A 54,276-nucleotide genomic window follows, 5' to 3' on the forward strand; every position below is an offset into this window, starting at 1 on the left:
GATACTGATGATCTGTTCGTCGGAAAAACGCTTCTTCATGGGAATGTCCTCATGTGGCTTATGAAGACATTACTAACATCGCGGTGTATTAATCAATGGGGAGCAGGTCAGTGTCAGTTACTAACTGATGGTGCCTATTGTATGCCTGGGGCATCAATGTATGCCCCAGGTACAGCAAGGTTTATGGTAACGTCTAGTACAGTAGGCTTATCCAGTGGTTATCTAGATGTATTTGATGGTGGGGGACAATTGATTTGGTCTGCTGCAAGTGCTGGTAGTATGCCTCGTGTACAGGGATTCTTTTCTGTACCTCCGGGTTATAATTTAACCGGTAATGTACTAACAGTAAATTCACCAATTCCCAATCCGTGGTTTTGTATTTCGCAGTGTCCAGGTAACGTTTCTGACGATGGGTTTGTTGTGGGCTATTCTGGTATTCAGATTCGACGAAATAGTGCAACTAATTTTTCATTAACATATCCATCACAGCACCAATATACATTTCTTGAATCAATGGGTGGAAATGGACTAAATATAACATTAGCTAGTTTTACCGGATACTAAATACATAACAATAATAATAAACAGATGGGGATATCTAAATGTGGGATATAGTAGCTTGTGTAATTGCTGCTCTAGCTATGATTTGGGCGATTTACCGCGATAGGAGTAGTGATAATTCTGAATTAATCGAGAGAATTCATGATTTAGAAACTAACGTATCCGGTCATTCATCAAAACTAGATAGGCTAGAACAAGAAACAGACGAGTTAGAAACTACAATTCGTAATCTTGAAAAACAAATTCATCAAATGGATTTGAAGATTGAACGAATTCTGGTAATTCTGGAAAATAAATAAGGGGCTTAATTGCCCCTTAGTTGTTTATTCATATCGTTTACACGATTTGGTGTCTGTCTATACCAAAGACTATCAACCGATTCACGGCGAATACCATCACGATCAGTACGGCTTGCCGCTGCAAGTAGTTTCTTAAACTTACTCACACCATTAAACCCTAACTGGAAGATCATAATTACAAGATAATCTTCAATGTCGGGTGCTAACTTTCCAAGATTCAATCGTTGTAGGCCAGCACGTGCATTGGCGATATCTTTATCTAATAGTGTATCTGCCTCAACGGGTGTTAATCCATTCTGAAATTTTTCAGTACTGGTAATTAGGTGTCCGTACCCTACGGTAAGATAGCCTAATGAATCTTTATAAGGATAGAATTTTCCCTGTCTAAAATAACCCCGGCTTTGTTGGTAGCTAATCGTACCTTCATAAACTTTCAATCTTTCCTTTAAATCCATAAATATTCCTATAAGTTAAATTAATATGGAAATATTTATATGGAATGGAAATCATTTGATCCCGAACAGTGGGATATTGAAGATATTACTTCGGGGAGTTATGCGGCGTTTGTGTACTTGATTCACTTCCCAGAGGATGATTCATACTACATCGGTATGAAACAAATTTATAAAGGCGTTAGGGATGCTAAGAGGATTAAAGACGCTTCAAAGGAAAGTGATTGGGAGTCATATACTAGTAGTTCAAAATCAGTAAATACAATGATTACTAATGGTGCTGACTATGAGAAATACTTACTTTGGTGTTTTCCCACTGCAAACCAAGCCGCTATCGTTGAATCTACATTAATTGGTGTTTTCGGTACTCGTTATGATTACCTAAACAAAGCCATTATGTGTAAAGCAAGACTACCGAAGGATAAAGGGAATACATTTAAAATTATACAGGAATTAATAGGGGTTCTACCATGAGTAACATAACTGGATTAAAAAACGCAAAAACAAATCTTAATACAAAAGGGAAGCAATTAGGAAAAGACTTTCAGAAAACACTAGTAAACCGTACTCGCGTTTTATCCCAGCAAATGCAAAAAGATTTAAACAATAGTGTTGATCGTGGTGCAGTACCATTTACACAGAATGCAATACTATTCATTTTTAAAAATAATAAAACTGGCGTTAAGTGTAGTATTCTCATTAAGGATATTCAGGCCAAGTACCTATACGATATCATCGTAAAACAAAATACATTCGAAAAGTTCATACCTACTAGTGCGGCAAGATTAACTAAACAGGGTAACATTACTGGACTTAGATCTAATCTACAGAAAGGCCGCTATAAGATAGTTAAACAACGTGGTAAAGAAAGATTAATTGATACTAAGGCCAAGAAACGAAACAAACGTGTGATTGGTGTTAAAGAACAGAAACGACGTAAGATTATCTATGACTTCTATAATGAAGCCGAGCAGGGGGCAAGATTAGTAATATCAGATATTAAAGGATCATTTAGGATTACAAAACAATGAACATGGAAGAACATTTTGAAGGCGAAACGCCATACATTACACTAGATAGCCATACGCCAATGGCTAATAGTAAACCAATTCATAATACATTTATGAGTAAACACGTTAGAAAAAAACTAAAAGAAACTGGCTATACTAGCAATCAGCATATGAATGTGATCTTTGAACGTACTAAACCCTTGCGTGTTGGGGATAGCTACACATGGAAGCTCCGCGAAATGGAATTCAATGTAGTAGTACTAGGTAAAACAGAGTTATTCGTAAAGGGAATGAAAGTATATGCCTACTGTGTAGGGATAATTGAATAATGATAACAGTAATACTAGGTCTTATATCTAAGGGGATGGATTTTTTCATCAAGAAAAAAACCATAGAACAAGAAACAACTAAGACCAATGCCGAAGGGCAAATTGAAACAAACAGAGAAGAGATTGAAAGAGTATCATTTCATTGGCGTAATGCTTTAGGATTTGTAATTACTGCAATCATTCTATACAACTGGATCATAGTACCAGTACTTGACGCTTTTGGGATTGTAGTAATACAAGTTCCATTAGGCCAACTACTACAGGTACTAATAATCATGGTTGGTGGAAGCTAAGAAAGCCCCTTATGGGGCTTTTTTATTTTTTATCTATTCCGAAAGCAACAGATGCCAACATTAATGCAATTGCAATAGATAATACTGATGTTGCAACTAACGATTCCAAAAGACTAAGTTTATCATTAACAAAATCATACATTATTGCCATTACTGAAAAAGATACTCCTGCTGATAACCATACATCGGCTGGTTTTTGAAATCGTGAAAATTTAATATATTGTAGGTTTTTTTTAATGAAATCAAATCCTGGGGCTATTGTTATTATTAATGATATTATCCCCAATGATATTCCAAAGGAAAACCCATAATGTAGTAATGTAGTTAATGCTATTGGTGGAACTATCAGTATCAACAGTTTGCCGATGAAATAAAGTTTGTTCATTAGTTTTACCCTAAATACCTGTACTGAAATTGTACAAGGGTATTTTATGGCAAGACTAACTAAAAAGGAAACTAAACTACATCAACAGGTAATGGATTTAGTTTATTCAGATAAGCAATTAACACATGATGATAAAGAATTCATCCTACTAAATTACGCAGGTGATGGTATCGGTTCTACTGGTGCTTTCTTCACGCCTGAAATGCTCAGTTGGGATTTTATAATCGACGCTGGATGTACTGGAAGGTGTATTGAACTATGTGCGGGAATAGGGCGTTTATCGTTCGATCAATGGCAACGTAATAGACCAGAACATTTAACGTGCGTAGAACTCAATCCCGACTATGTAATGATCGGCCAAAGGGTACTTCCAGAGGCTGAATGGATATGTGCTGATGCTCTCCAGTACTCCACCAGTGAACGATTTGATATCGCCTACGGCAATCCACCGTTCGGTAAGATCAAAACGTCAGAGGCCGTTACAGGCTCTTATACAGGGTCAGAATTCGAATACAAGGTGATTACCCATGCTGCGAATTTCGCAGATTACGGGGTCTGGATTGTACCACAGGGATCGGCAGGTTTTGTCTACAGTGGGGTACATTGCTATGAGCGTAAAGAGTCCCAGAAGTACAAGAAATTCACCGAACAAACGGGATGGACTCTAGAGCCTGGATGCGGGATTGATACGTCGATTTATAGTGATGAATGGCATGGTACTAACGTGGTGTGTGAAGTGGTGACGGTTGAATATCAATAAGTTTTTTATTTGATGTATTTCACTTTACCCTGCTTCCAGGGTTGCATACATGCTCATGGTTATCTCCTTGTGGCAAAGGTCGGGGAGCGGCAGCTCCGTTACGATTTCCAGTTAATTGTTGACGCTGTTGGCAAATCTGCAAGTCGGAGATTTATTCCCCCGGAATACGGAGTCGTTCGGCAGGCTGGCGCAGCGTCATCCATGAGTAAAGGGCGTTAAACAGCACCACGCTGGCGGTGACCAGGAATACTGTGCGGAAGCCGTAGCTGGCGGAAACGGCGGCGCCGAGCAGCGGGCCGGTGACGTTGCCAATATCGCGGAACGACTGGTTGTAGCTGAAAATACGGCCCGAAATTTGGCTGGAAGAGTTATAGACCAGCAGCGTTTGCACGGCAGGGAGCAGCGCCCCGTCGGCGGCACCCAGCAAGAAGCGTAAGACCCCGAGCTGCCACGGGTTTGGTACCAACGACATCGGGATGAGCAGCAAAACGGAAATTACCAGCGCACCAATCAGGATCTTTTCCGGCCCAATGCGATCGCCCAGCTTGCCGAGTCTTGGGGCACTGATCAGCGCCGCTACGCCGGGCACGGAAGCAATCATCCCGCTAATAAACGCCAGATTGCTGACGTTACCGGCCAGATCGCGCACATAGAGCGTCAGGATAGGCGCGATAGAACCGGTGGCAACCTGGATGATCATCGTGGTGACAAACAGACTCAGTACCAGGCGGGGATTTTTTAATGAGGTGAGTACCTGGCGGGCGTGCAGCATGTCTTTTTTGGAAACGGGCGTGAACGACTCGCGAATAAAAAACAGCGTCATCACGAAGCAGATAAACAGCACCAGCGAGGTGATAAAGAACACCGAGCGCAGCCCGTAGCTGTCCGCCATCAGGCCACCCATCAGCTGGCCTAGCAGCGCGCCGCTGACCGCTCCCGTAGACAGCGTGCCAAGTGCCCAGCCGCTTTTATGGCGTGGTTTTGGGTGGCGATCACAGCGTTGGCATTAGGGACAAATCCACCCAGCAGGCCAAGTAAGGCCCTAAGCGCCAGAAATTGCCAAATATTTTGTGCGAGACCCATCAACAGCATGACGACAGACATGCCAAGCGCGGAACGCAGCAGCATAAGTTTTCGGCCTTTACGGTCGGCAAGCCCACCCCAGAAAGGGGATGCCACGGCAGAAAACAGGAAGGTAATGCTAAAGACCAGCCCGGACCACATGTTCAGCTGGCTATGGCTGGTGACGCCGAGTTGCTCAACGTAAAGCGGGAGGAACGGCATGACCAGGCTGAATGCCGCGCCGGTCAGGAAGCAGCCAACCCAGACGACGGCCAGATTACGCTTCCAGTTGATAGTGCTGTCAGGGGGAGTCATACCGCTCCGAAGTTGCCAGTGCCAAAGAGAAGAGAGGGAATTATTACTCTGCTAATTATGCGCCTGTTGGCATTGGGCTGGCAAATCAAAGGGCTTTTTCGATCAAACTACGGCAAAAAAAAACCGCCTGAAAAGGCGGCTGTTAAGCGTTATTGGTAACGGTCGGGCATGCCTTCCGGCCGCGTCTTAAAGCGGCGGTGCAGCCACATATACTGCTCCGGTGCCATCAGGATGCACTTCTCTACAATTTTGTTCATCCAGCGTGCCGTTGCTTCCGGGCTGTCAAGCGGTGGGTTCAGCTCTGGCTGAATAATCGTCAGCTCGTAGCCTTTTCCGCCCGGCAGGCGACGCGGAACAAACGGCACGGCGCAGGCGCCGGAGAGTTTGGCGAGCGTGTAGGTTCCCGTGGTGGTCGCAGCTTGTTCAACGGCAAAGAACGGCACAAACTCGCTGCCTCTCGGGCCGTAATCATGGTCCGGGGCATACCAGATGATGTCGCCATTTTTCAGCGCGCGGATCATGCCTTTCAGATCTTTGCGGTCAATCATGCTCTTATTGGAGCGCATGCGCCCCCAGGTCTGCAGCCAGTCCAGCAGTGGGTTGTCGTTTGGGCGGTAAACGCCGATGCCCGGCGTTTTAATGCCGAAAATACGGGCCCCCAGCTCCAGCGTCAGGAAGTGAATGCCAATCAGCAAAATGCCCTGGCCCGTTTTCTCGATGCCTTTAACAATATCCACGCCTTCGTAGTGGCACCATTTATTGATGCGCTCCGTAGACCAGAACCAGGCCATGCCGGTCTCAATCAGCCCCATACCGACTGACTCGAAGTTGGCGATCACCATCTGCTCGCGTTTTTCCTCGCTCATGTCCGGGAAGCAGAGTTCAAGATTGCGGTAGGCTATTTTCGCGCGACGTTTCATCAGGCGTTTTGCCAGCCGGCCCAGCCCGCAGCCGATGCGATAAAGCACCGGGTAGGGGAGCTGCACCAGCAGGTATAAAAAGCCGATGCCCAGCCAGGTGAGCCAATAGCGCGGGTGCAGTAATGCACGGGAGAATTGCGGTAAGTTCGTCATGTAAAACCTTTGTGACGGCAATTGCCGGATCTTCTAATCATTCCATTGTGGCATTTTTTAGCGCAGAGCCAAAATACGCGGCGTCGGAGTGCCTGATATTTCATCGATTGTTGCCGCAGATGCCTTTGAGTGAGCAAAATGTAGCGTAAAACGTGGGGATGTAAATAAGCGTTATTTGCTTTATGATGCAGCCCACTTTTTTTCAACGATTGCGAGCGAACACCATGCCAGTGTTACACAACCGCGTATCGAATGAGGAGCTGCGCGAGCGCATGCTTGCCGAAACCGAGCCGCGCACGACCATCTCATTCTACAAATATTTCACTATCGAAACGCCGCAGGCGACCCGTGATGCGCTGTATCAGCTTTTCCTGAGCCTGAACGTGTTTGGCCGCGTCTATCTGGCGCATGAAGGGATCAACGCTCAGATTAGCGTCCCGGAAAGCCGCGTTGATGCCCTGCGCGAAGCGATTTATGCCTTCCACCCGGCCTTAAATAATTTGCGCCTGAATATTGCGCTGGAAGATGACGGTAAATCCTTCTGGGTGCTGCGCATGAAGGTACGCGACCGTATTGTTGCTGACGGTATTGATGACCCTACGTTTGACGCAAGTGACGTGGGGGAATATCTGAAGGCTGCGGAAGTGAACGCCATGCTCGACGATCCGAGCGCGGTATTTATCGATATGCGTAACCACTATGAATACGAAGTGGGGCATTTCGAGGACGCCGTCGAAATTCCGGCCGACACCTTCCGTGAGCAGCTGCCGAAAGCCGTGGATATTATGCAGGATGACAAAGAGAAGAAAATTGTCATGTATTGCACCGGCGGCATTCGCTGTGAAAAAGCCAGCGCCTGGATGCGCCATAACGGCTTCAAAAATGTGTATCACATTGAAGGCGGGATCATTGAATATGCGCGCCGCGCGCGTGAGCAAGGATTGCCGGTGCGCTTTGTCGGTAAAAACTTTGTTTTCGATGAGCGTATGGGAGAGCGTATATCTGACGATGTGATCGCCCATTGCCATCAGTGCGGAACGCCGTGCGACAGCCACACCAACTGCAAAAATGACGGCTGCCATCTGCTGTTTATTCAGTGTCCGGCCTGTGCTGAAAAATTCTCTGGCTGCTGCAGTGAAGTTTGCCGTGATGAGCTGGCGCTATCTCCAGAAGAACAGCGCCGCCGCCGGGCAGGCCGCGAAAACGGGAATAAGATCTTTAATAAATCTCGTGGGATGCTGAATACCACGCTGGGTATTCCTGACCCCGAGAAGTAATAACATTCCCCCGGTTCGCCGGGGGAGTCTTTTTACTGACGCACGCCTTCGACAGAAATAATCAGATCAACGTCCTGAGAAGCTGGCCCCAGATCCTGAGTAATATTGAAGTCCTTCAGCTTAATTTTACCTTCGGCCTCAAAACCCGCGCGCACGCCGCCCCACGGATCGTTACCCTGACCAATCAGCTTAGCCTTCAGCGTAACCGGCTTTGTCACGCCGTTCAGCGTCAGGTTGCCGATAATATCTAAAGCTTCACCGTCTTTTTTCACTTCCGTTGAGGCGAAGGTAGCCTGCGGGAACTTAGTCACGTTGAGGAACTCTGCGCTACGCAGGTGTTTGTCGCGTTCGGCATGGTTGGTATCCACGCTGGTGGTGTTGATGGTGACGTTGACTTTATCTGCCGAAGGGTTTTTCTCGTCGAAGGTAAAGGTTCCGTCAAAATCACGGAAGGTACCGTACAGCCAGCTATAGCCGAGATGCTGAATACGGAAATTCACAAACGCATGCTGACCTTGTTTATCAATTTTATAGTCAGCGGCCACGGCGGAGCCGGTGGTGAATAACAGAGCGCCTAAGGTGGCTCCCAGCAGGATTTTCTTCATTGTCTTACTCTCCATAGTTAACGGGATGCTTTCCCCAGCATGCGCTTGAGGGTGGCATCTTTATCTAGAAAATGGTGCTTTAAGGCCGCAAGAGCGTGTAGAACGGAAACAATCACCACGGTCCACGCCAGCCAGAGATGAACTGTCCCGGCAAGGTCGGCCTGCGCCCCGAAGTCGGTTAGCGTGGCGGGCACATCAAACCAGCCAAACACGCTAATGGGTTTACCGTCAGCCGTTGAAATCAGATACCCGCTCAGCAAAATGGCGAACAATAATGCATACAGCAAAATATGTGCGGTAAGCGCGCCGATGCGCGTCAGACGTGAATAACTTTTTAACGGTGGCGGCGGAGGCGATATAAAGCGCCAGAGAATACGAATAGCCAGAGCAGACATTAACAAGATGCCGATGCTCTTATGTATTTCTGGTGCTTTATGGTACCAGACGTCGTAATAGCCCAGCGTCACCATCCAGAGTCCGAGTGCGAACATGCCATAAACCGTGGCGGCAACCAGCCAGTGAAGGAGAACCGAAAAATGTCCATAGCGTTCGGATGAGTTTCGCCATTGCATATTTATGCGTCCATGTATTTTCTAAAGAAGCTAAAACATAGGCGTTCTGTTAACAGCAGATCAACATAAATATCCGTATTTCGATATATATTTATTGTATGTCTGTTTTTTTGAATAACACTCGCGGCAGGCGTTCAGTAGAGTCGAATGAATATGATCGTTTTTGATTGAGAAGAGTATTTATTGACGGTTAATTATTTGCACTAAAACTATATTTAATTAATTTTACGTCAATAATTGTCAATATAACAGGAGTCTGAATAATCAAAAGAAATAGATATAAGCCAGATCGAGAAGTGCAAGTATTGCCCAGAGAAAAAGATACAGAATAAAGTGTTCGCGAATATTGTTGGTTAAAAATTGAAAAAAGCGAATCATGATGGCCCCAAGGAAAAGTGGCGGAAATGCCCGCCACTCGGGGATTCTACGCCGTTTTGAAGCGAGAAAGTACAAACGGGGATAAATCAAAGGCAGGTTTTTGACCCAAAGCAAACTGGCAGGCAATTTCGCCTAAAACGGAGGCGAATTTGAACCCGTGTCCGCTCAGCCCGGTAATGATCAGGGTGTTGTCATGGTCGGGGAGAGTATCAATGATGAAATCTTCATCCGGCGAATTGTCATAGGTGCAGGCTTTACCGTGCAGGCAGCAGCCGATGCCGGGTAAAAATTCGCGCAAGAACGGAAAGACTTCAGACCCATCGCTGGCGACGGCGCCAAAGGGTTTACGCTGCTCGGGGGAGTCAATCAGCTGCCCGCCGTTGTGCTTGCCCAGCTTCAGTTCGTTGTCTTCCGCCGGGAAGCCGTAATACTGATCGCCGTTGGGTGTTTCTGCGGTAAACGCCGGGAATTTGTTGTTCTCGCTGTAGCGCCCATCGGCCTGGTGCCAGGCAAAGATTTTGCGAACCGAGGCGATCGGCAGGTCAGGCAGCAGTTTGGTAACCCAGGTCCCCGCGCTGACCAGCAGTTTGCTCCCGTGATATTCACCTTCTTCAGTCACGACGGTGACACCTTCGTCGCCGTGGCGGATCGCCGTCACCTTACAGTTAAAAAGCTGAGCGCTGCCGCCTTGCTTAGCAAGGTTGATGTAGGTTTCGATGGCCAGCTCGCTTTTCAGCACGCCTGAGTCCGTCTCAAACAGGCCGACGTAGTTTTCAGGCACAGCAATCTCCGGCCAGCGGGCGGCAATGGCGGCGGCGTCCAGGGTTTCAACCGGCAGGGAAAATTTCTCTGCGCTGGAGGCGACATTGCGAATAAAGGGCGAATCAGATGGCCCCAGGTTAATGACCCCGGTGCGGTGGAAGAGCTTCTCACCGCTGGCTTCCGCCAGGGCATCCCACAGTTTTTGTGCTCGCAGGACCAACGGGACATATTTTTCACCTTCGCCATAAGCATGGCGCATCAGGCGAGTGTCGCCGTGGTGGCTGCCCTGGTCATGCGGCGGGTGGCCGCTGTCGATCATCAGTACCTTCAGGCCCGAGTGTGTGGCATAGCAGCCTGCGGCGGCACCGACGGAGCCGCTGCCGACAATGATGAGGTCGTAGTTCATAAGCTTTTCTCTGTGGAAAATTATCTGTAGCAGGGTAATTAATTCACCGGAACGATGCAATTGACGGTGACGCTTAAAATAAAAAAGGCACCCCGTTGGGTGCCTGTGGCCATTGTTAAGCATGTGTCGTCAATGCTTGCGATAATCGCTTTCCTGGTAATCACTGGATTCAATTTTGGCTATCCCGGCCTCAAGGATGGAAATAAATTGCCGGGCGACATCGGTGGTCAGCCAGAGGGTCTGACCGATTTCGGTTTCATCGTGCTTCTGATTATTGGATGTCAGGTAATGCAGGCGCAGCATCATGGCGTCGTAGCTGTCGACGGTGCTGATATCCCATCCGACGAGGGGATGAGTCTGAATAACATCACTATTTTTTTCCATCATAACCCCTTTTATACGTGTTTAAAGACAACGACTAGTGAGGTTCATGCGTGATTTATCGTGAAGCGACTTAAGTATATCAACACTCTTGCGGTCATGGGGATGAAATAATTACCTGGTAACACTTTTTCCACATTATCCGAGAAAAGCGAACAATAAATCGACAGGCTATTCCGATGTAATCGGAAAGAAAGGCAGGAAAGACTTTAGCGGCGTTTAAAAAATAATCAAATCGGCGAGGGAAATAAAAAAAACCGGATGGCGACACCCGGCAAAAAGTACCAACATACTTGAGGGTATTAGTCGGCAGAGAACCAATCGTCAGCGCTTTCCCAGGTTTCCTGGAGGATCTCGCTGATTCGCGTTTTGTCTTCTTTGGCACCGCCCAGCACGGAGAGGTTATTGCCGGAGGCATAACGTACCTGCACTTCGCTGCTGGTGTCGGGGAAATGTTGATTGATACGGCGGGAAAGCTCACTGGCAAGGGCATCGATAGCCCCGGCTGGTAATGGTGTGGTTTTGGCTATAGTGACTTCAATACGCATAACGACCCCCTGTACAATATACTGGATATTTATACAGTCTTAATTTCCAGTAAGCAACAGGGGGCGTTGAAAAATTTAGCCTTTAACGGACCAGACGACCTCTTCACCCGCCAGGAACGGCACGATGCTGTCGTCGCCGGCTTCAATCAGTTCTGGCATTTTCTCAGCGACGCGAACCAACTCGATGTGCTCTTCATTGACCGGCAGGCCGTAGAAGCGCGGGCCGTTCAGCGAAGCGAAAGCTTCAAAATGCTGCAGCGCGTTCATTTCTTCAAATACCGTCGCATAGGCACCGAGCGCGGAAGGCGCGTTGAAGCAGCCGGCACAGCCGCAGCTGGCTTCTTTACGATGACGCGCATGTGGCGCAGAGTCGGTGCCGAGGAACACGCGATCGCAGCCGCTGGCGACCAGCTCGCGCAGTGCTTCCTGGTGGATGCTGCGTTTCAGAATCGGCAGGCAATAAAGGTGAGGACGAATTCCGCCCACCAGCATGTGGTTACGGTTAAACATCAGATGCTGAGGCGTGATAGTCGCGCCAATCAGCGAGTTGCCTTCTTTCACATACTGGGCGGCATCTTTGGTGGTGATATGTTCAAACACCACTTTCAGCCCAGGCAACTGGCGACGCAGCGGCTCCATGACGGTTTCAATAAAGCGCGCTTCGCGATCGAAAATATCGATATCAGCATGGGTGACTTCGCCGTGCACCAGCAGCGGCATGCCAATTTTCTGCATACGCTCAAGCACCGGCAGAATGGCTGCGGTGCTGGTTACGCCGTGAGCGGAGTTGGTTGTGGCGTTCGCCGGGTAAAGCTTGGCGGCGGTAAACACGCCTGCATTGAACCCGCGTTCGATTTCGTTGGGATCCAGCGTGTCGGTCAGGTAGCAGGTCATCAGCGGCTCAAACTTTTGCCCGGCCGGAACCGCATCAAGAATACGCTGGCGATAAGCAATAGCGGCTTCCACGCTGGTAATAGGGGGCACAAGATTGGGCATGATAATCGCGCGGCCATAGGTCTGGCTGGTGTAAGGCACCACGGTTTTCAGCATCTCACCGTCACGAAGGTGAATATGCCAGTCATCTGGGCGGCGGATTTTTAATACCTGAGGTAATGCGGTCATCAATGTGCTCCGGCGTGAGAGGGAAATCAGTCATCAAGGGCTGGTTTTATGCCGGGCACTAAGGATAAGGGGAAACGTTATCGTTTGCACCCCTTATGTTGCTCATGTTGTACAAAACCCTCAGAGCGCATGAACGGCTCTGAGGGGCAGGGGCTATTCCGTTAACGGAATGATTATCTCACCGGGTTTTACTTCAATGCCTTTGGCATATTTCTTCGCCAGCGACTCGCCGGTGCTGCGGTCTTCGCTCAGGATATAAGCAGGCTGCTGATTGAAGTAGCTGCGCAGGGACTGGTTAAGGTAAGGGATCATGGTCTGCAGTACGGTCTGCATTTTTTGCGGCTCGACCTGAGCGTCAACCACCTCCATTTCCTGCAGGTAGATGGCGCCTTGCTCTTTATTGAACACCGGCAGTGCTTTCAGCTTGAGCTTCAGGATGGCTTTTTGGTTACCAAACAGGGATGTCATGTCGAGATTGGCATCGCCGGTCAGGGTGATTTTATTCGGCTCTTCCCGTCCTATCTGACTGACTAAATGGGTTAGCACCACATGGGCTTCAGCCACGCCGGGCAGGCCAATATCCTTCGAGAAGTTATTGTGTTTTTCCAGCGACTGGTTAATTTCCTGTTCGCTCACGCTGTACTGCGTTAACTGGTTGCATCCTGAGAGCAGGCCGCTAAGCATCAATGCTGCGGCAAAAACAATCTTCTTCATAGGCTTCCTCAAAATAGCGGCTCCAATGCCGTGCCTTGCTTTATCAGCATAATGCGGCACGGCGGGAGCGGCTACCGGAAAAAGATGATACGAGAAAATTATCCCTGCCCGCCAGGCTCCAGCATTGTTGGCTCAACGGGTCTAAGGCTAAATTGCCACCACAGGGCGGCAAGGGTGATACAGCCGATAATGCCGAGCATGGCCCAGGGTAATTCCGGCTGCTGCAGGGCTTTACCTGCGTCAAACAGCCAGCCACCGCCGGTGTAACCTAGTGCGCCGCCCAGCGACAGGCCCAAACGGCTGAACCCCATGTAGCTGCCGCGAGCGCGGGCATCCGCCAGCGAGGCGCTGAGCGTTTCCCGGGCAGGCTCAGCGATGATTGAGCCGATGTAGAAGGTACAGATCAGGGCGAAAAGCTGCTGCAGGTTGGAGGCCAGACCAATAGGCATCAGGCTCACCGTCATCAGCACCAGGCCTGCCATTAAGCGTTGCTCCAGGCGGAAGCGCCTTTCACTCCAGCGGGCGATAGGGTAGAGCAGCGTCAGCGAAAGCGCGGCTTCAATGGCGTACATCCATTTTACCGCCGACGCGGTACCGGCAATGTCGTTGACCATCAGCGGCAGCATCAGCATGACCTGCACCGCCAGCATGTAATAGCCGGTGAGCGTCAGAACATAGGTGATAAAGCGTTTATCTCGAAACACGCGCCCCATGCCTTCGCGCATTGGGGTGCGGATCGTTGAAAGCTTATAAGCGGGCAGCAGCCAGGCATTAAGTGCGGCGCACAGGACAAACATTACGGCACCGACGGCGCATACCAGACGGAAGTCGTACTGCAACAGCCAGCTACCCAGCAGAGCGCCGATCACCGCGCCCGCGCTGTCCTGCATCATCAGGATGGAGAAGAAGCGGCCGCGGTGCTGAGGGCGAACCAGTTTGACGACCAGCGCCGAGCGGGGCGGATCAAACAGTGTTCCGCCAATGGCGGAGAGCAGGCAGGAAAGCCATAGCATCCAGGGTTCCGTGGCGATGCCCATGGTGGCAAAACCTGCGGCCCGCAGCAGCATGCCGGTGACAATCATCGGTTTAGCGCCCAGCCTGTCGGCAATCGCGCCGCCGAAGACGCCGAGCCCCTGCTGGATAAACTGACGCAGACCCAGGGCAATCCCGACCATTAAAGCGGCCCAGCCCAACTGGTCAACGAAGCGAATGGAAATCAAAGGGAAGACAACGAAAAAGCCTAATACCACTAACATGTTATCAAGCAGCAGGAAATATTTACCCAGGCTCCTTGCCTGCGCCACCCGCGACATCTCCCCTCCAGGGAACTTAATTAAACGCGACAAGTCTTTATTCTCGCTTGGCATTCGGGCTTTTAATACCTGATGCAGGACAATATTTTTTTATCGTGCAACGAGTTTGATTCAAGGCTTTCATCGAAAAAAGTGATGTCGCTTCATGTTGTTGTTTTCACACGGCGGTCAGGCGCAGGTATAGTAACAAGATGAGCCCCGTTAACCGGGATGAAGGAGTGGGATAAACATGTTTGGCTACCGCAGTAACGCACCAAAAATTCGCCTGGTGACTGACCGTCTGGTGGTGCGTCTGGTTCATGAGCGAGATGCCTGGCGCCTGGCGGATTACTACACGGAAAATCGCCTGTTTCTGAAGCCCTGGGAACCCGTTCGGGATGAGAGCTACTGCTATCCTTCGGGCTGGCAGGCAAGGCTGGGCATGATAAGTGAAATGCACAAGCAGGGTAGCGCGTACTACTTCGCGCTGCTCGACCCGGAAGAAAAAGAGGTTATCGGCGTCGCCAACTTCTCCAACGTGGTGCGTGGCTCCTTCCATGCCTGCTTTCTCGGGTACTCCATCGGTGAAAAGTGGCAGGGGCAGGGACTAATGTACGAGGCCTTGGCCAGCGCCATTCGCTATATGCAACGTAGCCAAAATGTGCATCGCATTATGGCCAACTATATGCCGCATAATCAGCGCAGCGGCGACCTTCTGGCGCGCCTGGGCTTTGAAAAAGAAGGCTATGCAAAGGATTATTTGCTGATTGACGGCGTATGGCGGGATCACGTTCTCACCGCGCTGGTTAATCAAGACTGGACCCCAGGTCGTGGAGTTTAAAAGATGAAATATCAGTTAACGGCGATTGAAGCCCGCGTTATCGGCAGCCTGCTGGAAAAACAGCTCACTACGCCAGAGCAATATCCGATGTCTGTCAACGGCGTGGTGACCGCCTGTAATCAGAAAACAAACCGTGAACCGGTGATGGAGCTGAAAGAGCATGAAGTCCAGGACTCGCTGGACGGGCTGGTCAAAGGCCATTATTTGCGAACCGTCAGCGGGTTTGGCAACCGCGTGACGAAATACGAGCAGCGTTTTTGCAACTCCGAGTTTGGTCATTTAAAGCTAGCGCCAGCGGAAGTGGCTGTGGTTACGACTTTGCTGCTGCGCGGCGCGCAAACGCCGGGTGAGCTGCGCAGCCGTGCCGGGAGAATGTTTGAGTTCACCGATATGGCGCAGGTAGAAGCGACGCTGGAAGGGCTGGCTGGCCGTGAAGATGGGCCGTTTGTCGTGCGTCTGCCGCGTGAGCCGGGTAAACGAGAAAGCCGCTATATGCATCTTTTCAGCGGTGAGGTTGAGGCGTCAGTGTCCCCGGAACAAAGTATCAGCCCGGTTGCAGACGATCTCAGCGCGCGAGTGGCCGCGCTGGAAACTGACGTCGCCGAACTTAAACAGCGTCTGGATTCCTTGTTGGCGCATTTGGGAGATTAAGGATGACGAAATTACGTATTGGCGTCGTGGGGCTGGGCGGGATCGCGCAGAAAGCCTGGCTTCCGGTTCTGGGGGCATCCGACGACTGGTCGCTGGTGGGCGCATTTTCACCGACCAAAGCGAAAGCGCTGCCGGTGTGTGAAACCTGGCGTATGCCGTATATCGATTCGCTCAGCAATCTGGCGGCGCAGTGCGATGCTGTTTTTGTGCATAGCGCCACCAGTTCCCACTACGCGGTGGTGAATGATCTGCTCAATGCCGGCGTCAGCGTCTGCGTGGATAAGCCGCTGGCGGAAAATCTGGCTGACGCCGAAAAGCTGGTGGAGCTTGCAGAGCGCAAAAAACGCACCCTGATGGTGGGCTTTAACCGCCGTTTTGCACCGCGTTACCAGCAGTTAAAGGCAAAGCTGTCTGCCGGGGCATCCTTGCGGATGGACAAACACCGCACCGACAGCGTCGGCCCGGGGGATCTGCGCTTCACGCTGCTTGATGACTATCTTCACGTCGTGGATACCGCGCTCTGGCTTGGCGGCGGCAGTGCTCAGCTGCAAAGCGGGACGTTGCAAACCAATGAATCAGGGCAAATGCTGTACGCCGAACACCATTTCAGCCAGGGCAACCTGAGCGTGACCACCAGTATGCATCGCCGCGCCGGAAGCCAGCGAGAGTGGGTGCAGGCGGTGACTGACGGCGGGCTGTATGAGGTAACGGACATGCGTCAGTGGCGCGAAGAATGCGGCGCCGGTGTGGTGGAGCAGCCCATTCCCGGCTGGCAAACCACGCTGGAACAGCGCGGCTTTGCGGGCTGTGCGCGTCACTTTATCGACTGCGTGGCGAACCAAACTGTCCCGGAAACCTCCGGCGAGCAGGCGCTGCTGGCGCAGCGTGTCGTCGAGAAGCTCTGGCGCGAGGCAATTAGCGAATAAGCTGTAACATATCGCGGTAGCAATTCAGCGCCGTATCGGTAGACTATGCCGACTTGTCATCATCCATGTACGCCTGCATTGCAGGCGTTCATGTTTGTGGAATAACAGAATAAATGAACCTATTAAAATCGCTGGCAGCCGTCAGCTCGATGACCATGTTTTCACGCGTGCTTGGTTTCGCGCGCGACGCCATTGTGGCAAGGGTATTTGGGGCAGGGATGGCGACGGATGCCTTCTTTGTTGCCTTTAAGCTGCCGAACCTGCTGCGCCGAATCTTTGCCGAAGGCGCTTTCTCCCAGGCGTTTGTGCCCATTCTGGCCGAATACAAAAGTAAGCAGGGCGAAGATGCCACGCGCGTCTTTGTCTCATACGTTTCCGGGCTGCTGACACTTGCGCTGGCGCTGATCACCGTCCTCGGGATGCTTGCGGCGCCCTGGGTTATTCTGGTCACTGCGCCGGGTTTTGCCGACACGGCGGATAAATTTGCGCTAACGTCGAGCCTGCTGCGCATTACCTTCCCGTACATTTTACTGATTTCGCTGGCGTCGCTGGTCGGGGCAATTCTCAATACCTGGAACCGTTTCTCTGTGCCAGCGTTTGCCCCGACGTTCCTTAATCTCAGCATGATTGGCTTCGCGCTGTTTGCCGCCCCGCACTTTAATCCACCGATTCTGGCACTGGCCTGGGCGGTAACGGTAGGGGGCGTATTACAGCTGGCCTATCAGCTGCCGCACCTGAAGAAAATTGGCATGCTGGTGCTGCCGCGTATCAGCTTTAAGGATGCGGGCGCAATGCGGGTTATCAAACAGATGGGGCCGGCTATTCTCGGCGTTTCCGTCAGCCAGATTTCACTGATCATCAACACCATCTTTGCTTCGTTCCTGGTGTCCGGTTCGGTTTCCTGGATGTATTATGCCGACCGCCTGATGGAGTTTCCGTCTGGGGTTTTAGGCGTGGCGTTAGGCACTATTCTGCTGCCGTCGCTGGCGAAGAGTTTTGCCACCGGCAACCACGATGAATACTCCCGCCTGATGGACTGGGGGCTGCGCCTTTGCTTCCTGCTGGCGCTCCCAAGCGCGGTGGCGCTGGGAATTCTGGCAAAACCGCTGACCGTCTCTTTGTTCCAGTACGGTAAGTTCTCAGCTTTCGATGCCCTGATGACCCAGCGGGCGCTGGTGGCGTATTCGGTCGGCCTGATGGGGCTTATCGTGGTTAAGGTTCTGGCGCCAGGCTTCTATTCCCGGCAGGACATTAAAACCCCGGTTAAAATCGCTATCGTGACGCTGATTTTGACGCAGCTAATGAACCTCGCGTTTTTCGGCCCGCTAAAACACGCCGGACTTTCCCTGTCGATTGGTTTGGGGGCCTGTATTAACGCCTCGCTGCTTTACTGGCAACTGCGTAAGCAGGATATCTTCCAGCCACAGCCCGGCTGGACGGCATTTCTGCTGCGCCTGGTCGCCGCCGTGTTGGTGATGTCTGCGGTACTGATTGGGATAATGTACGTTATGCCTGCGTGGGATCTGGGCAACATGCCTTATCGCCTGCTGCGGCTGATGGCGGTGGTGGTGGCCGGCATCGTCGCTTATTTTGCGACATTGTTGCTGTTGGGCTTCAGATTGAAAGATTTCGCCCGCCGCACAATTTGATTTTTTCTGGGTGGATGACGGTTTCGTCACGCCGCCCTATTCTTTATATGTTGAAAGGTTAATTAGGTGACAGAGCGATGAGAGGAATAATCACAACCTGGTTCGAAGAGAAGGGCTTCGGATTTATCAAAGATGAAAACGGTGAAAACCGTTATTTCCACGTGATTAAAGTCGCCAACCCGGAACTTATCAAAAAGGACGCGTCGGTGACCTTCGAGCCGGGAACCAATAATAAAGGGCTGTCGGCGTTTGCTGTGAAAGTGGAGCCTGAGAGCAAGCATCTGTTTATTGCGGGCGAGCGGCTTAAAATCACCTCGATCAAATCTTTCGTGGTGTACAGCGAAGAAGAGCCCGCGGACGGGAAGATTGATAAAGAAAATGCGGTGCTGTCGGTTGGGTTGCTGATGAACAGCATTCGCCCGAAGGCAGAGAAAAAAGAAGGGGAAATGCGCACGGTGAAAAAACTGGCCGTGACCACCTTCCAGGGCGAAACACACCTGTTCTCAGAGGATGAGATTGATATTGAGGCGACGGTAAAGGTCTTGAAATCGCTGAAATAAGCAAGCAGCTGGTCAAGGAGAGCGTTGACCAGCTGTTTTCATTGGCGAGGAGAATCAGATCGTGATTTTTTTGCCGCCGCGGCTGCCCTGCGCCGTTGCCTGCCCATCGGCGCCATAGAAGTCCGGTGCCTGATGCGGTTTTAACACGGCAATAGCCTGCTCATTGCGGGCCATCTGGTCTTCCAGCAACCAACCGTTATGCTGATTAATGTCCCGCAGGTGCAGGGTTTTTTGCGTGATCGTCTGCCAGCGCTGGCTAACGTCCAGGCTGGTGACCGCCCCGGCGTTTTGTTCCGCGCGACGCTGTTGCTCCAGGTAATCCAGCGTAGCCAGCAGCGAGCTTTTATCTTCAGTTATACGTTGCAGCGCATTGCTGTTTATCTGGCCTGCGGAAAGCTGCAGCTGTTCAGCGTCCATCACCTCTTTCAGTGAATTCAGCACTGCGGTCATTTGGTCCAGCACTTCTAACAGACGACTCACCGTTATTTACTCGACAAATAGCTTTGGGCTTCCTGGATCAGCGCGTCGGCGATCTTGCCGGTATCCATCTTCAGGTCGCCGTTACGAATGGCCGTCTTCAGCGCTTCAACGCGTTCCATGTTGATATCGCCGGTGCCGGGCTGCATCAGTTTGGCCTGCGCATCACTCAGCTTTACGCTGGTGCTGTTGGCGGTAGTGGATTTTTCAAGACGGCTTTTCAGCGTCTGTGGATCGCTGGTTTCACGTGGTTGAACAGTGCTTACCGGTTTCAGTGGCGACGTGCGATCAATGCTCATTGTTCTCTCCTCATCGAGGGGCTCGCGGCGTAAGAGCCAGTCAGTATCATTTGTTGATAGTACTATCGGCAGTCGCCGCGGAATCTTTAAAAAGATTATAGATTAATCAGAATATTCCCATCAGCATCCACCGTCCCGCTCACCACCTGCCCTGAGGACATGCGAACGCGGGCATTTTGCGCGACGGCGGCGTTATTCAACGCTTTGCCTTCTCCGTTGACGCTAAAGCCTTCGCCGGAGGCAATCACCTGAACCTGCTGACCGGCTTTTACTCGCCAGGCCTGGCGTACCATCGTCTGAATCACCGGCTGCCCGGGGGCAATATCCCGAAGTGAAACGGCGTCCGTCGCCTGGCCGAGATCCAGCATAGTCCGTGGCGGCAGTTGGTCAAGGCGCCCCTGGGTTAACTGCACGCTACTGGCATCGATCCTTGCACCACGGGAGATAGGGCGGCTGGCAACCACATACTGGCCCGTGGCAACCACCTGAACCTGGATAAACCGTTTGTCGCTGCCGCAGCGGGCCATGACGCTAACGTTGCCCCACAGTTTGGCATTGCCGGGCGTTGAGAATTCTGGCTGAGGGCAGGCTGGAAGCTGAGCCTCTGGCGTTTTCACCTTGACGCTGACGTCATCGCTGATCCCCGCCAGTCGCTGTTGAAAATACTCAGTCAGCGGCTGATCGAGTGCGCTCGCCATAGCCCACTGACCGAACAGCAAACTGGCTATACCGCTCAAGATTTTCAGACTTCTCATCGCGCTTCTCCGTATTCAGATTGCGGTGATTTTAACCGCGAGTCGTTTTGATCAAGGCGATAAATAGCGACGTATTTTGCGTTTATTCCACCCATCGCGTACGCGTAAGGGGATTTAAGCTTTCGGACGATTCCTAATTCTATGGACCATGGAGGAAGCATGCTCGATAAACTGGACGCCGCACTGCGATTTCAGCAAGAAGCGCTTAATTTGCGTGCTCAGCGCCAAGAGATTCTGGCCGCGAATATCGCCAATGCCGACACGCCGGGCTTTCAGGCGCGCGATATCGACTTTGCCAGTGAAATGAAAAAAGTGATGGAGCGCGGACGCGTTGAAGGAGGCGGCATGTCTCTGGCGCTCACTTCGGCACGCCATATCCCGGCAGAAACCCACTCCACTCCGTCGCTCGATCTCCTTTACCGCGTACCTGACCAGCCCGCCATGGACGGTAACACCGTCGATATGGACCGTGAACGTACGCAGTTTGCCGATAACAGCCTGAATTACCAAACAAACCTCACGGTGCTTGGCGGGCAAATCAAAAGCATGATGTCGGTGCTACAGGGATAATCGATGGCCTTACTCAATATTTTCGACATCGCCGGTTCGGCTATGACGGCCCAGTCCAAACGCATGAACGTGGCGGCAAGTAACCTCGCCAACGCCGACAGCGTCACCGGACCAGACGGTCAGCCTTACCGCGCAAAACAGGTCGTTTTCCAGGTGGATGCAGCCCCTGGCGCGGCGACCGGTGGCGTTAAAGTGACCAAAGTGATTGAGAGCGATGCGCCGGACAAGCTGGTTTTCCAGCCGGGTAACCCGCTTGCGGACGCGCGTGGCTACGTGCGTATGCCAAACGTTGATGTGGTCGGGGAGATGGTCAACAGCATGTCCGCCTCCCGTAGCTATCAGGCCAACGTCGAAGTGCTCAACACCGTGAAGGGCATGATGATGAAAACGCTCACTCTCGGTCAGTAACAGGAGCCTATATGTCCATTGCAGTCAAAGTGAACGATCCGACTAACAATGTTGATCCTACGGCTGGTGCATCGAAAAACAGCCTGACCGGCAACAGCGCCGCAGACCTGCAGGGGAGTTTTCTGACCCTGCTGGTGGCGCAGTTAAAAAACCAGGATCCGACCAACCCGATGCAGAACAACGAACTGACCACGCAGCTGGCGCAGATCAGTACCGTTAGCGGCATCGAAAAACTTAACACCACGCTGGGTTCCGTCTCCGGCCAGATCAACCAGAACCAGTCTCTGCAGGCCAGCGCCCTGATTGGCCATGGCGTCATGATCCCGGGCAACAAAATCCTGGCGGGGACCGATTCAAAAACCAACACCATCAGCACCACGCCGTTTGGCGTCGAGCTGCAGCAGGCGGCGGACAAAGTCACGGCCACCATCTCCGATAAAGACGGCAAAGTGGTGCGTACTATCGAGATTGGTGGACTGAGTGCCGGGGTGCATACCTTTACCTGGGACGGCAGCGCCAACGACGGCACCAACGTGCCGGACGGCTCTTATACCGTGGCGATCAACGCCACGAATGGCGGGACACAGCTGGTGGCTCAGCCGCTGGGCTTCGCTATGGTGAGCGGTGTTATCAACGGCAAAGATGGCCTCAAACTGGATCTCGGGACCTACGGTTCTACGACCCTCGATGCAATCAGGCAAATTATTTAAGCCTATAACCTAAGCAGGAGTAAGACATGGCGTTTTCTCAAGCGGTCAGCGGCTTAAATGCTGCGGCCACCAACCTGGACGTGATTGGTAACAACATTGCCAACTCCGCCACCTACGGTTTTAAATCCGGTTCGGTCTCTTTTGCCGATATGTTCGCAGGCTCTAAAGTGGGTCTGGGCGTTAAAGTCGCGGGCGTGACCCAGAACTTTGGCGACGGGACTACCACCGGGACCGGTCGTGGCCTGGACGTCGCTATCAGCCAGAACGGCTTCTTCCGCCTGGTAGACAGCTCCGGCTCGGTATTTTATAGCCGTAACGGCCAGTTCAAGCTGGATGAAAACCGTAACCTGGTGAACATGCAGGGCCTGCAGCTGACCGGTTACCCGGCAACCGGCACGCCGCCAACCATTCAACAGGGCGCCAACCCGGTAGGCTTGTCGATCCCGAACACGCTGATGCCGGCGAAGACCACCACCACTGCGTCCCAGCAGATCAACCTGAACTCTACCGATAAGATCCCGACCGTAACGCCGTTCGATCCTACCAATGCGAACAGCTACAACAAGAAGGGCACGGTCACCGTTTATGACAGCCAGGGTAACGCCCATGGTATGGATGTTTACTACGTTAAGAGCGCGGATAACGCCTGGCAGGTTTACACCAAAGACTCTTCCGTAGCGGGTTCTACGGCAACGTCCGCCGGGTTTATGCGTTTCGACAACAACGGCAACCTGCAGGGGATTACTGCCAATGCCGCCGATCCGATTCCAAACCCGAACACGCTGCCAACCAGCATCAACGTGACCACCGGCGTCACCAACGGCGCGACACCTGCGACCTTCGCGCTGAGCTTCCAGAACTCCATGCAGCAGAACACCGGGTCTAACAACATCGTGGCGACCAACCAGAACGGCTACAAGCCGGGTGACCTGACGTCTTATCAGATTAACGACGATGGCACCGTGGTCGGGAACTACTCCAACGAGCAGACCCAGCTTCTGGGGCAAATCGTGCTGTCCAACTTTGCGAACCCTGAAGGTTTGCAGTCCCAGGGCGATAACGTCTGGACCGCAAGCAACTCTTCCGGTGTTGCGTTGCTGGGCCTGGCGGGCACAGGTAACTTCGGAACCCTGACCAGCGGCGCGCTGGAGTCTTCGAACGTGGATCTGAGTAAAGAACTGGTCAACATGATCGTCGCGCAGCGTAACTATCAGTCGAACGCGCAGACCATCAAAACCCAGGACCAGATCCTCAACACCCTGGTTAACCTGCGCTAAGCGCCTGAAGGGACGGCTTAATGGATCATGCAATCTACACCGCCATGGGCGCTGCCAGCCAGACGCTGAATCAACAGTCAGTCACGGCGAGCAACATGGCGAACGCTTCCACACCGGGCTTCCGCGCGCAGCTTAATGCTTTGCGTGCTGTCCCGGTGGAAGGGCTTTCTCTGCCAACTCGTACCCTGGTGATTGCCTCAACGCCAGGGGCTGATATGACGCCTGGTCAACTGGACTACACCTCGCGCCCGATGGACGTTGCTTTGCAGCAGGATGGCTGGCTGGCGGTGCAGACGCAGGACGGCGGAGAAGGCTATACCCGCAACGGTAACATTCAGGTCAGCCCTGCCGGTCAGTTGACCATTGGTGGCCGGCCCGTTATCGGTGAAGGTGGCCCGATTGCGGTGCCGGAAGGTTCGCAGCTTACCATCGCCGCGGACGGAACTATCTCCGCGCTGAACCCGGGCGACCCGCCAAATACCGTGGCGCCGATTGGCCGACTGAAGCTGGTGAAAGCCACGCAGCAGGAGGTGGTGCGCGGTGATGACGGGCTGTTTCGTTTGAACCCTGCCGCCCAGGCGACACGCGGTGCCATCGCGCAGGCCGACCCAACGATTAAGGTGATGTCCGGCGTACTGGAAGGCAGCAACGTCAAACCGGCAGAGGCGATGGCGGATATGATCGCCAACGCCCGTCGTTTTGAGATGCAGATGAAAGTTATCGCCAACGTTGATGAAAACGAACAGCGCGCTAACACGCTGCTGCAAATGACCTAACGCCCGGCTTACTTATTACAGGATTCAAACATGATCAATTCTTTATGGATCGCCAAAACGGGCCTTGATGCACAGCAAACCAATATGGATGTGATTGCCAACAACCTGGCAAACGTCTCCACCAATGGTTTCAAGCGTCAACGCGCCGTGTTTGAAGATTTGCTTTATCAAACCATTCGCCAGCCGGGGGCTCAGTCTTCTGAGCAGACGACGCTGCCGTCCGGTTTACAGATCGGGACCGGCGTTCGTCCGGTGGCCACCGAGCGTCTGCACAGCCAGGGCAACCTGTCTAAAACGGACAACAGCAAAGATGTGGCCATCAAAGGCGAAGGTTTCTTCCAGGTTCTGCTGCCGGACGGTACCGCCGCCTATACGCGCGACGGTTCTTTCCAGGTTGACCAAAATGGACAGCTGGTGACGGCGGGCGGTTTCCAGGTGCAGCCTGCGATTACCGTACCGGCAAACGCGCTGAGCCTGACTATCGGGCGTGACGGTGTGGTGAGCGCAACTCTGCAAGGGCAGACCGCGCCAGTGCAGGTAGGGCAGCTGAACCTGACGACCTTTATGAACGATACCGGCCTGGAAAGTATTGGTGAAAACCTTTACACCGAAACGCAGGCATCCGGTGCGCCAAACGATTCCACACCGGGATTGAACGGCGCAGGTCTGCTCTACCAGGGCTATGTTGAGACCTCAAACGTAAACGTTGCTGAAGAGCTGGTAAACATGATCCAGGTTCAGCGCGCTTACGAAATCAACAGCAAAGCGGTCAGCACCACCGACCAGATGCTGCAAAAACTGACGCAAATGTAAGGCGTTTGCCGACGCGTGAAAGCGCGTCGGCTGCCGTGACCTGAAGATGAAAGCAATGCAAAACCCAATGGTGCTCCGTCCTGTTCTCCTGAGTCTGGTGTTTGCCGTAAGCGGCTGCGCCTTAGTGCCTAGTAAACCGCTGGTTGAAGGGGCCACGACCGCGCAGCCGGTGCCTGGTCCTTCGCCAACGATTAACGGATCAATATTCCAGACCGCACAGCCGATGAACTACGGCTATCAGCCGCTGTTTGAAGACCGTCGTCCACGTAATATCGGCGATACTCTGACCATCCAGCTTCAGGAAAACGTCAGCGCCAGTAAGAGCTCCTCGGCGAACGCCAGCCGCGATGGAAAATCGGCCCTCGGCTTCGACACGGTCCCGACTTTTGCTTCGGGGCTATTGGGAGGAGGGAAAGCTGACCTGAGCGCTTCCGGCAGCAATGGCTTTAACGGTAAAGGCGGCGCCAACGCCAGCAACACCTTCAGCGGCACGCTGACGGTGACGGTCGATCAGGTGCTGGCCAACGGAAACCTGCACGTCGTAGGTGAGAAACAGATTGCCATCAACCAGGGGACGGAGTTTATCCGCTTCTCTGGCGTAGTGAACCCGCGCACCATCAGCGGCAGCAACACCGTTGCGTCGACCCAGGTGGCGGATGCCCGAATTGAGTATGTCGGTAACGGCTACATTAATGAAGCGCAGAATATGGGCTGGCTGCAGCGCTTCTTCCTTAACGTATCGCCGATGTAAGCGAGGGTACCATGGTGAAATATTTATTCGGGTTGGTTGTGCTGCTGACAGCGGCTTATGCAACAGCTGACCGCATTCGCGATCTGACCACCGTGCAGGGCGTGCGTGAAAACTCCCTGATTGGCTATGGCCTGGTGGTTGGGCTGGACGGCACCGGTGACCAGACGACGCAAACGCCGTTTACCACCCAAAGCCTGAACAACATGCTTTCCCAACTGGGTATTACCGTGCCGACCGGCACCAATATGCAGCTGAAAAACGTGGCAGCGGTGATGGTGACGGCAAAATACCCGGCGTTCGCGCGAGCAGGGCAAAACATTGATGTTGTTGTTTCGTCCATGGGTAATGCGAAGAGCCTACGCGGCGGGACTCTCTTAATGACGCCGCTCAAAGGCGTGGATAATCAGGTTTATGCCCTGGCGCAGGGTAACGTGCTGGTGGGCGGTGCGGGCGCTGCTGCCGGTGGCAGCAGCGTGCAGGTGAACCAGCTTAACGGCGGGCGTATCACCGGCGGCGCGGTCGTAGAGCGTGAGCTGGCCGGGACTTTCGGCAACGGCAACACCCTCAACCTGCAGCTTAACGATGATGACTTCAGCCTGGCCCAGCGGATCACCGACACCATTAACCGCTCCCGTGGCTTCGGCAGCGCAACAGCGCTGGATGGCCGTACGATCCAGATCCGCGTGCCAAGCGGCGGTAGCTCTCAGGTTCGTCTGCTGGCGGATATCCAAAACCTTGAAGTGAGTATGCCGGTGCAGGATGCGCGCGTGGTGATCAACTCTCGCACGGGTTCCGTGGTGATGAACCGCGAAGTGACGCTGGATAACTGCGCCGTTGCGCAGGGGAACCTGTCGGTGACCGTAAATCGTCAGAATCAGGTCAGCCAGCCGAATACGCCATTTGGCGGCGGCCAGACCGTGGTGACGCCGCAAACGCAGATCGACCTACGTCAGAGCGGTGGCTCGGTACAGCGCGTTAATTCCAGCGCCAACCTGAATAATGTCGTCCGTGCGTTAAATGCGCTGGGGGCCACGCCTATCGATCTGATGTCTATCCTGCAATCCATGCAAAGCGCAGGCTGCCTGCGTGCAAAACTGGAAATCATCTAATGCTGACTGACGCCCGTTCACTTGCCAATGCCGCGTTTGACGCCAACTCGCTCAATGATTTAAAGGCGAAGGCCGGACAAGATCCTAAGGGCAACCTGAAAGAGGTGGCTCATCAGGTGGAAGGGATGTTCGTGCAGATGATGCTGAAAAGCATGCGTGAGGCGCTGCCGAAAGACGGTCTGTTCAGCAGCGAGTCCACGCGGATGTACACCAGCATGTATGACCAGCAGATAGCTCAACAGCTGAGTGCGAAAGGGCTGGGGCTGGCGGATGCGATGGTTAAGCAAATGAGTAACGAGCAGGTCGAGCCATCGGAAACGGCAGGTCAGGTACCGATGAAACTCGACCCGCAAACGGTCACCAGCTACCAGAACCAGACGCTAACGCAAATGGTGCGTCAGGCCGTGCCTCGCGCGCCTTCTAATGAAGAGCCGATGAGCGGAGACAGCAAAGACTTCCTGGCGCAGCTTTCGCTGCCGGCGCGTCTGGCCAGTGAGGCCAGCGGCATTCCGCACCACCTGATTCTGGCGCAGGCCGCGCTCGAGTCCGGCTGGGGCCAGCGTCAGATTCGCACCGAAAAAGGGGAACCGAGCTTCAACCTGTTCGGCGTTAAGGCAACGCCGGGCTGGAAAGGAGCGACGACGGAAATCACCACCACCGAATTTGAAAACGGTGAGGCGAAGAAGGTGAAAGCGAAGTTCCGCGTTTACAGCTCTTACCTGGAAGCGCTTTCTGACTACGTTGGCTTGCTGACGAAAAACCCGCGCTATGCTGCCGTGACGAATGCGTCTTCGGCAGAGCAGGGTGCTCAGGCGCTGCAAAACGCCGGTTATGCCACGGATCCAAACTACGCACGTAAGTTGACCGGCATGATCCAGCAGCTGAAAGCCATGAGCGACAAGGTTTCCAAAGCCTACAGCACTGATTTGTCGAATTTGTTCTGAAGAGACTCAAGTCCCGTGGCCTGCTGCCGATAATAGGTAGCAGAACCTTTGACCACACGCTATCAAGGAACCTTCATGTCCAATAGCCTGATTAACAGCGCCATGAGTGGCCTGAGTGCTGCCCAGGCGGCATTAAGCACCGTCGGCAATAACATTTCGAACTATAACGTAAGCGGTTATACCCGCCAGACGACGATTCTGTCCCAGTCAAAAAGCACCCTGACCGGCGGCGGCTATATTGGCAATGGCGTGTATGTCAACGGCGTGCAGCGTGAGTACGACTCCTTTATCACTAACCAGCTGCGTGCGGCCCAGACGCAAAGCAGCGGGCTGACAACCCAGTATCAGCAGATGTCAAAAATCGACAACATTCTGTCCGGGACGACCAACTCGCTGTCAAAAACCATGCAGGATTTCTTCTCCGGCCTGCAGACGCTGACCAGTAATGCTCAGGATCCTGCGGCTCGTCAGGCGCTGCTGGGCAAAGCGGATGGTCTGGTAAACCAGTTTAAGGTCACCGACCAATACCTGCGCGATCAGGACAAGCAGGTTAACCTGTCGATCAGCAGCAGCGTGGACCAAATCAACACCTACGCTAAGCAAATTGCGAATCTGAACGACCAGATCTCACGCCTGAAAGGTGTGGGCGCAGGTTCAGCGCCAAATGACCTGCTGGATCAGCGCGATCAGCTGGTTAGCCAGCTAAACCAAATTGTTGGCGTAGACGTCAGCGTGCAGGATGGTGGTACGTACAACGTATCAATCGGCAATGGTATTAGCCTGGTGCAGGGCGACACGGCTAACCAACTGGCGGCGGTTAACTCCAGCGCCGATCCTTCCCGTACGACAGTCGCTTTTGTCGATCCGATTGCCGGTAAAGTGGAAATTCCAGAAAGCCAGCTGAATACAGGTTCTTTGGGTGGACTGTTTACCTTCCGTACTCAGGATTTGGACAGCGCCCGTAACCGTCTGGGCCAGATGGCTCAGGCCTTTGCGACGGCCATGAACAGCCAGCACACCCAGGGCTATGATGCCAACGGCGACAAAGGCACCAACCTGTTTACCGTCGGTGGCCCAACAGTCCTGAGCAACAGCCGCAATACCAGCGGCACGCAGCTCACCGCGACCACCACCGACAGCAAGCAGATTCAGGCCAGTGATTATAAGGTTGAGTTTGTGGGCGGAAACTGGAAAGTGACCCGTCTGTCGGACAACGCCAACATTAACCCCGGCGCGGCAACGGACGCAAGCGGCAACGTCAGCCTTAACTTTGACGGGCTGAAAGTTGGCGTGAGCGGCACGCCTGCCAACAACGAGAGCTTCACCGTTAAACCGGTATCCGACGCGGTAGTGAACATGAGCCTGGCCGTGAAAGATGAGTCGAAACTGGCGCTGGCAAGCGATCCTACCGCCGGCAAGAGCGATAACCGTAACGCTCAGGCCATGTTGGATCTGCAGAACTCTAAGCAGGTCGAAGGCAACAAGTCGTTCAACGATGCGTATGCCACTCTGGTCAGCGACGTGGGTAACAAAACGGCAAGCCTGAAAGTGACTAGTACGACTCAGGGGAATGTGGTGACGCAGCTCACCAAGCAGCAGCAATCTATCTCGGGGGTTAGCCTCGATGAAGAGTATGGCAACCTGCAGCGTTACCAGCAGTACTATATGGCTAACGCCCAGGTCCTTCAGACTGCATCATCGTTGTTTGATGCGTTGCTGAACATTCGCTAACGGGAGCCAGCGTCATGCGTATCAGTACCCAAATGTTATATGACCAGAACATGCGCGGCATTAGCGACGCGCAGAGTTTATGGCTGAGTTATGGCGAGCAGATGAGCACCGGTAACCGCGTTAACCGGCCATCAGACGATCCTGTTGCAGCGTCTCAGGCGGTGGTGCTTTCCCAGGCTCAGTCGATGAACGACCAGTACAAACTGGCACGTACCTTTGCGACGCAGAAGGTTTCGCTGGAAGAGAGCGTTTTGCAGCAAACGGTCTCTTCAATTCAAAGTGCCCAGGAGAAAGTTGTTTATGCTGCCAGCAGCGGAACGTTGAGTGATGACGACCGTGCCTCGCTGGCAACCGATCTCGAAGGTATTCGCAACCAAATACTGAACCTGGCGAACAGTACCGACGGGAACGGCCGTTTTATTTTTGCTGGTTATAAAACTGAAGCAGCACCGTTTACCGGTGGGGCAGGTAGCATTACCTATCAGGGCGGAACGCTTCCAATTACCCAACAGGTTGATACCTCCCGAACCATGACAATTGGGCATACCGGCAATGATGTTTTCAATCGCATCTCCAGTAACGCCACGCCGGAACCCGATGGCTCGCCGAGCGAGACCAACATCTTTAATATGCTGGACTCTGCTATCGCGGCCTTGAAAACGCCAACGGCCGGGTTGGACGACGCAGGTAAGAAAGCCCTTGATGCGGCCGTCGCGAAAACAAACCGTGGGCTGAGCAATGCCCTGAGCAATGTGTCTACCGTGCGCGCTGAGTTAGGTACCCAGCTTAATGAGCTGAGCAAGCTGGATGACCTCGGTAATGAAAGAGCGCTGGCGCAAACTGACCAGATGAGTCAGCTGGTCGGCGCCGACTGGACGGCAACTGTCTCTAACTATGTTCAGCAGCAGGCTGCGCTACAGGCTTCTTATAAAGTCTTCACCGATTTGCAAGGCATGTCACTGTTCCAGCTTAACAGCCGATAGCCTTCAACGTTTTGGGCGCGTGATGAAACTGAACGCGCTTTATATGCCCGCTTCCGCACCCCGGAGCGGGCTTTTTTTTGTGCATTTCACCAGCCGCAAACGTCGTGTTCATCTTCCGTGTCATAAGCGCGGACGGTGTTGACCAGCTCTTTGACCACTTCGGCAGCGACGTCCGGGATCAGCAGCGTCATTGGCGTTTCGGTCTCATAATCGACCGAGACGCCGTTACTGTTGTTGGTGACGCTGACGGTATAAGTTGCTTTGCCCATCATGATTACCTCTGGCTGTTGACCACTTTACCCAGGCCGTTGCCTTCCAGTTTTGCTTCAGGAGAGGCGAAGAAGTCGATATTGAAATAAGTGTCGTCGGTAAGCAACTCAATGCGGTGCCACTTCTGCGGCGGAGAAATGGCAAAGGCGCCTGCCTCAATAACGATTTCCACGTCAGGTGTTGCTGAATCGGCGTCGGGAAAACCAAAATATTTCACTGCGCCCTGCATCACTGAGAGGCGGCCAAAGACGCTCGCTTTGGTGTTGTGGTGGGTAAATAAAGCGGCAGGGGCGGTCTCTTTAGTCCAGAACGGCGTGGCGCGGGTATGTAGATAGTTTTTGGGAATAGTCAGCATAATTAGATTCCTTCTGTCATGACATGGAGCGGAGCACTTCCGGGGCGACAAAAAAGTCGATGTTAAAGACGGCGTCGTCGGTGAGCAGCTCGAGGTGATGCCATTTCTCTGGCGGGAATACGCCGAAGTGACCTGCTTCAACAATCAGTTCTGTTTCTGGCTCTGGCGAGGTGGCATCGGCATAGCCCAGGTAGCGAACCTTCCCTTGCATGACGCTCAGGCGAGGGTAAACGCCGGGGCGCGTACCTTTATCGAGATGTCGCTGAAACAGGCCCGCGGGGGCGGAGTTTTTATCCCAGAAGGGAGAAGAGCGGGTGTGAATGCAGTTCTGCGGTACAGGGAGCATGGTGCGTTTCTCCTCAATAAGTTCTGCAAGCATTACATCATACAATTAGCCACAGTGTTTATCATAAAGTGCATTTTAAATGCATCTTATTGGTTGGCGATTGTTTCGCTTATCGATCAGACTGGGGAAATAAAAAAGCCGGTCAGGTGACCGGCTTTTGACTTAGCGCTGAAGATTACTCCACGCTTTGTGGGCGAGTGGCTGGCGCTGTAGCCTGGTGGCTGGCGCTGTGCCCGCCGGCAGAGCCTTTCCCGCTGAAGCCGAAGCCCGGGCGAACCCAGTCGCTTTGGCGAGGCGCTTCAGGCGTGTATTCCGGAGCCGGAGCGCGGGTCATTGGCGCCGTGGCGTGCTTAGCGGCAACAGAAGATTCGGTGTTAACCTCCGGCGTCACAGGCGCTGCTTCAACCACAGGCGCTGCTTCCACAACAGGTTTTACCTCTTCAACTACTGCAACCGGCGCTTCTTCAACCGCTGGAGCCTCTTCAATCGCTGGAGCCTCTTCAACCGCTGGAGCCTCTTCAATCGCTGGAGCCTCTTCAACCGCTGGAGCTTCTTCAATCGCTGGAGCTTCTGCCGCTACCGGCGCTGGTTCGCTGACTTCTGCGATCGCCTGAGCAGTTTCTTCCTCTGCAGGCGAAACCTGTGCCACGATCTCTGCGACAGGCGCTTCATCCACTTCGGCAACCGGCTCCGACTGTTCAGCCACCGGTGCTTCAATCACTTCTGGATGAGCTGTTTCCACCACGGCAGGTTCAATAACGGTTTCCACCGCTTTCACCGGCTCGATGACCAGGCCGTCTTCAACAGGGGCTTCTACTGCTGCAGCCTCAGTGACGTTAACGTGCTGAACGTCTTCGTGAGCCTGGAACGCCTCTTCCTGAGCAAGCTGATCGTGTGGACGGGCAACAGGGTAGGTGATGAACACTTTCCCGGATGCCAGCTCTGGAGAGGCGCATGCTGCTGCCAGTGGCATCGGGGATACCGCCGGGTAACGCTCATCACGATAGCGACGACGGCGCTGGCCGCTGACACGCAGGTGACGAGGAGAGCGACGTGAACGACGCGGCATACCGGCAGTATCGCGGTTTTCACCGTTATCATCCTGCTGTTCTGCATTTACCGGCGCTTCTACAACCGCAGGCAGTGCAATCGGTGCCTGCTCGGTGCTGGCCTGTACAACCTGAGTTTCTTCTACTGCAGGAACATCGGCAGATTCAAAGCGAACTTTCTGGTTCAGCTGGCGCGGTTTACGGCGCTGCATAACCTGAGTGCGTTCTTCCTGCTCGGCATCCTGCTCGACAACATTGTCCTGCTGCAGTGCTTTGACTTCCTGCTGTGCCTGACGTTTTTCATCAGAGCGACGGCGGTTACGCTCGCGACGTGGCTGTTGCTCGTCACGGGACTTCTGCTGTTTTTCAGCATCGTCAACGGCAGCAACAACGTTCTGGCGTGATTCACGAACTTCCGCATTTTGCTGTTGACCGTTACGACGGTTGCGACGATTGTCGTCACGACCTTCACGCGGTTCGCGAGCTTCACGGGCTTCATTGTTGCGGTCATCGCGGCTGTTGCGATTGTCACGGTTGTCGCGATCGCGGTTGTTACGGTCCCCACGGTCATTGCGATCGCCACGATCGCGGCGGTTGTTCTGACGGCGGTTATTGTTACGACGATCCTGACGCTTATTTTCAGCGTCGGTCGCTTTCTCTTCCTTCACTTCTTTCACTTCAGCGGCAGAGGTGTCGCCGGCGAAGAGTTTTTTCAGTGCAGAGAAGAAGCGGCTAACCAGGCCCGGCTGTGCAGCGGCATCAGCTTTTGGCTGAGCGGCTGGTTTTGCGGCGACAACAGCAGGTTTCTCCGCCGTGGTTTCCTGTGGCGCAGGTGGCACCTCTGGCATGACAAAGGTGGCCAGTGCAGGCTGCTCAGGGCGCTTACGCTCGGTGTACTCTTCGTCAGACGGCACCGCCATCTCTTCTTCATGCAGCTTAGGCAGCATGTAGCTCAGCGTCTGGGTTTCTTCGCCTTTACGCACGCGCAGTACGGAGTAGTGCGGGGTTTCCATCTGATCGTTTGGCACGATAATCGCGCGCACGCCGCCCTGGCGTTTCTCAATGGCGCTTACTGCATCACGTTTTTCGTTCAGCAGGTAAGAGGCGATTGGCACAGGAACAATGGCGTGAACTTCTTTGGTGTTCTCCTTCAGCGCTTCTTCTTCAATCAGACGCAGAATGGAGAGCGACAGGGATTCGTTATCGCGAATGGTGCCGGTACCGCTACAGCGAGGGCAGACGTGGTGGCTGGACTCGCCAAGAGAAGGGCTCAGACGCTGACGCGACATTTCCAGCAGGCCGAAACGTGAGATATGGCTGATCTGGATGCGGGCTCTGTCTTGACGCACGGCTTCACGCAGGCGGTTTTCAACCGCGCGCTGGTGGCGAACCGGCGTCATGTCGATGAAGTCGATAACGATCAGGCCGCCGAGATCACGCAGGCGCAGCTGACGGGCAATTTCATCGGCCGCTTCAAGGTTAGTGTTGAAAGCGGTTTCTTCGATATCGCCGCCGCGGGTTGCACGCGCGGAGTTGATGTCGATGGCGGTCAAGGCCTCGGTAGTATCAATAACGATAGAACCGCCGGACGGCAGACGGACTTCGCGCTGGAAGGCGGACTCAATCTGCGACTCAATCTGGTAGTGGCTGAACAGCGGAATTTCACCGGTGTAGAGCTTAATTTTGCTGCTGAAATCCGGGCGACCCAGAGCAGCGATGTGCTGGCGAGCCAGCTCAAGCACTTTCGGGTTGTCTATCAGGATTTCACCGATGTCCTGGCGCAGGTAGTCGCGGAAGGCGCGAACAATAACGTTGCTCTCCTGGTGAATCAGGAAAGGAGCAGGGCGGTTTTCAGCGGCTTTCTGAATGGCTTCCCAGTGCTTCAGGCGGAAGCTCAGATCCCACTGCAGCGCTTCTGCAGATTTGCCCACACCCGCGGTACGTACGATAAGACCCATACCGTCCGGCAGTTCAAGGGAAGAAAGCGCTTCTTTTAATTCGGTACGGTCATCACCTTCGATACGACGAGAAATGCCGCCGGCGCGAGGGTTGTTTGGCATCAGAACCAGATAGCTGCCTGCAAGGCTGATAAAGGTGGTTAAGGCTGCGCCTTTGTTACCGCGTTCTTCTTTATCAATCTGGACGATCACTTCCTGGCCTTCGCGCAGAACATCTTTAATGTTTGGGCGACCGTGGGAAGCGTAGTTCAAAGGGAAGTATTCGCGAGCGATCTCTTTCAGAGGGAGGAAACCGTGTCTTTCTGCGCCATAATCAACAAACGCCGCTTCCAGACTTGGTTCAATACGGGTGATTTTGCCTTTATAGATGTTTGCTTTTTTCTGTTCGTGCCCTGGGCTTTCAATATCCAGATCGTACAGACGTTGCCCATCTACAAGGGCGACACGCAACTCTTCTTGCTGAGTTGCGTTAATTAACATTCTTTTCATCGTAACTTACTCATTATTCTTACATTGGCGACAGAGCTGCGGGCATGGTGACGCTAACCGGGAGTGAACCGATGGCCTCGTGACTAAACGCGTGTCGCCAACCTCACGGTTGTCGTTTGCTGAGAGGCGCAAAGTGTCGGTTGCCTGTATTTCATACGGAAATACAGCGCAATTATCGTGGGAATAACCTTAGAATATTTCTTAAGAGTTGATTCCATATTACCGGTCAGGCTGCAACCCGCAGCCCGCTAACTGCCTGAAAGTACAATACGTCTTACGCCATTGCTGCGTGGATGGACGTTCAGGCAAAATGGGTATTCCGCAAACTTTCTTGTTCTAACAAGATTCAACACGGAAAACCGCAACATTATTCCACTGCTAACCTTGTTATAGCAAGATGACTTTTGCTATTAGCGTCCTGTTTCTTACAGTTTTTTAACCGCTATTTTAACCTCGCCACAAAGGGGATGAAAAAAGGCGGTCTGGACGGTTTAAAACAGAACAGATTGTCAGTTAAGCACATAAAAATGAGTGGCGCTATGCGCCAGGGCTATTTAGAATCGCCGACCATGAAAACAGAGACTCCATCAGTAAAAATCGTTGCAATTTCCGCCGATGAGGCCGGGCAGCGTATCGACAACTTTTTGCTCGCCCGCCTGAAAGGCGTGCCAAAAAGCATGATTTATCGCATCGTGCGCAAAGGTGAAGTGCGGGTAAATAAAAAACGCATCAAGCCAGAGTACAAACTTGAAGCAGGCGATGAAGTGCGCATTCCGCCGGTGCGCGTTGCCGAGCGTGAGGAAGAAGCCGTTTCTCCGCATTTGCAAAAAGTCGCTGCGCTGACCGATGTCATTCTTTATGAAGACGACCACATTCTGGTGCTAAACAAGCCTTCCGGTACTGCGGTACACGGCGGTAGCGGCTTGAGCTTCGGGGTGATCGAAGGGCTGCGCGCCCTGCGCCCGGAAGCGCGCTTCCTTGAGCTTGTGCATCGCCTTGACCGCGATACGTCCGGTGTTCTGCTGGTCGCTAAAAAACGCTCTGCGCTGCGCTCGCTTCATGAGCAACTGCGGGATAAAGGCATGCAGAAGGATTACCTTGCGCTGGTGCGCGGGCAATGGCAGTCGCACGTAAAAGTCGTACAGGCGCCGCTGTTGAAAAATATCCTGCAAAGCGGGGAGCGCATCGTGAGAGTGAATAGTGAAGGCAAGCCTTCTGAGACTCGCTTCAAGGTGGAAGAGCGCTACGAGTTCGCGACGCTGGTTCGCTGCAGTCCGGTTACCGGGCGCACGCACCAAATTCGTGTGCATACTCTCCACGCGGGCCATCCGATCGCCTTTGACGATCGTTACGGTGACCGCGAGTTTGATAAGCAGCTTGCGGGCACCGGGCTCAACCGTCTGTTCCTCCACGCTACCGCGCTGAAGTTTACCCACCCGAATACCGGGGAGGTGATTCGCATTGAAGCGCCGCTGGACGATCAGCTAAAGCGCTGCCTGCAGGTTTTACGCAACGCTAAATAAAGAAAAATGCTCCGCTTTGACGGAGCATTTTTTATTACGCCAGCAGCGGGTTACAGTCTTCGTTGCGCAGCATTTCGCACAGGCTGATGAGCGGCAGTCCGATTAACGTATTGGGATCTTTCCCCTCAAGCCTTTCAAACAGCGTGATGCCCAATCCTTCGCTTTTAAAACTCCCGGCACAGGTGAGTGGCTGCTCTTTTTGCACGTAGCGGCGAATTTCATCCTCCGTCAAATGACGAAAATGAACATCAAAAGGCTCGCACAGCGTTTGTAGCTGCCCGTTGGCAGAATTATACAGAGCCAGCCCGGTATAAAAGGTCACGATAGTGCCCCGGGCCAGCATCAGCTGCTGTACGGCATTCTCTACCGTGTGTGGTTTTCCCGTGATGTGGTTATTCAGAACACAAACCTGATCGGAACCGATAATAAGGTGGTGCGGGAAGCGTTCTTTTAATGCCTGCGCTTTGGCCTGGGCGAGACGGGTCACTAAATGGCGTGCATCTTCTCCCGGGTATGGCATCTCATCGACCTCTGGTGACGCAGTGATGAAAGACATGCCGAGCTTTTCAAGCAGGCTGCGGCGAAAGGGGGAGGTGGAAGCCAGAACAATCGGTTTCATATTTTTTTCATTAAAGATAGCGAATTGGATGAAGGCATTTTAAACTGTGCCACCGCAATGTGTGCGAATATACCCGTCATATTTTAAGCCGCACGGGCGTTACCTGTACTCACTTAGCTGAGCTGGGCGTCTGCCTGCAACTTAAACTATTTAGGGTAGAAATGGCAAAAGGCGCTGTTTCCAGGCCTTTTTCTTTGACTCTATGACGTTACAAAGTTAATATGCGCGCCCTATGCAAAAGGTAAAATTACCCCTGACTCTTGATCCGGTTCGTACGGCTCAAAAACGCCTTGATTACGAAGGAGTGTATGCTTCCGATCAGGTTGAGCGTATCGCCGAGTCTGTAGTCAGTGTGGATACTGATGTAGAATGCTCCATGAGATTCGCTATCGATAACCAGCGCCTCGCGGTCTTGACCGGCGATGCAAAGGTGACGGTAACGCTCGAATGCCAGCGTTGCGGGAAACCGTTTGTGCATCATGTTCACACAACGTATTGTTTCAGTCCGGTCCGCTCTGACGAACAGGCTGAAGCACTCCCGGAAGCGTATGAGCCGATTGAGGTTAACGAATTCGGTGAAATCGATCTGCGGGCGCTGGTGGAAGATGAAGTTATCCTCTCCCTGCCTGTAGTTCCGGTGCATGATTCTGAACACTGTGAAGTGTCCGAGGCGGACATGGTCTTTGGCGAACTGCCTCCAGAGGCGGAAAAACCAAACCCATTTGCCGTATTAGCCAGTTTAAAGCGTAAGTAATTGAGGAGTAAGGTCCATGGCCGTACAACAGAATAAACCAACCCGTTCCAAACGTGGCATGCGTCGTTCCCATGACGCGCTGACCACCGCCACCCTGTCCGTGGACAAAGTTTCTGGCGAAACTCATCTGCGTCACCACATCACTGCCGACGGTTTCTACCGCGGCCGCAAGGTTATCGCTAAGTAATCTGGCGCAACCTTGAGACGTCTAACCCTAGCGTTAGATGCCATGGGTGGGGACTTCGGTCCTTCCGTGACAGTGCCTGCAGCTTTGCAGGCACTGGACTCTAACTCTTCGCTTAATCTTCTTTTAGTCGGCAATCCCGACGCAATCACGCCATTACTTGCCAAAGCTGATTTCGAGCAACGCTCACGTCTGCAGATTATTCCTGCGGAATCGGTTATTGCCAGTGATGCCAGACCTTCTCAGGCGATCCGTGCCAGCCGGGGATCGTCAATGCGCGTTGCGCTGGAGTTGGTTAAAGAAGGGCGGGCAGAGGCTTGCGTCAGTGCCGGGAATACCGGTGCGCTGATGGGGCTTGCGAAGTTACTGCTCAAGCCGATAGACGGAATAGAGCGCCCGGCGCTGATGACGGTATTACCTCATCAGCAAAAAGGTAAAACGGTGGTGCTTGATCTCGGCGCCAATGTTGACTGCGACAGCACGATGCTGGTGCAGTTTGCCATTATGGGTTCCGTGATGGCCGAAGAAGTATTGGGTATTTCTCGCCCGCGCGTTGCGCTGCTGAATATTGGCGAAGAAGAGACGAAGGGGCTGGACAGTATCCGCGACGCCTCTGCATTATTAAAAACAATGCCTTCATTGCACTATATTGGATACCTTGAGGCCAACGAATTGCTCACTGGCAAGACGGACGTTCTGGTCTGTGACGGTTTTGTCGGCAACGTCACACTCAAGACGATGGAAGGTGTTGTCAGGATGTTCCTTTCACTGCTCAAATCGCAGGGGGAAGGAAAAAAAAGGTCGTGGTGGCTGATAATATTGAAGAAGTGGCTACAAAAGCGTCTGATAAGGCGATTCGGTCACCTCAACCCCGACCAGTATAATGGCGCCTGTCTGTTAGGATTGCGCGGCACGGTGATTAAGAGCCACGGTGCGGCCAATCAGCGAGCGTTTGCTGTCGCGATTGAACAGGCAGTGCAGGCGGTGCGGCGGCAAGTTCCCACCAGAATTGCTGCCCGCCTGGAATCTGTATTACCCAAGAGTGACTGAGCGTAAATGCATACGAAGATTATTGGTACCGGCAGCTTCCTGCCTGAACAAGTGCGTACTAACGCTGACCTGGAAAAAATGGTTGATACGACCGACGAGTGGATTGTCACCCGGACTGGTATTCGCGAGCGTCGTATTGCGGGCCCGAATGAAACCGTTTCAACCATGGGTTATGAAGCCGCGCTTCATGCACTGGACATGGCCGGCATTGATAAAAATGACATCGGCCTGATTGTGGTAGCGACAACCTCTTCCACGCACGCTTTCCCAAGCGCAGCCTGTCAGATTCAGGCGATGCTGGGAATTAAAGGCTGTCCGGCGTTTGATGTGGCGGCGGCATGCGCAGGCTTTACCTACGGGTTGAGCATTGCCGATCAGTACGTGAAATCTGGCGCAGTGAAAAATGCGCTGGTTATCGGGGCCGATGTTCTGGCACGTACCTGCGATCCTGAAGATCGCAGTACCATTATTATTTTTGGCGACGGCGCGGGCGCCGTTGTGCTAGGGGCGTCTGAAGAGCCTGGTATCATTTCTACCCATCTGCACGCAGACGGTAGCTATGGGGATCTGCTGACGCTGCCGAACGTCGATCGCGTGAATCCTGAGAATTCAGTTCACCTGACGATGGCCGGGAACGAAGTGTTTAAAGTCGCGGTGACTGAACTGGCTCATATCGTCGACGAAACCCTGGCAGCGAATAACCTCGATCGCACCGCGCTCGACTGGCTGGTACCGCATCAGGCTAACCTGCGCATCATCAGCGCGACCGCGAAGAAGCTCGGTATGCCGATGGATAATGTCGTCGTGACCCTGGATCGTCATGGCAATACCTCTGCTGCATCCGTCCCGGCTGCGCTGGATGAAGCGGTACGCGATGGCCGTATTAAACGGGGTCAGTTGGTGCTGCTGGAAGCGTTCGGGGGCGGTTTCACCTGGGGCTCTGCACTGGTTCGTTTTTGATTAAAGGAATTTTCGACATGACGCAATTTGCTATGGTGTTTCCGGGACAGGGTTCCCAGTCCGTTGGCATGCTGGCCGATCTCGCGGCAAGCTATCCGGTGATTGAAGCCACGTTCCGCGAAGCCTCTGACGCGCTGGGCTATGACCTGTGGGCATTGACCCAGCAGGGGCCAGCGGAAGAGCTGAACAAAACCTGGCAGACTCAGCCGGCCCTGTTGACGGCTTCTGTCGCTTTGTGGCGTGTCTGGCAGCAGCAGGGCGGTAAAACACCTGCGCTGTTAGCAGGCCACAGCCTGGGCGAATATTCCGCGCTGGTGTGTGCTGGCGTAATTGATTTCGCCGATGCTGTTCGTCTGGTTGAGCTGCGCGGCAAGCTGATGCAGGACGCCGTTCCGGAAGGGACTGGCGCGATGTCTGCCATTATCGGCCTGGACGATGCTTCTATTGCTAAAGCCTGTGAAGAGTCAGCGCAGGGGCAGGTTGTTTCTCCGGTGAACTTTAACTCTCCTGGTCAGGTCGTAATTGCCGGTAACAAAGAAGCCGTTGAGCGTGCAGGCGCTGCGTGTAAAGCAGCGGGCGCAAAACGTGCTCTGCCATTGCCGGTTAGCGTGCCGTCCCACTGCGCACTAATGAAACCTGCGGCGGATAAGCTGGCGGTAGCGCTGGAAAATATCACCTTTAACGCACCGGTAATTCCGGTTGTGAACAACGTTGACGTGAAGTGTGAAACCGCGGCAGACGCTATCCGTAGCGCGCTGGTACGTCAGCTCTATAGCCCGGTCCAGTGGACTAAATCCGTAGAGTTTATGGCGGCACAGGGCGTTTCCCAACTGCTGGAAGTGGGTCCGGGTAAAGTATTGACCGGGCTGACCAAACGTATTGTTGACACCATGACGGCAACGGCCATTAATGAGCCAGCAACGCTGTCAGCGGCGCTTGAACAATAAAACGAGGAAAACCATGAGTTTTGAAGGAAAAATTGCGCTGGTTACCGGCGCTAGCCGCGGTATCGGCCGCGCCATCGCAGAGACCTTAGTGGCTCGCGGGGCAAAAGTTATCGGGACTGCGACCAGCGAAAGCGGCGCGCAGGCCATCAGCGATTATCTGGGCGAAAACGGCAAAGGCTTTATGCTGAACGTGACCGACCCGGCTTCCATTGAAGCCGTGCTGGACAGCATCCGTAAAGAGTTTGGTGAAGTAGACATTCTGGTGAACAACGCCGGTATCACTCGCGATAACCTGCTGATGCGCATGAAAGAAGACGAGTGGAACGACATTGTCGAAACTAACCTGTCATCTGTTTTCCGTCTGTCAAAAGCGGTAATGCGAGCTATGATGAAAAAGCGTCATGGGCGTATTATCACTATCGGTTCTGTGGTTGGTACCATGGGAAATGCTGGTCAGGCTAACTACGCTGCGGCGAAGGCTGGTTTGATTGGCTTCAGTAAATCGCTGGCGCGCGAAGTCGCGTCTCGCGGTATTACTGTGAACGTTGTTGCTCCGGGCTTTATTGAAACGGACATGACGCGTGCGCTCTCTGATGAACAGCGTGCGGGTATACTGGCGCAGGTTCCTGCGGGTCGCTTAGGCGACGCAAATGAAATCGCCAGTGCAGTAGCATTTTTAGCCTCTGACGAAGCTGGGTACATCTCTGGTGAGACCCTGCACGTCAACGGCGGAATGTATATGGTTTAATCACGGTGAAAAATATTTGCGTTATTTGGGCGAATGCCCGCAAAATAGCGTAAAATCGTGGTTTGACCAGCCGGGATTTGGTTGCATCTTTTTCAACATTTTATACACTACGAAAACCATCGCGAAAGCGAGTTTTGATAGGAAATTTAAGAGTATGAGCACTATCGAAGAACGCGTTAAGAAAATCATTGGCGAACAACTGGGCGTTAAGCAAGAAGAAGTAGTGAACACCGCTTCCTTCGTTGAGGACCTGGGCGCTGATTCTCTTGACACCGTTGAGCTGGTAATGGCTCTGGAAGAAGAGTTTGATACTGAGATTCCGGACGAAGAAGCTGAGAAAATCACCACCGTTCAGGCTGCCATTGATTACATCAACGGCCACCAGGCGTAAGTGAACATCTCCAGGCGGTCATTCGACCGCCTGAGTTTTATCTGAATTGTCCCACTAGTATTTTTTCCCTCCCTGGAGGACAAACGTGTCTAAGCGTCGTGTAGTTGTGACCGGACTGGGCATGTTGTCTCCTGTCGGCAATACCGTAGAGTCTACCTGGAAAGCTCTCCTTGCCGGTCAGAGTGGCATCAGCCTGATCGACCATTTCGATACTAGCGCCTACGCAACGAAATTTGCTGGCTTAGTAAAGGATTTTAACTGTGAAGACATCATCTCGCGCAAAGATCAGCGCAAGATGGATGAATTCATTCAATATGGAATTGTTGCTGGCATTCAGGCCATGCAGGATTCTGGCCTCGAAGTAACGGAAGAAAACGCGACCCGCATCGGCGCTGCAATCGGCTCTGGTATCGGTGGCCTGACGCTTATTGAAGAGAACCACTCTTCTTTAGTTAACGGTGGCCCTCGTAAAATCAGCCCGTTCTTCGTGCCTTCAACCATCGTCAATATGGTGGCAGGTCACCTGACCATCATGCTGGGTCTGCGTGGTCCGAGCATTTCCATTGCCACGGCTTGTACCTCTGGCGTACACAACATCGGCCATGCGGCACGTATCATTGCCTATGGTGATGCAGACGCAATGCTGGCAGGTGGTGCAGAAAAAGCCAGTAGCCCGCTGGGCGTTGGTGGCTTTGGCGCGGCGCGCGCACTGTCTACCCGTAACGACAACCCGCAAGCGGCAAGCCGCCCGTGGGATAAAGATCGTGACGGCTTCGTACTGGGCGACGGCGCAGGGGTCATCGTACTGGAAGAGTACGAACACGCGAAAAAACGCGGCGCGAAAATTTATGCAGAAGTTGTTGGCTTTGGTATGAGCAGCGATGCGTACCACATGACTTCTCCACCAGAAAACGGTGCAGGTGCTGCGCTGGCGATGGAAAACGCACTGCGCGATGCAGGGATTTCTGCAGGGCAGGTTGGCTACGTCAACGCCCACGGTACCTCTACACCGGCAGGTGATAAAGCTGAAACGCAGGCGGTTAAGTCTATCTTTGGTGCCGATGCAAGCCGTGTGATGGTGAGCTCAACTAAATCGATGACGGGCCACCTGTTAGGGGCGGCGGGTGCGGTAGAGTCTATCTATTCCATCCTTGCGCTGCGCGATCAGGCCGTGCCACCAACCATCAACCTCGATAACCCGGATGTTGGCTGTGACCTGGACTTCGTGCCACACGAAGCTCGTCAGGTAAGCGGCCTGGAGTACACTTTGTGTAACTCCTTCGGTTTCGGTGGTACCAACGGTTCGTTGATCTTCAAGAAGATCTAATCGTTTCTGAAAGGGCCCGCTTGCGGGCCCTTTTGCTGTTCAGAATTCCCCTCTTGTCGCCCGTAAATCCCTCTGGCAACCTTGTGTCTCCGTATCCTGAGGAACCCCTATGTATCTTATTAATGGTCACTGGCAGAAAACGCTACCGGCGAACGACCGGGCGATCCAGTTTGGCGACGGCTGCTTTACTACCGCCCGTGTTATTGATGGTGAGGTTCGCTTTCAGGCAGATCATCTTCGCCGCCTGCAGCAGGCCTGCGAAGCGCTGATGATAGGGCCGGTTGACTGGGCCATGCTCAGTGATGAGATGGACATGCTGGCGACCTCAGAAACCAAAGCCGTGCTCAAGGTGATTATTTCTCGCGGGGCGGGCGGGCGCGGTTACAGCGCATCGAACTGCACACAGCCTACGCGAATGCTCTCTCTGTCGCCTTACCCTGACTTTTATCCCGCCTGGCGCGAGCAGGGAATTAGGCTGGCGCTCAGTCCTGTGAAAATAGGCATTAATCCTTCCCTGGCGGGTCTTAAGCATCTTAACCGGCTTGAACAGGTTCTTATTCGTACGCATCTTGAACAGACGGCGGCCCAGGAGGCGCTGGTTCTTGACAGTCAGGGGAGCCTGGTGGAATGCTGTGCGGCTAATTTATTCTGGCGCAAAGGTTACGACGTTTATACGCCGTGTATTAACGGTGCGGGCGTGAATGGCACGATGCGCCAGCGCATCATTGCGTGCCTGACGGATTCCTCCTGGCGGCTGCATGAGGTCAGCGAAGGTCTGGAAACCCTGGCCGATGCGGATGAAGCGATCGTTTGCAATGCGCTAATGCCGGTTGTACCGGTGAACCAGGCCCAGGACTGGGACTACACATCGCGTGAACTTTACTGTTTTTTAGCCCCACTTTGTGAGTAACCGATTACCGATGAAAAAAATGTTTCGTTTCTTTCTGGTTTTGCTGATTGTGCTTGGCATCGCCGCCGGTGCAGGCATGTGGAAGGTGCGCCAGCTGGCAAAAGCGCCGTTGCCGATCAAACAGGAAACCATTTTCACCCTGAAGCAGGGCACCGGACGTTTAGCTCTGGGCACTCAGCTTTATGAAGAGAAACTGATTACACGCCCGCGTGTTTTCCAGTGGCTGCTGCGCGTCGAGCCGGATCTGGCCAAATTTAAGGCTGGCACATACCGCCTCACGCCAGGGATGACGGTCACCGATATGCTCCGCCTGCTGGCCAGTGGGAAAGAGGCGCAGTTCCCGCTGCGTTTTGTGGAAGGTATGCGCCTGAGCGATTTACTCGAGCAGCTGCGAGATGCCCCATACATCCAGCACACGCTAAAAGACGACAGCTATGCGACCGTGGCGGAGACGCTGAAATTTGAGCACCCTGAATGGGTCGAGGGCTGGTTCTACCCGGACACCTGGATGTACACCGCCCACACCACGGATGTTGCTTTGCTTAAGCGCGTGCATCAAAAAATGGTTAAAGCCGTGGCGCAGGCCTGGGAAAGCAAAGTTGATGGCTTGCCCTATAAAACCGAAAACGACCTGGTGACCATGGCCTCGATCATCGAAAAAGAAACCGCGGTCGCGGCCGAGCGTGACCAGGTGGCGTCGGTGTTTATTAACCGCCTGCGTATTGGCATGCGCCTGCAAACAGACCCCACCGTTATCTACGGGATGGGCGACAGCTATAATGGTAAGCTAACGCGCAAAGATCTCGAGACTCCCACGCCGTATAACACCTATGTGATTAGCGGCCTGCCGCCGGGCCCGATTGCGGTGCCGAGCGAAGCGTCTCTGCAAGCGGCGGCGCACCCGGCAAAAACGCCGTATCTCTATTTTGTTGCTGACGGTAAGGGTGGTCATACCTTTAGCACCAACCTCGCCAGCCATAACAAGGCGGTGCAGGTCTATATCAAAGCTCTTAAGGATAAAAATGGACAGTAAATTTATCGTCATCGAAGGCCTGGAAGGCGCCGGGAAAACCAACGCCCATAACGTGGTCGTGGCGACCTTAAAAGAGCTGGGTATCAGCGAGCTGACCTTCACGCGTGAACCCGGTGGTACTCCGCTAGCCGAGCGCCTGCGTGAGTTAACGCTCAACAATGCCGGGATCGGTGATGAGAAGGTGACCGATAAAGCCGAAGTGCTGATGTTCTACGCGGCGCGCATCCAACTGGTAGAAACGGTGATCAAACCGGCCCTGGCGCGTGGTAGCTGGGTCATCGGCGATCGCCACGATCTCTCCACCCAGGCCTATCAGGGCGGCGGGCGTCAGATTGACCAGCAGTTATTGATGGCGCTGCGCAACACCGTGCTGGGCGATTTTTATCCTGACCTGACGATTTATCTCGACGTGACGCCTGAAGTGGGGTTAACCCGCGCCCGCGCCCGGGGTGAACTTGACCGCATTGAGCAGGAATCTATCGACTTCTTTAACCGCACACGTGCGCGTTATCTGGAACTGGCAGGCCGCGACAGCCGCATTAAAACCATCGACGCAACGCAGCCGCTGGATGACGTCTCGCTGGCCGTGCGTGAGGCCGTGCTGACCTGGTTCCGGGAGCAGCGATAGTGAAATGGTATCCGTGGCTTCGCGGCGCGTTTGAGCAGCTTATCGGCCAGTATCAGGCCGGGCGTGGGCATCATGCGCTGCTGGTTCACGCGCTGCCGGGCCTGGGGGACGACGCGTTAATCTACGCCCTGTGCCGCTGGCTGATGTGCCAAAGTCCGGAAGGCAATAAAAGCTGCGGCCACTGCCATAGCTGCCAGCTGATGCAGGCGGGTACGCACCCTGACAGCTACTCCCTTGAAGTAGAAAAAGGCAAATCCAGCCTCGGAATTGATGCCGTGCGTGACATCACCGAGAAGCTTTATGGCCACGCGCAGCAGGGCGGGGCGAAAGTCGTCTGGCTGAAAGATGCCGATCTGCTGACCGAGGCCGCGGCGAACGCGTTGTTGAAAACGCTGGAAGAGCCGCCAAGAAATACCTGGTTCTTTCTGAGCAGCCGCGAACCCGCGCACTTGCCCGCAACGCTGCGCAGCCGTTGCCTTTATTGGCACCTTGCGCCCCCGGATGAGCGTTTTGCTCTGGCATGGCTGGGCCGCGAGACAACGGCCTCTGCGGAAGAGCTTCAGGCCTCGCTGCGGCTTAGCTCCGGGGCTCCTGCCGCCGCGCTGGCGCTTTTGCAGCCCGAACAGTGGAAGGCCCGGCAGCAGCTTTGCGAGAAGCTCACTCAGGCTGGGGAAGCGAACAACCTGCTGGCGCTTTTGCCGGCATTAAACCATGAGGACGCTGCCCGCCGCGTCCACTGGCTTTGCGCGCTGCTGGTTGATGCCCTCAAGTGGCAGCAGGGGGCAGGGGCGTGGCTCACCAACGCGGATATGCAGCCGCTGGTGGCAAGCCTCGGCGGGCGTTATTCCCCGGCCGTGCTGCAAAGCCTGCTTCACCACTGGTTTACCTGCCGCGATGCCTTGCTTAACGTGGTGGGTGTTAACCGTGAGCTCCTGCTCACGGAAAGTCTTCTTACGTGGGAGCGTCTGGCTCAGCCCGGCGCACTGCTTCACTCACATCATCTCTAAGAGTATTACTATGTTTCTGGTCGACTCACACTGCCATCTCGATGGCCTGGATTATCAATCCCTGCACAAAAACGTTGATGACGTTCTGGAAAAAGCGGCCGCCAGGGACGTGAAGTTTTGCCTGGCTGTGGCGACTACCCTTGACGGTTATCGGGGAATGCGTGAGCTGGTCGGGGAGCGTAACAACGTGGCCTTCTCATGTGGCGTACATCCGCTGAACCAGGACGAAGAGTACGACGTTGAAGAGCTGCGCCGCCTGGCCGCCGAACCTGGCGTTATCGCGATGGGGGAAACCGGGCTGGATTACTTCTATACGCCGGAAACAAAACCGCGTCAGCAGGAATCTTTCCGGAACCATATCCGTATTGGCCGCGAGCTGAACAAGCCGGTGATCGTCCACACCCGTGATGCCCGCGCCGATACGCTGAGCATTCTGCAGGAAGAAAAAGTGACAGAGTGCGGCGGGGTACTACACTGTTTCACGGAAGACAGAGAAACGGCGGGTAAACTGCTTGATATGGGGTTTTACATCTCTTTTTCCGGGATAGTGACCTTCCGGAATGCCGAGCAGCTGCGTGACGCCGCGCGTTATGTCCCGCTGGACAGAATGCTGGTGGAAACGGACTCCCCGTATCTTGCACCAGTGCCACATCGCGGGAAAGAAAACCAGCCTGCTATGACGCGTGATGTTGCCGAATATATGGCCGTACTGAAGGGCGTTTCGCTGGAAGAACTGGCTATTGCCACCACGCAGAACTTTGCTGATTTGTTCCACGTCCCCTTATCCCGCCTGCAATCTCTCTGAAATTCATAGTTATTTTAAAGCTCGTAATTAATAGCCTAAGCGAGTAAAGTGCACCGCCATAAAATGAGCGGTGCACGCTCGTTTTGAACCATTTGTAAGCGTGTTATGTAAATTAATGAAAGTTTTTCGCGCGATCGGCTGAGAAACGTGATAGCCGTCAAACAAAGTTTTCGTTATTTATTTTACTCTGCGTAATAAATAAAAGGACACTTAGATGTCCTGTTTATGAACCGGTTCTCCCCCCGGTTCGATGCGTAAATGCGTACAAAAAAAGCACAAATACTCAGGAGCACTCTCTATTATGTTTAAGAATGCATTTGCTAACCTGCAAAAGGTGGGTAAATCGCTGATGCTGCCAGTCTCCGTACTGCCTATCGCAGGTATCCTGCTGGGCGTCGGGTCTGCAAACTTCAGCTGGCTGCCGGTCGTTGTCTCTCACGTTATGGCGGAAGCGGGCGGTTCAGTCTTCGCCAACATGCCGCTTATCTTCGCTATCGGTGTGGCACTGGGCTTCACTAACAACGATGGCGTATCTGCCCTGGCGTCGGTTGTTGCCTATGGCATCATGGTGAAAACCATGGCCGTGGTCGCGCCTCTGGTCCTGCACCTGCCTGCGGAAGAAATTGCAGCTAAACACCTGGCGGATACCGGCGTGCTTGGCGGTATTATCTCCGGTGCAATTGCGGCATACATGTTCAACCGTTTCTACCGCATCAAGCTGCCTGAGTATCTGGGCTTCTTCGCCGGTAAACGCTTTGTACCGATTATCTCCGGTCTGGCGGCTATCTTCACCGGCGTAGTGCTGTCCTTCATCTGGCCACCAATCGGTACGGCTATCCAGACCTTCTCTCAGTGGGCTGCATACCAGAACCCGGTTGTTGCCTTCGGTATCTATGGCTTCATCGAGCGCTGCCTGGTACCGTTTGGTCTGCACCATATCTGGAACGTTCCATTCCAGATGCAGATCGGTGAATACACCAACGCTGCGGGCCAGGTGTTCCACGGCGACATCCCTCGCTACATGGCAGGTGACCCGACTGCGGGCAAACTGTCCGGCGGCTTCCTGTTCAAAATGTACGGCCTGCCGGCTGCGGCCATTGCTATCTGGCACTCTGCTAAACCAGAGAACCGTGCAAAAGTGGGCGGGATCATGATCTCCGCGGCGCTGACTTCGTTCCTGACCGGTATCACCGAGCCAATCGAATTCTCCTTCATGTTCGTGGCCCCGATCCTGTACATCATTCACGCGATTCTGGCGGGTCTGGCATTCCCTATCTGTATCCTGCTGGGCATGCGTGACGGGACGTCCTTCTCTCACGGTCTGATTGACTTCATCGTGCTGAGCGGTAACAGCAGCAAACTGTGGCTGTTCCCAATTGTCGGTATCTGCTATGCGATCGTGTACTACACCATCTTCCGCGTACTGATTAAGGCACTGGATCTGAAAACCCCGGGTCGTGAAGACGCCACCGCAGAAACCACCGCTGGCGTAACCAGCGAAATGGCACCTGCTCTGGTTAGCGCTTTCGGCGGTAAAGAAAACATCACTAACCTCGACGCTTGTATCACCCGTCTGCGCGTTAGCGTGGCCGACGTGGCAAAAGTTGACCAGGCTGGCCTGAAAAAACTGGGTGCAGCAGGTGTGGTTGTCGCAGGTTCCGGCGTTCAGGCTATTTTCGGCACCAAGTCCGATAACCTGAAAACCGAAATGGATGAGTGGATCCGTAACAACTAAGTTTGTTCGGGGAGCGATAAGGGAGGCGAAAGCCTCCCTTTTTTGTTACTGAAAAAAGACGAATTTGTTTTAAAGGCCAGCACTTAACGAAAGAAAAGCGTGCAGAAGGTTGAGTCAAATGAGCGCCTCGCTCATACTCCCAACACCGTTTTCTCCTTCAAGGAACAGCTCATGGCCGAAGAAACTATTTTCAGTAAAATTATTCGTCGTGAAATTCCGGCGGATGTGGTTTACCAGGACGAACTGGTCACTGCGTTTCGTGATATTTCCCCTCAGGCACCCACCCACATCCTCATCATTCCAAACGTGCTTATCCCAACGGCCAATGACGTTAAAGCTGAACACGAGCTTGCGCTGGGGCGGATGATGACCGTTGCAGCTAAAATTGCAGAACAGGAAGGGATTGCCGCTGACGGCTACCGCCTGATCATGAACTGCAACCGACACGGTGGGCAAGAGGTGTACCATATTCACATGCACCTGCTGGGTGGCCGTCCGCTTGGCCCAATGCTGGCGCATAAGGACTGAGCCTATGTCGCGCTTTTCCCTGAGTCTGTTAGCGCTGCTGCTGGTGGCGGGCTGTAGCTCTAGCCCCGCCATTCCGGTGAACAACGACCAAACCCTGGTCATGGAATCTGCGGTGCTGGCGGCCGGGATTAGCGCGGAAAAACCGGATATCTCTCAACAGAATGGTGCCACGGTGGCCGAATCATCGCTGTATAATGAGCAGCATAAGCCGGTCACGCTGTACTACCGTTTCTACTGGTACGACAAAAAAGGGCTGGAAATCCACCCGCTTGAGCAAGTGCGTACCGTTACCCTCCCGGGGCAGTCTTCGCAGCGTATTGACTCGACTGCAGCCTGGCCGGGAGCCAAAAAAGTACGTCTTTCTCTCTCTGTAAGGAGCGAATTTTGATTAGGGGACTTCATCGTTATCTGGCCGTCACTGCGGTGGCGCTGATCCTGACCGGGTGTATTAATCGCGGCGAACAGCCTGCCCCGGTAGAAGAAGTTAAACCTGGCGCAGAGCAGCCTGCTCAGCCGGAGCCTACCGTGCCAACGGTACCGACCGTGCCGACGCAGCCTGGCCCTGTGGAACAACCAGAGCCTACTATTCCGCCTCAGCCTAAGGTTCGCACCTATGACTGGAACAGTGCCATGCAGCCGATGGTCAGCAAAATGCTGCAGGCGGATGGCGTGACGCCGGGTAGCGTGTTGCTGGTGGACAGCGTCAACAACCGCACCAATGGCAGCCTGCAAACCAGCAGCGCGACTGAAGCCTTGCGCGGCGCGCTGGCCAACAACAACAAGTTCACGCTGGTTTCTGCGCAGCAGCTCTCGATGGCTAAGCAGCAGCTTGGGCTTTCCCCGCAGGACAGCTTAGGTACGCGAAGCAAAGCGATTGGCATTGCGCGTAACACCGGCGCCCAGTACGTGCTTTACACCAACGCCAGCGGCAACGTGAACACGCCCACGCTGAAAATGCAGCTGATGCTGGTGCAAACTGGCGAAATCATCTGGTCGGGTAGCGGTGCTGTTCAGCAAACCAACTAAAGCATCGCTCGATGCGGCAGTGACTCGATACCTTCCGGCGGCTCAGGCCGCCGGTTGTGTTTCTGCGCTCGAGGGACTGAGCGGCACAAGCTACCGCGTAGAGACAGAAGCCGGCAGCTTTACGGCAAGAAAGCTGCCCGAACAGCGCTTGCCGGGGATTTCCCTTCGGCGGCATCATCGCGCGCTCAGGCAGTTGCCCGTCGGCATCGCGCCCGAGCCCTGGTGTCTGGCGGAAGGCTGGCTGTTCACCCGCTGGCTTGACGGCGAGGTTTTGCCGAACCTGGCCCCGCTCACTGAATTAACGGGCTTATTGTATTATCTTCATCGGCAGAAACCGTTCGGCTGGCGCATAAGCCTGGCTCCGCTGCTTGAGTTTTACTGGCAGGAAAGCGACCCAAACAGGCGAACCCTGACCTGGCTGCGTGAATTAAAGCGCCTGAAGCGGCGTAAGGAGCCCAGGCCTCTGCGGCTGGCCCCTCTGCATATGGATGTTCACGCGGGAAATCTGGTGCGGCAACCGGGCAATCGCCTGGGGCTTATTGACTGGGAATACGCCGGGGATGGCGATATTGCGCTGGAGCTGGCCGCCGTGCTGGCGGCAAACACCGTCGACAGTAAAGCGCTGCTGGAGTTGTATGCTGCCCAGGCTTCACTCAGCCTCGACGTCCTCAATCGCCAGGTTGCGCGCTGGCGGCCGTGGATAGCGTTACTTATGGCGTCCTGGTATGAATGCCGCTGGCGGCAAACCGGGGAGCAACATTTTATTACGCTGGCAGACGACGCGTGGCGCGCGCTGCGGGCGAGCAAACATCAGGAGAGAGTATTGTGGGCCCAGTAATGTTGGATGTGGCCGGCTTCGAGCTGGATGCGGAAGAGCGTGAAATTTTGCAGCACCCGCTGGTGGGCGGTTTGATTCTTTTTACCCGCAACTACCACGACCCGGAGCAGCTACGTGAACTGGTGCGCCAGATCCGTGAAGCTTCGCACCATCGTCTGGTTGTTGCCGTCGATCAGGAAGGCGGCCGCGTGCAGCGCTTCCGCGAAGGGTTTACCCGTCTGCCTGCGGCACAATCTTTTGCGGCACTCCGCGGCCTGGAAGAGGGCGGCAAGCTGGCGGCTGAGGCTGGCTGGCTGATGGCGAGCGAAATGATCGCCATGGATATCGACATCAGCTTTGCGCCGGTGCTGGATATCGGGCACATCAGTGCGGCCATTGGGGAACGTTCTTACCATGAAGATCCGGCCAAAGCGCTGGCAATGGCCACGCGTTTTATCGACGGGATGCATGCTGCGGGCATGAAAACCACCGGTAAACACTTCCCTGGCCACGGGGCGGTCACCGCCGACTCGCACAAAGAAACCCCGCACGACCCGCGCCCGAAGGCGGAAATCCGCGAGCATGACATGCGCATTTTTGCCTCACTGATTCGCGAGAATAAGCTGGATGCCATCATGCCTGCCCACGTTATCTATGATGAAGTCGATCCGCGTCCGGCTAGCGGCTCTGAGTATTGGCTAAAAACGGTCCTGCGCGGCGAACTGGGCTTTAATGGTGTGATTTTCTCCGATGATTTGTCGATGGAAGGCGCGGCTATCATGGGCAGTTATGCCGAACGCGGTCAGGCATCGCTGGACGCCGGTTGCGATATGATCCTCGTCTGCAATAATCGTAAAGGTGCGGTGAGCGTGCTTGATAACCTGTCGCCGGTCAAAGCAGAACGTGTTACAGGTTTGTATCATAAAGGGTCATTTACCCGCGATGAGCTGCGTTCATCCGATCGCTGGAAGCAGGTGAACCAGAAGCTGGAAGCGCTGCACGAGCAGTGGCAGGCGCATAAGGCGGGCTAATATTCAGGTAATGAGGATGCGATGATAATCTATTTGCACGGTTTTGACTCAAACAGTCCCGGAAACCATGAAAAAGTGCTGCAGCTTCAGTTTATCGATCCCGATGTGCGGCTGATCAGCTACAGCACGCTGCATCCGAAGCACGACATGCAGCATCTGCTGAAGGAAGTCGACAAGATGCAGCAGCTTACCGACGACGAACGTCCCTTAATTTGCGGCGTGGGTCTCGGCGGATTCTGGGCGGAGCGCATTGGTTTTCTCTGCGATATGCGGCAGGTTATTTTTAACCCGAACCTTTACCCCCATGAAAACATGGAAGGGAAGATCGACAGGCCGGAAGAGTACGCGGATATCACCACCAAGTGCGTGCCAAACTTCCGTGAGAAGAACCGCGATCGCTGCCTGGCTATTCTCTCGCGCAACGACGAAGCGCTGGACAACCGGCGCACGGCTGAAGCGCTGCATCACTACTATGAAATCGTCTGGGACGAGCAGCAAACCCACAAATTCAAAAATATCTCCCGGCATTTGCAACGCATTAAAGCCTTTAAAACCCTGGGCTAAATTTTCCCGTCATACCTTCAAGCCGCAGGTGTGTTGGCTGCACCTGCTATTCGGCTCATCCATGAGCCTCACCCTAAAGGGCCGCTGCGAGCAGCGTTCAAATCTATTCCCGACAGATTTGTCACCCCAGTCACATAGTTAGCTATGCTCCTGGGGTTTCTCAGCTTTGCCGCCGTCCTGCAACTCGAATTATTTAGGGAAAATGTCATGGTCAGCCTCGCGCTGGCCTTTTTGTTTATCTTTTCGGCATAAAAATTGATGTACATCAATTTTGGTATGACCAATGCACCCTTCATGTTATTCTCGATAAAGTTTGGCGTTAAACGTGCAGTAACCCTTTGTTAATTAAAGGTTATTTGGATAACTTTTAATTAACAATTGGTTAATATTTTAGGG

General features: G+C 53.6%; 65 protein-coding genes and 1 pseudogene. 45 read left to right on the forward strand and 21 right to left on the reverse strand.

The genetic code is table 11. The features are described 5' to 3' along the window. Positions 1-564, forward strand: a 564-nt coding sequence (locus WFN87_RS18450; protein ID WP_336983566.1) for a hypothetical protein, incomplete at its 5' end; no start/stop codon positions are given. A 38-nt stretch (positions 565-602) separates the two neighbouring features. Continuing rightward, a complete protein-coding gene (locus tag WFN87_RS18455; protein ID WP_336983565.1) occupies positions 603-860 on the forward strand; it encodes a hypothetical protein in 258 nt (85 codons plus the stop codon). A 5-nt stretch (positions 861-865) separates the two neighbouring features. On the opposite strand, the gene WFN87_RS18460 is transcribed toward WFN87_RS18455, so the two are convergent. Continuing rightward, positions 866-1,315, reverse strand: a complete 450-nt coding sequence (locus WFN87_RS18460; RefSeq protein WP_336983564.1) for a glycoside hydrolase family protein — start codon at positions 1,313-1,315, stop codon at positions 866-868. A gap of 39 nt (positions 1,316-1,354) precedes the next feature. Between WFN87_RS18460 and WFN87_RS18465 the strand changes: the two genes are divergently transcribed. From WFN87_RS18465 to WFN87_RS18480, 4 genes are read left to right on the forward strand one after another with little or no spacing between them, the layout of a single operon-like run. Continuing rightward, positions 1,355-1,786: a hypothetical protein gene (locus WFN87_RS18465; protein ID WP_336983563.1), complete on the forward strand. Its 432-nt coding sequence runs from the start codon at positions 1,355-1,357 to the stop codon at positions 1,784-1,786. Then, positions 1,783-2,343, forward strand: coding sequence for a hypothetical protein (locus WFN87_RS18470; RefSeq protein WP_336983562.1), 561 nt, complete (start codon positions 1,783-1,785; stop codon positions 2,341-2,343). The genes WFN87_RS18465 and WFN87_RS18470 overlap by 4 nt, the downstream gene beginning before the upstream one ends. Next, positions 2,340-2,651, forward strand: a complete 312-nt coding sequence (locus tag WFN87_RS18475) for a hypothetical protein (protein WP_336983561.1) — start codon at positions 2,340-2,342, stop codon at positions 2,649-2,651. The genes WFN87_RS18470 and WFN87_RS18475 overlap by 4 nt, the downstream gene beginning before the upstream one ends. Continuing rightward, entirely contained in the window at positions 2,651-2,944 is a 294-nt protein-coding gene (locus tag WFN87_RS18480; protein ID WP_336983560.1) for a hypothetical protein, read from the forward strand. The genes WFN87_RS18475 and WFN87_RS18480 overlap by 1 nt, the downstream gene beginning before the upstream one ends. A gap of 22 nt (positions 2,945-2,966) precedes the next feature. Here the strand turns inward: WFN87_RS18480 and WFN87_RS18485 are convergent, their stop codons facing one another. After that, the gene (locus WFN87_RS18485; RefSeq protein ID WP_336983559.1) at positions 2,967-3,329 is read right to left on the reverse strand and encodes a hypothetical protein; all 363 of its coding nucleotides are present in this window, start codon (positions 3,327-3,329) and stop codon (positions 2,967-2,969) included. Between the two features lie 46 nt (positions 3,330-3,375). On the opposite strand from WFN87_RS18485, the gene WFN87_RS18490 reads away from it, so the two are divergent. Further along, the gene (locus WFN87_RS18490; protein WP_336983558.1) at positions 3,376-4,089 is read left to right on the forward strand and encodes a methyltransferase; all 714 of its coding nucleotides are present in this window, start codon (positions 3,376-3,378) and stop codon (positions 4,087-4,089) included. Positions 4,090-4,240: 151 nt separating this feature from the next. Here WFN87_RS18490 and mdtG read toward each other — a convergent pair. Both mdtG and WFN87_RS18500 read right to left on the reverse strand, forming a co-directional pair. After that, positions 4,241-5,466 (reverse strand): annotated as a pseudogene (gene mdtG, locus WFN87_RS18495) (multidrug efflux MFS transporter MdtG). Positions 5,467-5,615: 149 nt separating this feature from the next. Then, positions 5,616-6,539 carry a Kdo(2)-lipid IV(A) acyltransferase gene (locus WFN87_RS18500; RefSeq protein ID WP_008453533.1) on the reverse strand — a complete coding sequence of 308 codons (924 nt, stop codon included), beginning with the start codon at positions 6,537-6,539 and terminating at the stop codon, positions 5,616-5,618. Positions 6,540-6,763: 224 nt separating this feature from the next. On the opposite strand from WFN87_RS18500, the gene trhO reads away from it, so the two are divergent. Next, on the forward strand, positions 6,764-7,816 hold the full coding sequence (gene trhO / locus WFN87_RS18505) for an oxygen-dependent tRNA uridine(34) hydroxylase TrhO (RefSeq protein WP_336983557.1): 1,053 nt from the start codon (positions 6,764-6,766) through the stop codon (positions 7,814-7,816). 32 nt (positions 7,817-7,848) lie between these two features. Here the strand turns inward: trhO and WFN87_RS18510 are convergent, their stop codons facing one another. From WFN87_RS18510 to mdtH, 9 genes are all read right to left on the reverse strand, one after another. Next, positions 7,849-8,421, reverse strand: coding sequence for a YceI family protein (locus WFN87_RS18510; protein WP_008453531.1), 573 nt, complete (start codon positions 8,419-8,421; stop codon positions 7,849-7,851). A 17-nt stretch (positions 8,422-8,438) separates the two neighbouring features. Beyond that, positions 8,439-8,993, reverse strand: coding sequence for a cytochrome b (locus WFN87_RS18515; protein WP_008453530.1), 555 nt, complete (start codon positions 8,991-8,993; stop codon positions 8,439-8,441). Positions 8,994-9,257: 264 nt separating this feature from the next. After that, entirely contained in the window at positions 9,258-9,371 is a 114-nt protein-coding gene (locus tag WFN87_RS18520; RefSeq protein ID WP_071530454.1) for a DUF2770 family protein, read from the reverse strand. A 46-nt stretch (positions 9,372-9,417) separates the two neighbouring features. Continuing rightward, positions 9,418-10,539 (reverse strand): N-methyl-L-tryptophan oxidase, encoded by a 1,122-nt coding sequence (gene solA / locus WFN87_RS18525; RefSeq protein ID WP_336983556.1) that lies wholly within the window; start codon positions 10,537-10,539, stop codon positions 9,418-9,420. Positions 10,540-10,668: 129 nt separating this feature from the next. After that, positions 10,669-10,923, reverse strand: coding sequence for a biofilm formation regulator BssS (bssS, locus tag WFN87_RS18530; protein WP_008453527.1), 255 nt, complete (start codon positions 10,921-10,923; stop codon positions 10,669-10,671). 299 nt (positions 10,924-11,222) lie between these two features. Beyond that, the gene (gene dinI, locus WFN87_RS18535; protein ID WP_008453524.1) at positions 11,223-11,468 is read right to left on the reverse strand and encodes a DNA damage-inducible protein I; all 246 of its coding nucleotides are present in this window, start codon (positions 11,466-11,468) and stop codon (positions 11,223-11,225) included. Between the two features lie 75 nt (positions 11,469-11,543). Further along, positions 11,544-12,590, reverse strand: coding sequence for a dihydroorotase (gene pyrC, locus WFN87_RS18540; RefSeq protein WP_336983555.1), 1,047 nt, complete (start codon positions 12,588-12,590; stop codon positions 11,544-11,546). Positions 12,591-12,743: 153 nt separating this feature from the next. Beyond that, the gene (locus WFN87_RS18545) at positions 12,744-13,304 is read right to left on the reverse strand and encodes a lipoprotein (protein ID WP_008453518.1); all 561 of its coding nucleotides are present in this window, start codon (positions 13,302-13,304) and stop codon (positions 12,744-12,746) included. Between the two features lie 98 nt (positions 13,305-13,402). Further along, positions 13,403-14,617, reverse strand: a complete 1,215-nt coding sequence (gene mdtH / locus WFN87_RS18550; RefSeq protein WP_166865567.1) for a multidrug efflux MFS transporter MdtH — start codon at positions 14,615-14,617, stop codon at positions 13,403-13,405. A 229-nt stretch (positions 14,618-14,846) separates the two neighbouring features. On the opposite strand from mdtH, the gene rimJ reads away from it, so the two are divergent. From rimJ to WFN87_RS18575, 5 genes are all read left to right on the forward strand, one after another. Beyond that, entirely contained in the window at positions 14,847-15,437 is a 591-nt protein-coding gene (rimJ, locus tag WFN87_RS18555; protein ID WP_008453513.1) for a ribosomal protein S5-alanine N-acetyltransferase, read from the forward strand. Between the two features lie 3 nt (positions 15,438-15,440). Beyond that, positions 15,441-16,088, forward strand: coding sequence for a YceH family protein (locus tag WFN87_RS18560; protein ID WP_336983554.1), 648 nt, complete (start codon positions 15,441-15,443; stop codon positions 16,086-16,088). A gap of 2 nt (positions 16,089-16,090) precedes the next feature. Next, on the forward strand, positions 16,091-17,014 hold the full coding sequence (locus tag WFN87_RS18565; protein ID WP_336983553.1) for a Gfo/Idh/MocA family protein: 924 nt from the start codon (positions 16,091-16,093) through the stop codon (positions 17,012-17,014). A 113-nt stretch (positions 17,015-17,127) separates the two neighbouring features. Beyond that, positions 17,128-18,663, forward strand: coding sequence for a murein biosynthesis integral membrane protein MurJ (gene murJ / locus WFN87_RS18570; protein WP_336983552.1), 1,536 nt, complete (start codon positions 17,128-17,130; stop codon positions 18,661-18,663). Positions 18,664-18,740: 77 nt separating this feature from the next. Then, positions 18,741-19,223 (forward strand): cold shock domain-containing protein, encoded by a 483-nt coding sequence (locus WFN87_RS18575; protein WP_008453505.1) that lies wholly within the window; start codon positions 18,741-18,743, stop codon positions 19,221-19,223. A gap of 54 nt (positions 19,224-19,277) precedes the next feature. On the opposite strand, the gene flgN is transcribed toward WFN87_RS18575, so the two are convergent. The 3 genes from flgN to flgA form a co-directional block, all read right to left on the reverse strand. After that, entirely contained in the window at positions 19,278-19,703 is a 426-nt protein-coding gene (gene flgN, locus WFN87_RS18580; RefSeq protein WP_008453503.1) for a flagella biosynthesis chaperone FlgN, read from the reverse strand. Between the two features lie 2 nt (positions 19,704-19,705). Next, positions 19,706-19,999 carry a flagellar biosynthesis anti-sigma factor FlgM gene (gene flgM, locus WFN87_RS18585; RefSeq protein WP_039291844.1) on the reverse strand — a complete coding sequence of 98 codons (294 nt, stop codon included), beginning with the start codon at positions 19,997-19,999 and terminating at the stop codon, positions 19,706-19,708. Between the two features lie 95 nt (positions 20,000-20,094). After that, positions 20,095-20,754, reverse strand: coding sequence for a flagellar basal body P-ring formation chaperone FlgA (gene flgA / locus WFN87_RS18590; RefSeq protein ID WP_336983551.1), 660 nt, complete (start codon positions 20,752-20,754; stop codon positions 20,095-20,097). A gap of 159 nt (positions 20,755-20,913) precedes the next feature. On the opposite strand from flgA, the gene flgB reads away from it, so the two are divergent. The 11 genes from flgB to flgL all read left to right on the forward strand — a co-directional run bounded on the left by flgB (position 20,914) and on the right by flgL (position 30,826). Further along, positions 20,914-21,324, forward strand: coding sequence for a flagellar basal body rod protein FlgB (gene flgB, locus WFN87_RS18595; protein ID WP_008453500.1), 411 nt, complete (start codon positions 20,914-20,916; stop codon positions 21,322-21,324). Between the two features lie 3 nt (positions 21,325-21,327). Then, positions 21,328-21,732 (forward strand): flagellar basal body rod protein FlgC, encoded by a 405-nt coding sequence (gene flgC / locus WFN87_RS18600; RefSeq protein ID WP_008453499.1) that lies wholly within the window; start codon positions 21,328-21,330, stop codon positions 21,730-21,732. Positions 21,733-21,743: 11 nt separating this feature from the next. After that, positions 21,744-22,442 (forward strand): flagellar hook assembly protein FlgD, encoded by a 699-nt coding sequence (gene flgD / locus WFN87_RS18605; RefSeq protein ID WP_008453498.1) that lies wholly within the window; start codon positions 21,744-21,746, stop codon positions 22,440-22,442. Positions 22,443-22,468: 26 nt separating this feature from the next. Further along, positions 22,469-23,719 carry a flagellar hook protein FlgE gene (flgE, locus tag WFN87_RS18610; RefSeq protein ID WP_008453497.1) on the forward strand — a complete coding sequence of 417 codons (1,251 nt, stop codon included), beginning with the start codon at positions 22,469-22,471 and terminating at the stop codon, positions 23,717-23,719. Positions 23,720-23,739: 20 nt separating this feature from the next. Next, on the forward strand, positions 23,740-24,495 hold the full coding sequence (locus WFN87_RS18615; protein ID WP_008453495.1) for a flagellar basal body rod protein FlgF: 756 nt from the start codon (positions 23,740-23,742) through the stop codon (positions 24,493-24,495). Positions 24,496-24,525: 30 nt separating this feature from the next. Then, positions 24,526-25,308 carry a flagellar basal-body rod protein FlgG gene (gene flgG, locus WFN87_RS18620; protein WP_039291854.1) on the forward strand — a complete coding sequence of 261 codons (783 nt, stop codon included), beginning with the start codon at positions 24,526-24,528 and terminating at the stop codon, positions 25,306-25,308. A 55-nt stretch (positions 25,309-25,363) separates the two neighbouring features. Further along, positions 25,364-26,059 (forward strand): flagellar basal body L-ring protein FlgH, encoded by a 696-nt coding sequence (locus WFN87_RS18625; protein WP_085938871.1) that lies wholly within the window; start codon positions 25,364-25,366, stop codon positions 26,057-26,059. Between the two features lie 11 nt (positions 26,060-26,070). Continuing rightward, positions 26,071-27,168, forward strand: a complete 1,098-nt coding sequence (locus WFN87_RS18630) for a flagellar basal body P-ring protein FlgI (protein WP_336983550.1) — start codon at positions 26,071-26,073, stop codon at positions 27,166-27,168. Beyond that, on the forward strand, positions 27,168-28,112 hold the full coding sequence (flgJ, locus tag WFN87_RS18635; protein WP_008453487.1) for a flagellar assembly peptidoglycan hydrolase FlgJ: 945 nt from the start codon (positions 27,168-27,170) through the stop codon (positions 28,110-28,112). The genes WFN87_RS18630 and flgJ overlap by 1 nt, the downstream gene beginning before the upstream one ends. Positions 28,113-28,187: 75 nt before the next feature. Further along, positions 28,188-29,843 carry a flagellar hook-associated protein FlgK gene (gene flgK / locus WFN87_RS18640; RefSeq protein WP_336983549.1) on the forward strand — a complete coding sequence of 552 codons (1,656 nt, stop codon included), beginning with the start codon at positions 28,188-28,190 and terminating at the stop codon, positions 29,841-29,843. Between the two features lie 14 nt (positions 29,844-29,857). Further along, complete coding sequence (gene flgL, locus WFN87_RS18645) at positions 29,858-30,826, forward strand: flagellar hook-associated protein FlgL (RefSeq protein WP_008453482.1); 969 nt, start codon at positions 29,858-29,860, stop codon at positions 30,824-30,826. 86 nt (positions 30,827-30,912) lie between these two features. Here flgL and WFN87_RS18650 read toward each other — a convergent pair whose 3' ends face one another. The 4 genes from WFN87_RS18650 to rne all read right to left on the reverse strand — a co-directional run bounded on the left by WFN87_RS18650 (position 30,913) and on the right by rne (position 35,293). Continuing rightward, positions 30,913-31,095 (reverse strand): DUF1869 domain-containing protein, encoded by a 183-nt coding sequence (locus WFN87_RS18650; RefSeq protein WP_126356803.1) that lies wholly within the window; start codon positions 31,093-31,095, stop codon positions 30,913-30,915. A 5-nt stretch (positions 31,096-31,100) separates the two neighbouring features. Further along, positions 31,101-31,451 carry a DUF1971 domain-containing protein gene (locus tag WFN87_RS18655; RefSeq protein WP_336983548.1) on the reverse strand — a complete coding sequence of 117 codons (351 nt, stop codon included), beginning with the start codon at positions 31,449-31,451 and terminating at the stop codon, positions 31,101-31,103. Between the two features lie 16 nt (positions 31,452-31,467). Next, positions 31,468-31,797, reverse strand: coding sequence for a DUF1971 domain-containing protein (locus WFN87_RS18660; protein ID WP_008453477.1), 330 nt, complete (start codon positions 31,795-31,797; stop codon positions 31,468-31,470). 175 nt (positions 31,798-31,972) lie between these two features. Continuing rightward, entirely contained in the window at positions 31,973-35,293 is a 3,321-nt protein-coding gene (rne, locus tag WFN87_RS18665; RefSeq protein ID WP_336983547.1) for a ribonuclease E, read from the reverse strand. A 569-nt stretch (positions 35,294-35,862) separates the two neighbouring features. On the opposite strand from rne, the gene rluC reads away from it, so the two are divergent. Next, the gene (gene rluC / locus WFN87_RS18670) at positions 35,863-36,816 is read left to right on the forward strand and encodes a 23S rRNA pseudouridine(955/2504/2580) synthase RluC (RefSeq protein ID WP_336983569.1); all 954 of its coding nucleotides are present in this window, start codon (positions 35,863-35,865) and stop codon (positions 36,814-36,816) included. Positions 36,817-36,850: 34 nt separating this feature from the next. Here rluC and WFN87_RS18675 read toward each other — a convergent pair whose 3' ends face one another. Then, positions 36,851-37,435, reverse strand: a complete 585-nt coding sequence (locus tag WFN87_RS18675) for a Maf family protein (protein WP_336983546.1) — start codon at positions 37,433-37,435, stop codon at positions 36,851-36,853. 232 nt (positions 37,436-37,667) lie between these two features. On the opposite strand from WFN87_RS18675, the gene yceD reads away from it, so the two are divergent. The 20 genes from yceD (at position 37,668) to ycfP (ending at position 53,880) form a co-directional block, all read left to right on the forward strand. Beyond that, complete coding sequence (gene yceD, locus WFN87_RS18680) at positions 37,668-38,189, forward strand: 23S rRNA accumulation protein YceD (RefSeq protein WP_008453471.1); 522 nt, start codon at positions 37,668-37,670, stop codon at positions 38,187-38,189. Between the two features lie 16 nt (positions 38,190-38,205). Next, positions 38,206-38,376, forward strand: coding sequence for a 50S ribosomal protein L32 (rpmF, locus tag WFN87_RS18685; protein WP_008453470.1), 171 nt, complete (start codon positions 38,206-38,208; stop codon positions 38,374-38,376). 12 nt (positions 38,377-38,388) lie between these two features. Next, on the forward strand, positions 38,389-39,423 hold the full coding sequence (plsX, locus tag WFN87_RS18690) for a phosphate acyltransferase PlsX (RefSeq protein WP_166875161.1): 1,035 nt from the start codon (positions 38,389-38,391) through the stop codon (positions 39,421-39,423). Between the two features lie 6 nt (positions 39,424-39,429). Then, a complete protein-coding gene (locus tag WFN87_RS18695) occupies positions 39,430-40,383 on the forward strand; it encodes a beta-ketoacyl-ACP synthase III (protein WP_336983545.1) in 954 nt (317 codons plus the stop codon). 17 nt (positions 40,384-40,400) lie between these two features. After that, the gene (gene fabD / locus WFN87_RS18700) at positions 40,401-41,330 is read left to right on the forward strand and encodes an ACP S-malonyltransferase (RefSeq protein WP_336983544.1); all 930 of its coding nucleotides are present in this window, start codon (positions 40,401-40,403) and stop codon (positions 41,328-41,330) included. A gap of 13 nt (positions 41,331-41,343) precedes the next feature. Continuing rightward, positions 41,344-42,078, forward strand: a complete 735-nt coding sequence (gene fabG / locus WFN87_RS18705) for a 3-oxoacyl-ACP reductase FabG (RefSeq protein WP_008453466.1) — start codon at positions 41,344-41,346, stop codon at positions 42,076-42,078. 154 nt (positions 42,079-42,232) lie between these two features. Beyond that, positions 42,233-42,469, forward strand: a complete 237-nt coding sequence (gene acpP, locus WFN87_RS18710) for an acyl carrier protein (RefSeq protein WP_004157115.1) — start codon at positions 42,233-42,235, stop codon at positions 42,467-42,469. An 85-nt stretch (positions 42,470-42,554) separates the two neighbouring features. Next, on the forward strand, positions 42,555-43,796 hold the full coding sequence (gene fabF / locus WFN87_RS18715; RefSeq protein WP_071842830.1) for a beta-ketoacyl-ACP synthase II: 1,242 nt from the start codon (positions 42,555-42,557) through the stop codon (positions 43,794-43,796). A 109-nt stretch (positions 43,797-43,905) separates the two neighbouring features. Then, positions 43,906-44,706 carry an aminodeoxychorismate lyase gene (gene pabC / locus WFN87_RS18720; protein WP_336983543.1) on the forward strand — a complete coding sequence of 267 codons (801 nt, stop codon included), beginning with the start codon at positions 43,906-43,908 and terminating at the stop codon, positions 44,704-44,706. Between the two features lie 10 nt (positions 44,707-44,716). Then, positions 44,717-45,739 carry a cell division protein YceG gene (gene yceG / locus WFN87_RS18725; RefSeq protein WP_166993764.1) on the forward strand — a complete coding sequence of 341 codons (1,023 nt, stop codon included), beginning with the start codon at positions 44,717-44,719 and terminating at the stop codon, positions 45,737-45,739. Further along, a complete protein-coding gene (gene tmk, locus WFN87_RS18730) occupies positions 45,729-46,367 on the forward strand; it encodes a dTMP kinase (RefSeq protein WP_336983542.1) in 639 nt (212 codons plus the stop codon). Before yceG ends, tmk begins: the two co-directional genes overlap by 11 nt. Further along, positions 46,367-47,374, forward strand: a complete 1,008-nt coding sequence (holB, locus tag WFN87_RS18735; protein WP_008453461.1) for a DNA polymerase III subunit delta' — start codon at positions 46,367-46,369, stop codon at positions 47,372-47,374. Before tmk ends, holB begins: the two co-directional genes overlap by 1 nt. Before the next feature lie 10 nt (positions 47,375-47,384). Further along, positions 47,385-48,179, forward strand: coding sequence for a metal-dependent hydrolase (locus tag WFN87_RS18740; protein WP_008453460.1), 795 nt, complete (start codon positions 47,385-47,387; stop codon positions 48,177-48,179). Positions 48,180-48,480: 301 nt separating this feature from the next. After that, entirely contained in the window at positions 48,481-49,914 is a 1,434-nt protein-coding gene (gene ptsG / locus WFN87_RS18745) for a PTS glucose transporter subunit IIBC (RefSeq protein ID WP_008453459.1), read from the forward strand. A gap of 171 nt (positions 49,915-50,085) precedes the next feature. Then, positions 50,086-50,442 (forward strand): purine nucleoside phosphoramidase, encoded by a 357-nt coding sequence (gene hinT / locus WFN87_RS18750; RefSeq protein ID WP_008453457.1) that lies wholly within the window; start codon positions 50,086-50,088, stop codon positions 50,440-50,442. Positions 50,443-50,446: 4 nt separating this feature from the next. Then, positions 50,447-50,830: a YcfL family protein gene (locus WFN87_RS18755; RefSeq protein WP_336983541.1), complete on the forward strand. Its 384-nt coding sequence runs from the start codon at positions 50,447-50,449 to the stop codon at positions 50,828-50,830. Further along, positions 50,827-51,468, forward strand: coding sequence for a penicillin-binding protein activator LpoB (gene lpoB, locus WFN87_RS18760; RefSeq protein WP_336983540.1), 642 nt, complete (start codon positions 50,827-50,829; stop codon positions 51,466-51,468). The genes WFN87_RS18755 and lpoB overlap by 4 nt, the downstream gene beginning before the upstream one ends. Further along, positions 51,446-52,306 (forward strand): thiamine kinase, encoded by an 861-nt coding sequence (thiK, locus tag WFN87_RS18765; protein WP_336983539.1) that lies wholly within the window; start codon positions 51,446-51,448, stop codon positions 52,304-52,306. Before lpoB ends, thiK begins: the two co-directional genes overlap by 23 nt. Next, positions 52,294-53,316 carry a beta-N-acetylhexosaminidase gene (gene nagZ / locus WFN87_RS18770; protein ID WP_336983538.1) on the forward strand — a complete coding sequence of 341 codons (1,023 nt, stop codon included), beginning with the start codon at positions 52,294-52,296 and terminating at the stop codon, positions 53,314-53,316. The genes thiK and nagZ overlap by 13 nt, the downstream gene beginning before the upstream one ends. A gap of 21 nt (positions 53,317-53,337) precedes the next feature. Next, positions 53,338-53,880, forward strand: coding sequence for an alpha/beta hydrolase YcfP (gene ycfP / locus WFN87_RS18775; RefSeq protein WP_008453447.1), 543 nt, complete (start codon positions 53,338-53,340; stop codon positions 53,878-53,880). Positions 53,881-54,276 lie beyond the last annotated feature (396 nt).

The organism is Cedecea sp. AS113, from assembly GCF_037152415.1.
Taxonomy (GTDB): domain Bacteria; phylum Pseudomonadota; class Gammaproteobacteria; order Enterobacterales; family Enterobacteriaceae; genus Cedecea.

What these genes read in the sequence shown, in the direction of transcription:
- WFN87_RS18455 (WP_336983565.1), top strand. Translation starts at nt 603, where the DNA reads ATGTGGGATATAGTAGCTTGTGTAATTGCTGCTCTAGCTATGATTTGG.
- WFN87_RS18460 (WP_336983564.1), bottom strand. Translation starts at nt 1,315, where the DNA reads ATGGATTTAAAGGAAAGATTGAAAGTTTATGAAGGTACGATTAGCTAC.
- WFN87_RS18465 (WP_336983563.1), top strand. Translation starts at nt 1,355, where the DNA reads ATGGAATGGAAATCATTTGATCCCGAACAGTGGGATATTGAAGATATT.
- WFN87_RS18470 (WP_336983562.1), top strand. Translation starts at nt 1,783, where the DNA reads ATGAGTAACATAACTGGATTAAAAAACGCAAAAACAAATCTTAATACA.
- WFN87_RS18475 (WP_336983561.1), top strand. Translation starts at nt 2,340, where the DNA reads ATGAACATGGAAGAACATTTTGAAGGCGAAACGCCATACATTACACTA.
- WFN87_RS18480 (WP_336983560.1), top strand. Translation starts at nt 2,651, where the DNA reads ATGATAACAGTAATACTAGGTCTTATATCTAAGGGGATGGATTTTTTC.
- WFN87_RS18485 (WP_336983559.1), bottom strand. Translation starts at nt 3,329, where the DNA reads ATGAACAAACTTTATTTCATCGGCAAACTGTTGATACTGATAGTTCCA.
- WFN87_RS18490 (WP_336983558.1), top strand. Translation starts at nt 3,376, where the DNA reads ATGGCAAGACTAACTAAAAAGGAAACTAAACTACATCAACAGGTAATG.
- WFN87_RS18500 (WP_008453533.1), bottom strand. Translation starts at nt 6,539, where the DNA reads ATGACGAACTTACCGCAATTCTCCCGTGCATTACTGCACCCGCGCTAT.
- trhO (WP_336983557.1), top strand. Translation starts at nt 6,764, where the DNA reads ATGCCAGTGTTACACAACCGCGTATCGAATGAGGAGCTGCGCGAGCGC.
- WFN87_RS18510 (WP_008453531.1), bottom strand. Translation starts at nt 8,421, where the DNA reads ATGAAGAAAATCCTGCTGGGAGCCACCTTAGGCGCTCTGTTATTCACC.
- WFN87_RS18515 (WP_008453530.1), bottom strand. Translation starts at nt 8,993, where the DNA reads ATGCAATGGCGAAACTCATCCGAACGCTATGGACATTTTTCGGTTCTC.
- WFN87_RS18520 (WP_071530454.1), bottom strand. Translation starts at nt 9,371, where the DNA reads ATGATTCGCTTTTTTCAATTTTTAACCAACAATATTCGCGAACACTTT.
- solA (WP_336983556.1), bottom strand. Translation starts at nt 10,539, where the DNA reads ATGAACTACGACCTCATCATTGTCGGCAGCGGCTCCGTCGGTGCCGCC.
- bssS (WP_008453527.1), bottom strand. Translation starts at nt 10,923, where the DNA reads ATGGAAAAAAATAGTGATGTTATTCAGACTCATCCCCTCGTCGGATGG.
- dinI (WP_008453524.1), bottom strand. Translation starts at nt 11,468, where the DNA reads ATGCGTATTGAAGTCACTATAGCCAAAACCACACCATTACCAGCCGGG.
- pyrC (WP_336983555.1), bottom strand. Translation starts at nt 12,590, where the DNA reads ATGACCGCATTACCTCAGGTATTAAAAATCCGCCGCCCAGATGACTGG.
- WFN87_RS18545 (WP_008453518.1), bottom strand. Translation starts at nt 13,304, where the DNA reads ATGAAGAAGATTGTTTTTGCCGCAGCATTGATGCTTAGCGGCCTGCTC.
- mdtH (WP_166865567.1), bottom strand. Translation starts at nt 14,617, where the DNA reads ATGTCGCGGGTGGCGCAGGCAAGGAGCCTGGGTAAATATTTCCTGCTG.
- rimJ (WP_008453513.1), top strand. Translation starts at nt 14,847, where the DNA reads ATGTTTGGCTACCGCAGTAACGCACCAAAAATTCGCCTGGTGACTGAC.
- WFN87_RS18560 (WP_336983554.1), top strand. Translation starts at nt 15,441, where the DNA reads ATGAAATATCAGTTAACGGCGATTGAAGCCCGCGTTATCGGCAGCCTG.
- WFN87_RS18565 (WP_336983553.1), top strand. Translation starts at nt 16,091, where the DNA reads ATGACGAAATTACGTATTGGCGTCGTGGGGCTGGGCGGGATCGCGCAG.
- murJ (WP_336983552.1), top strand. Translation starts at nt 17,128, where the DNA reads ATGAACCTATTAAAATCGCTGGCAGCCGTCAGCTCGATGACCATGTTT.
- WFN87_RS18575 (WP_008453505.1), top strand. Translation starts at nt 18,741, where the DNA reads ATGAGAGGAATAATCACAACCTGGTTCGAAGAGAAGGGCTTCGGATTT.
- flgM (WP_039291844.1), bottom strand. Translation starts at nt 19,999, where the DNA reads ATGAGCATTGATCGCACGTCGCCACTGAAACCGGTAAGCACTGTTCAA.
- flgA (WP_336983551.1), bottom strand. Translation starts at nt 20,754, where the DNA reads ATGAGAAGTCTGAAAATCTTGAGCGGTATAGCCAGTTTGCTGTTCGGT.
- flgB (WP_008453500.1), top strand. Translation starts at nt 20,914, where the DNA reads ATGCTCGATAAACTGGACGCCGCACTGCGATTTCAGCAAGAAGCGCTT.
- flgC (WP_008453499.1), top strand. Translation starts at nt 21,328, where the DNA reads ATGGCCTTACTCAATATTTTCGACATCGCCGGTTCGGCTATGACGGCC.
- flgD (WP_008453498.1), top strand. Translation starts at nt 21,744, where the DNA reads ATGTCCATTGCAGTCAAAGTGAACGATCCGACTAACAATGTTGATCCT.
- flgE (WP_008453497.1), top strand. Translation starts at nt 22,469, where the DNA reads ATGGCGTTTTCTCAAGCGGTCAGCGGCTTAAATGCTGCGGCCACCAAC.
- WFN87_RS18615 (WP_008453495.1), top strand. Translation starts at nt 23,740, where the DNA reads ATGGATCATGCAATCTACACCGCCATGGGCGCTGCCAGCCAGACGCTG.
- flgG (WP_039291854.1), top strand. Translation starts at nt 24,526, where the DNA reads ATGATCAATTCTTTATGGATCGCCAAAACGGGCCTTGATGCACAGCAA.
- WFN87_RS18625 (WP_085938871.1), top strand. Translation starts at nt 25,364, where the DNA reads ATGCAAAACCCAATGGTGCTCCGTCCTGTTCTCCTGAGTCTGGTGTTT.
- WFN87_RS18630 (WP_336983550.1), top strand. Translation starts at nt 26,071, where the DNA reads ATGGTGAAATATTTATTCGGGTTGGTTGTGCTGCTGACAGCGGCTTAT.
- flgJ (WP_008453487.1), top strand. Translation starts at nt 27,168, where the DNA reads ATGCTGACTGACGCCCGTTCACTTGCCAATGCCGCGTTTGACGCCAAC.
- flgK (WP_336983549.1), top strand. Translation starts at nt 28,188, where the DNA reads ATGTCCAATAGCCTGATTAACAGCGCCATGAGTGGCCTGAGTGCTGCC.
- flgL (WP_008453482.1), top strand. Translation starts at nt 29,858, where the DNA reads ATGCGTATCAGTACCCAAATGTTATATGACCAGAACATGCGCGGCATT.
- WFN87_RS18650 (WP_126356803.1), bottom strand. Translation starts at nt 31,095, where the DNA reads ATGGGCAAAGCAACTTATACCGTCAGCGTCACCAACAACAGTAACGGC.
- WFN87_RS18655 (WP_336983548.1), bottom strand. Translation starts at nt 31,451, where the DNA reads ATGCTGACTATTCCCAAAAACTATCTACATACCCGCGCCACGCCGTTC.
- WFN87_RS18660 (WP_008453477.1), bottom strand. Translation starts at nt 31,797, where the DNA reads ATGCTCCCTGTACCGCAGAACTGCATTCACACCCGCTCTTCTCCCTTC.
- rne (WP_336983547.1), bottom strand. Translation starts at nt 35,293, where the DNA reads ATGAAAAGAATGTTAATTAACGCAACTCAGCAAGAAGAGTTGCGTGTC.
- rluC (WP_336983569.1), top strand. Translation starts at nt 35,863, where the DNA reads ATGAAAACAGAGACTCCATCAGTAAAAATCGTTGCAATTTCCGCCGAT.
- WFN87_RS18675 (WP_336983546.1), bottom strand. Translation starts at nt 37,435, where the DNA reads ATGAAACCGATTGTTCTGGCTTCCACCTCCCCCTTTCGCCGCAGCCTG.
- yceD (WP_008453471.1), top strand. Translation starts at nt 37,668, where the DNA reads ATGCAAAAGGTAAAATTACCCCTGACTCTTGATCCGGTTCGTACGGCT.
- rpmF (WP_008453470.1), top strand. Translation starts at nt 38,206, where the DNA reads ATGGCCGTACAACAGAATAAACCAACCCGTTCCAAACGTGGCATGCGT.
- WFN87_RS18695 (WP_336983545.1), top strand. Translation starts at nt 39,430, where the DNA reads ATGCATACGAAGATTATTGGTACCGGCAGCTTCCTGCCTGAACAAGTG.
- fabD (WP_336983544.1), top strand. Translation starts at nt 40,401, where the DNA reads ATGACGCAATTTGCTATGGTGTTTCCGGGACAGGGTTCCCAGTCCGTT.
- fabG (WP_008453466.1), top strand. Translation starts at nt 41,344, where the DNA reads ATGAGTTTTGAAGGAAAAATTGCGCTGGTTACCGGCGCTAGCCGCGGT.
- acpP (WP_004157115.1), top strand. Translation starts at nt 42,233, where the DNA reads ATGAGCACTATCGAAGAACGCGTTAAGAAAATCATTGGCGAACAACTG.
- pabC (WP_336983543.1), top strand. Translation starts at nt 43,906, where the DNA reads ATGTATCTTATTAATGGTCACTGGCAGAAAACGCTACCGGCGAACGAC.
- yceG (WP_166993764.1), top strand. Translation starts at nt 44,717, where the DNA reads ATGAAAAAAATGTTTCGTTTCTTTCTGGTTTTGCTGATTGTGCTTGGC.
- tmk (WP_336983542.1), top strand. Translation starts at nt 45,729, where the DNA reads ATGGACAGTAAATTTATCGTCATCGAAGGCCTGGAAGGCGCCGGGAAA.
- WFN87_RS18740 (WP_008453460.1), top strand. Translation starts at nt 47,385, where the DNA reads ATGTTTCTGGTCGACTCACACTGCCATCTCGATGGCCTGGATTATCAA.
- ptsG (WP_008453459.1), top strand. Translation starts at nt 48,481, where the DNA reads ATGTTTAAGAATGCATTTGCTAACCTGCAAAAGGTGGGTAAATCGCTG.
- hinT (WP_008453457.1), top strand. Translation starts at nt 50,086, where the DNA reads ATGGCCGAAGAAACTATTTTCAGTAAAATTATTCGTCGTGAAATTCCG.
- WFN87_RS18755 (WP_336983541.1), top strand. Translation starts at nt 50,447, where the DNA reads ATGTCGCGCTTTTCCCTGAGTCTGTTAGCGCTGCTGCTGGTGGCGGGC.
- ycfP (WP_008453447.1), top strand. Translation starts at nt 53,338, where the DNA reads ATGATAATCTATTTGCACGGTTTTGACTCAAACAGTCCCGGAAACCAT.